Genomic DNA, 56,265 nt, shown 5'->3' on the forward strand with positions numbered 1-56,265 from the left:
CCTTATCCGGCCTGCAGGGGCCGGGCTGAACGTATTTTGTAGGCCTGATAAGCGCAGCGCATCAGGCACATCACAACACCACGGTTACCATCTTATCCATTGCGTAACAAAATCAGCAAGTTGCTGTATGTCGTTGATATCTAACAATGGAACATCCACTGTCAGCGGAACATCACTGGCAACCGCGATAACATATTCGTCTATCGCCAATTCTTCAGGACTATGCCCGCAACCGTCGCGAAAAAGCACGATCTTAGCGACAGGTTCATGCTTAAACCCTTCAACCAGCACTAGATCCAACGTCGCTGCATCCATCCGGCTTACCAGATACGCTAAATCCAGTTCGGGCTCTTCCGGTGTTTCTACCATTAATGCCCAACGTTGCTGGCTGGCGACCAGCGTTTGTGCTGCACCGGCTTTGCGCAGTTCATAGCTATCTTTACCGGGCTTGTCGACATCCATATTGTGATGAGTATGTTTAATCAATCCGGGACGTATACCTCTGGCACGTAGTTCCGGGATCAACTTTTTGAGCAGCGTGGTTTTTCCCGTGCCGCTCCATGCCGCAATGGCGAGTAATGGGATCATGATTTTTCCTGCCATTTTGCGAGCTCTTCGGGGGTGTTCACGTTTACGAACGCATCTTTATGATCGCTGAAATCGACAGCATGACCGCCAGCCAGACGCATAAAGACCATAACGCGTCGTTCACCGGACTGAAGATAATCCTGCAGCAAAGGCTGCATAGAGCGGTGCATCAGCGCAATGGTTGGGTGATCTCTTTCCCCATCATGCACCCAGACAACGGGTGCAGCTTTACGTTGCTCTTTTAGACGAGCGACCAGATCGTGAGGAATATAGGGCATATCGCACGGGCAAAACAGAAACCACTCCCCCGTTTGCTGCAGGAATACCGATAGCATCCCGGCCAGTGGGCCAGGGAAATCGGCCAAGGAATCGGGAATAACTTTCAGGCCGCTTTGCTGGTATATATCCCGGTGGCGATTGGCATTCACCACCACGGTTTCGACCTGCAAAGCGAGAATGTCGGCCACATGCCGCCAAAGAGGTTTACCGTCCAGTTCAAGCAGACCTTTATCGGTCCCACCCATCCGTCTGGCCTTACCGCCAGCCAGCACAACCCCTGTTATTGCACTATCCAGAATCACTGATATCGCCTCTTTTAATGTGGGATTGACCCTGCTAACGTATCTGTATTGAGCCTAAGGAGCAAAACCATGAAATGTAAACGTCTGAATGAAGTTATTGAACTCCTCCAGCCTGCCTGGCAGAAGGAACCCGATCTTAACCTGATGCAATTTTTGCAGAAACTGGCGCAAGAGTCAGGTTTTGACGGCGAACTGGCGGATTTAACTGATGACATTCTGATCTATCACCTGAAAATGCGAGACTCAGCGAAGGATGCTGTCATCCCAGGTATTCAGAAAGATTATGAAGAAGATTTTAAAACCGCACTACTCCGCGCTCGTGGCGTAATTAAAGAGTAAAAGCTTGTAATCGCCGCCACCGAAAGCGCTGCGAAATGATATCCTGAATCATTCGTAGTATTTTCCGGATGATGGGATGAACGACAACGCTTTTAACTTCCAGACGCTACACCCGGATACCATCATGGATGCACTGTTTGAGCAGGGGATCCGGGTGGATTCCGGGCTTACCCCGCTTAACAGCTATGAAAACCGTGTCTATCAATTCCAGGACGAAGACCGTCGACGCTTTGTCGTTAAGTTTTATCGCCCTGAACGTTGGTCTGTCGATCAGATCCAGGAAGAGCACCAGTTTGCTCTGGAACTGGTAAGCGATGAAGTCCCGGTAGCTGCGCCGTTGGTACTGAACGGCCAAACGCTGTTAAGTCACCAGGGTTTCCATTATGCGATCTTCCCCAGCGTCGGTGGACGACAGTTTGAAGCCGACAACATCGATCAGATGGAGGCGGTGGGGCGCTATCTCGGGCGTATGCACCAGACCGGATGCAAGCGTACTTTTACCTTCCGACCGACGATTGGCCTTGAAGAATACCTGACTGAGCCGCGTAAAGTTTTTGAACACGCACAGCTTATCCCATCAGGGCAAAAAGCGGCTTTCCTGAAGGCAACGGATGCGCTTATCGCGGTGGTTACCGAACGCTGGCATACGCGTTTTACTACGTTACGCCTGCACGGTGATTGTCATGCCGGTAATATTCTGTGGCGCGATGGCCCGATGTTTGTCGATTTAGATGATGCCCGCAATGGTCCGGCTATTCAGGATTTATGGATGCTCCTCAATGGTGATAAAGCTGAACAACGCATGCAGCTAGAAACCATTATCGAGGCTTATGAAGAGTTTAGTGAGTTCGACATCTCTGAAATCGGACTGATAGAACCTTTACGCGCTATGCGTTTAGTTTATTATCTTGCCTGGCTGATTCGACGTTGGGCTGACCCTGCGTTCCCAAAAAACTTCCCGTGGTTAACCGGGGAAGATTACTGGCATCGTCAGACCGCGACCTTTATTGAGCAGGCAAAAATTCTGCAAGAGCCCCCCTTACAATTAACGCCAATGTATTAATCGGAGAAACTTGAACATGAAAAAAATATGGCTGGCGCTGGCTGGTATGGTCTTAGCTTTTAGCGCATCTGCAGCGCAGTTCCAGGATGGTAAACAATACATCACCCTGGAGAAGCCTGTTGCGGGTGAACCGCAAGTGTTGGAGTTCTTCTCCTTCTACTGCCCGCACTGCTACCAGTTTGAAGAAGTGCTTCATGTATCTGATAACGTGAAGAAAAAACTGCCGGAAGGCACCAAGATGACCAAATACCACGTCGAGTTTCTCGGGCCGTTGGGCAAAGATCTGACGCAGGCATGGGCGGTTGCTATGGCGCTGGGTGTTGAAGATCAGGTTACTGTTCCGCTGTTTGAAGGCGTTCAGAAAACGCAGACCGTTCAGTCGGTTGCTGACATCCGTAAAGTGTTTGTCGATGCGGGTATTAAAGGCGAAGACTATGATGCGGCATGGAACAGCTTCGTAGTGAAATCTCTCGTGGCACAGCAGGAAAAAGCAGCGGCTGATTTACAGCTGCAGGGCGTTCCGGCGATGTTCGTGAATGGCAAATATCAGGTCAACCCGCAGGGCATGGATACCAGCAGCATGGATATCTTTGTACAACAGTATGCGGATACCGTGAAATACCTGGTCGGTCAGAAGTAAAAGCAAAAGCCGGTCACTGACCGGCTTTTTTATTTGCGGCTTTAATCGCGTCGAGCTGCGCGTCTTTCTCACTCCACAGCGTATTCAACCACAGCTGAAAGCGGCGCTTGAATGCCTTATCGTTCACGTAATCACCGTGTAACTCTTCATGGATTGGCTCCAGATTCACCCGCACGACAATCCTCGTTAGCTTACCGCTCAGCATGTCGTAGAAAGGCCGACTGCTGTTTTCCGGATAGCATAACGTGACGTTCAACATTTTATCGAACTGTGACCCCAGTACGTTTAATGCCATCGCAATACCTGCCGCCTTGGGTGGGAGCAGGTTTTGATAGGGTGAGCGGGTTTGCTCACGTTTATCTTTGGTAAAGCGCGAACCTTCGACAAAATTCACAATGGTTGTCGGGTGTACGCGAAACTTCTCGCAGGAACGACGGGTTGTTTCGACATCTTTACCACGGCGTTCCGGATGGCGAAGCAGATAGCCACGTGAATAGCGTTTCATAAACGGCATATCCAGCGCCCAGCAAGCCAGGCCAATAAAGGGCACCCAGGCCAGCTGTTGCTTGAGGAAATATTTATTCATCGGGATGTGCTTACGGAACAGAACGCAAAGCACAACGATATCGGCCCAGCTGTAATGATTACAAATGAGCAGATACCAGTTTTTCTTGCTAAGACCTTCCAGCCCTTCAACATCCCACTTCAGCCGTGGATTAAGGTGCAGCAGTAGCGCCAGACCTTCACACCAGCAGTACATCATGAAATTACAGAAGACAGAAACCTTGCGCCAGACGACAGGAATGGGCAAAAGGAGTTTCACAACCCCGGCAAGGATGATCGGCACAGAACAAAAAATCGTGACCAATATGGTCAATACGATACTCAGCAACAGCGTTATCGCAGCGAGTATTCTCGTCATAATTAAATTATTCAAAAGGTTAGCCATAGACAGTGCGCGAAAGAGGCGCAAGGGGCTGATTTTATCAGAAAACGAACCAAATGATGGATCTTCCCTGAATAGAAAAAAAGAGAATATCTATCCACATCAGGATATAAGCTGTAAAAATGGAATAAAATGCCGTGGGTTTATTTAACCAATTGAAAATGTTGTATAAATACAATGGAGCATTAATTGCCTTGCTATATTTAAAGAGCTGAAAATTATTTATTCACAAAGTTATCCACAGCTATCTTTGCGAGCAAAGCAGAAGATCTGCAAAAGTTTTTCGACAAATGCGGCGAAAAACTCATGTTTTCATCCTGTCTGTGGCATCCTTTACCCATAATCTGATAAACAGGCACGGACATTATGGTTCAGATCCCAGAAAACCCACTTATCCTTGTAGATGGCTCATCTTACCTGTATCGCGCATACCACGCGTTCCCACCGCTGACTAACAGCGCAGGAGAACCTACGGGCGCGATGTACGGTGTCCTCAACATGCTGCGTAGCTTGATTCTGCAATATCAACCAACCCATGCAGCGGTGGTATTCGACGCCAAGGGTAAAACCTTCCGTGATGAATTATTCGAACATTATAAGTCTCACCGCCCACCGATGCCGGACGATCTGCGTGCGCAGATTGAACCTCTGCATGCGATGGTAAAGGCGATGGGGTTGCCACTGTTGGCTGTTTCTGGCGTGGAGGCGGACGATGTTATCGGTACGCTGGCGCGGGAAGCAGAGAAGATCGGTCGCCCGGTGCTGATTAGCACCGGTGATAAAGATATGGCTCAGTTGGTGACGCCGAATATCACCCTTATCAACACCATGACCAATACGATCCTCGGCCCGGATGAAGTGGTAAATAAGTACGGCGTCCCGCCGGAACTGATCATCGATTTCCTGGCGCTAATGGGTGACTCCTCAGATAACATTCCTGGCGTTCCAGGCGTAGGCGAAAAAACCGCTCAGGCACTGCTGCAGGGGCTGGGTGGGCTGGATACCCTCTATGCCGAATCAGACAAAATAGCGGGGCTGACCTTCCGTGGTGCGAAAACCATGGCGGGCAAACTTGAGCAGAATAAAGAGGTGGCGTACCTCTCTTATCAATTGGCTACCATCAAAACCGATGTTGAGCTGGAATTGACCTGTGAGCAGCTGGAAGTGCGTCAGCCCGCTGCAGAAGAACTGCTTGGCCTGTTTAAACAGTATGAATTTAAACGTTGGGTTACCGACGTTGAAGCGGGTAAATGGCTACAGGCGAAAGGGACGAAGCCGGCGGCAAAACCGCAAGAAACTATTGTCGTCGATGAAATGCCTGAGGAGCCGGCCACGGTTCTTTCGTATGAAAACTATGTGACGATTCTGGACGAAGCGACGCTGGAAGAGTGGATCGCTAAGCTGAAAAAAGCACCTGTCTTTGCCTTCGATACTGAAACTGACAGCCTGGACAACATTTCCGCGAATCTGGTTGGCCTGTCTTTTGCCATTGAACCGGGTGTGGCGGCGTATGTTCCTGTTGCCCACGATTACCTGGATGCTCCTGACCAGATCGCGCGCGACCGTGCGCTGGAGCTGCTAAAGCCGCTGCTGGAAGATGAGAACGCGCACAAAGTCGGGCAAAACCTGAAGTACGATCGCGGCATCCTGGCGAACTATGGCATCGAGCTGCGCGGCATCACCTTTGACACCATGCTCGAATCCTACATTCTTAACAGCGTCGCTGGACGACACGATATGGACAGCCTGTCGGACCGCTGGCTGAAACATAAAACCATCACCTTTGAAGAGATCGCCGGAAAAGGCAAAAACCAGCTTACCTTTAACCAGATAGCACTGGAAGAGGCTGGTCGTTACGCTGCGGAAGACGCCGACGTTACGCTACAGCTGCATCTGAAAATGTGGCCAGAATTGCAGCAGCATAAAGGGCCGTTGAACGTCTTTGAAAATATCGATATGCCGCTGGTGCCGGTTTTGTCTCGCGTTGAGCGCAACGGTGTGAAAATCGATCCGGCTGTTCTGCACAAGCATTCAGAAGAGCTGACGCTGCGTTTGAATGAGCTGGAGCAAAAAGCGCACGAGATCGCCGGAGAAGCGTTTAACCTCTCTTCCACTAAGCAACTGCAAACTATCCTGTTTGAAAAGCAGGGTATTAAGCCGTTGAAGAAAACCCCTGGCGGCGCGCCATCAACGTCGGAAGAGGTACTGGAAGAGCTCGCGCTGGATTACCCATTGCCGAAAGTGATCCTGGAATATCGTGGTTTAGCAAAACTGAAGTCGACCTATACGGATAAGCTTCCGTTGATGATTAACAAGAAAACCGGGCGCGTGCACACCTCATACCATCAGGCGGTTACTGCCACCGGGCGCTTGTCTTCAACGGATCCAAACCTGCAAAACATCCCGGTACGTAATGATGAAGGTCGTCGTATTCGTCAGGCGTTCATTGCGCCAGAAGACTACCTGATTGTCTCTGCGGACTACTCACAGATTGAACTGCGTATCATGGCGCACCTTTCACGTGATAAAGGTCTGCTTACCGCGTTTGCCGAAGGGAAAGACATTCACCGCGCAACGGCGGCAGAAGTCTTTGGTTTACCGCTTGATTCTGTGACCAGCGAGCAACGCCGCAGCGCTAAAGCCATTAACTTCGGTTTGATCTACGGGATGAGCGCCTTTGGTTTGGCGCGCCAGTTGAATATTCCGCGCAAAGAAGCACAGAAGTACATGGATCTCTACTTTGAACGCTACCCTGGTGTGTTGGAATACATGGAACGCACCCGAGCGCAGGCGAAAGAGCAAGGCTATGTAGAAACGCTGGAAGGTCGCCGTCTCTATTTACCGGATATTAAATCCAGTAATGGTGCTCGTCGCGCTGGTGCTGAACGTGCGGCTATTAACGCCCCGATGCAGGGAACTGCCGCAGACATTATCAAACGAGCCATGATTGCCGTGGATGGATGGCTGCAAACCGAGCAACCGCGCGTGCGCATGATCATGCAGGTACACGATGAACTGGTGTTTGAAGTGCACAAAGATGATCTGGAAAGCGTCTCCAAAAAGATCCACCAACTGATGGAAAACGAGACTCAGATTGACGTGCCGTTGCTGGTGGAAGTCGGGAGTGGTGAAAACTGGGATCAGGCGCACTAAGGGTTTACTTAATAATGCGCCTTTTTCGTAACTAAGCAACATAAGAGAGAGCTTTTTGTGATGTCCATTAAAATTCCCTATGTAAGGAATGAAAAAAAATTACAAAAAGTGCTTTCTGAGCTGCTCAAAAAAGAGTAAAGTTATTCTCGTAGGGTACAGAGGTAAGATGTTCTATCTTTCAGACCTTTTACTTCACGTAATCGGATTTGGCTGAATATTTTAGCCGCCCCAGTCAGTAATGACTGGGGCGTTTTTTATTGTGCGAAAGAAAAGTTTTGCACATGCTGTAGGCCGGATAAGACGCGCAGCGGCGTCATCCGGCATATCGGTGGGTTATTCCCCTTCCTGCACCTCTTCAACCGGTGCCAGTTCACTAAACCAGCTATCCAGTTTTTGCCGCAGTTTGTCCACACCCAGTTTTTTCAGCGATGAAAATGCTTCTACCTGCACATCACCGTTAAATGCCAGTACGGCTTCACGTACCATATTCAGCTGCGCTTTGCGTGCACCGCTGGCCAGCTTATCTGCTTTAGTCAGCAGTACCAGCACCTGAACGTTGCTCTCAACTGCCCACAGGATCATCTGTTGATCGAGATCTTTTAACGGATGACGAATATCCATCAGCACTACCAGACCTTGCAGGCTCTGACGCTTTTCCAGATATTCAGCCAGCGCGCGCTGCCATTTACGCTTCATTTCTTCTGGAACTTCGGCATAACCGTATCCTGGCAAATCGACCAGGCGTTTGCCGTCAACGACTTCAAACAGGTTGATGAGCTGAGTACGACCCGGCGTTTTAGATGTACGCGCCAGACCTTTTTGATTCGTCAGGGTATTTAGCGCACTGGATTTGCCTGCGTTGGAACGGCCAGCAAAAGCCACTTCGATACCGGTATCGGAAGGTAAGTGGCGAATATCAGGCGCACTCATCACAAAGTGCGTCTGTTGATAATTCAAGTTAGTCAAAGCAGTCCTCTCCATCAATCAGGGCTTTGCAGCGATTATACCTGAACCCCAGCAAAAGGCTGGTTTTTCGACGAGTGAGCTGTGTAAGTAAAAACCTCGCGCTTTGTGAGACATTGCCGACAGTTTCTATACGAGATGACAGAGTAAAAAATGACAGAACTAAAATAAATCATATGGTTACATTTGGGCGCTATTCTTAAAATCAGAAATTGTTACCCAGGTTACTTGTACGTTTAAACCAAAACGGTAAAGTAGCGTCCATAGCGAGGAAGCTGACAGGATAGACGACTCAGGATGAGGGTCAGGAGCGCCAGGAGGCGAAGACACAGGATTGTCAGGAAGACAAACGTCCGGAGACGTTAGTAAAAGGAAATGGAAACAACACGGAATGTTAGAGGCTAAGGGAAAAACAGGGTGTGTTGATAGCCAACAGGGATTGTAGAGCCCGTAAGGGTTGAGAGTCAGGAAAAAAGGCGACAGATTACTCTGTCGCCTTTTTTCTTTATTTCTGCTAGATTCCGGCGCAATTATATACTGAATAAAAACAGCCAAAGACGAATCATGATGAAACCAACTTCTACACCACGCGGTAAAGGTCCTGCAAAAGCGCGTCGTAAAACACGCGAAGAAATTAACCAGGAAGCTCGCGACCGTAAGCGCCAGAAAAAACACCGTGGTCATGCGGCAGGTAGCCGTGCGTCCGGTAGTGAAGGCGCATCTGGTGGCGGAAACCAAAATAAGCAAAAAGATCCTCGTATTGGCAGCAAAACCCCCATTCCATTGGGCGTGACCGAAAAAGTCACCAAACAGCACAAACCGAAGAGTGAGAAACCTATGCTTTCACCACAGGCTGAGTTGGATTTACTGGAAACGGATGAGCGCCTGGATGCGCTGCTGGAGCGTCTTGAAGCAGGAGAAACCCTGAGCGCGGAAGATCAGTCCTGGGTTGATGCCAAGCTGGACCGCATCGATGAGCTGATGCAAAAGCTGGGTCTTTCCTACGATGACGAGGAAGAAGAGGAAGAAGAAGAAAAGCAGGAAGACATGATGCGCCTGCTGAAAGGCGGCAACTAACGGTTTTACACCGTGGGTCTTCCCGTCCTGCTTATAACCCTTCCGGTTATATGTTATCTGGTGTGGTTATTCGTTAAACTACAGCGGTTGTCGCGGCGACAGAAGTGGCTGCGCAACCGACTTATCACCCGTACTGGGGTTAAGTCGGTACGCCGTACCCGCCAGAGACGCCATCGGAAGGAGTGAGCATGTCAGAGCAGTTAATAGACTGGGACCTGGCCCTGATCCAGAAATATAACTATTCCGGGCCACGATATACCTCGTACCCGACCGCGCTGGAGTTTTCTGAAGACTACGGCACTGAGGCATTTCTAAAGGCCGTGGCGCGTTATCCTGAGCGTCCTCTCTCGCTGTACGTTCACATCCCGTTCTGCCACAAGCTGTGCTACTTCTGCGGCTGTAACAAGGTCGTGACTCGCCAGCAGCATAAAGCCGATCAATACCTCGATGTCTTAGAACAAGAAATTATTCATCGCGCACCGCTGTTCGCCGGACGCCATGTCAGTCAGCTGCACTGGGGCGGCGGCACGCCAACGTACCTGAATAAAGCGCAAATCAGTCGTTTGATGTCGCTGCTGCGTGGCAACTTTAACTTTAACGACGACGCTGAAATCTCGATCGAAGTGGATCCGCGAGAAATTGAGCTGGATGTGCTCGATCATTTACGCGCTGAAGGTTTTAACCGCCTGAGCATGGGGGTGCAGGACTTCAATAAAGAAGTTCAGCGCCTGGTGAACCGTGAGCAGGATGAGGAATTCATCTTTGCGCTGCTGAATCATGCGCGTGAGATTGGCTTTACCTCGACGAATATCGATCTGATTTATGGTTTGCCAAAACAGACGCCGGAAAGTTTCGCCTTCACCCTGAAACGCGTTGCTGAGCTGAATCCAGACCGACTGAGTGTCTTTAACTACGCGCACCTGCCGACGCTGTTTGCCGCTCAGCGCAAAATTAAAGATGCCGACCTGCCCAGCGCGCAGCAGAAGCTGGATATCCTGCAGGAAACCATCTCTTCACTGACCGAAACTGGCTATCAGTTCATTGGCATGGATCACTTTGCCCGCCCGGATGACGAACTGGCCATTGCTCAACGTAAGGGTGTGCTGCATCGTAATTTCCAGGGTTATACCACCCAGGGTGATACCGATCTGCTGGGAATGGGCGTGTCAGCCATTAGTATGATTGGTGACAACTACGCGCAGAACCAGAAAGAGCTGAAGCGCTATTATCAGCAGGTAGACGAGCAGGGGGACGCGCTGTGGCGCGGAATTGCCCTGACCCGTGACGACTGCATTCGTCGGGATGTTATTAAGCTCCTGATCTGCAACTTCCGCCTCGACTATGCCGCTGTGGAACAGCAATGGGATCTGAACTTCGCTGACTATTTTGCCGAAGACCTGAAACTGCTGGCACCGCTGGCGAAGGATGGGCTGGTGGATGTCGATGAGAAGGGGATTCAGGTCACGCCGAAGGGCCGTCTGCTGATCCGTAATATTTGCATGTGCTTCGATGCGTATCTGCGCCAGAAAGCGCGGATGCAGCAATTCTCGCGGGTGATTTAACGCTTTTCCGGGTGGCGCTTCGCTTATCGTGCCTACGAAAATCTCAATACGTAGGTCGGGTAAGCGAAGCGCCACCCGGCGAACCCGCTAGCTGAACAGTCCAACCAGCGCTGCGCACAATACTGCGGCGACCGCAGTTTGTGGCGTATGGCTTTCGACCGCACCGCTCGACAGCAGATTAATGATTGATTCCAGCATGATGACTTCCCCCCGTTAGTCGGGCACGATCATACTTAACTCATCGGAACAGTAAAGCGCAAAATAGCAGCTATTTGCGCTCAATTATTAATCTTTACACAGTGACGATATGTCACTCCATTCCGAGTTCTTTTAGCTTACGCGTCAAGGTATTACGACCCCAACCGAGCAAGCGTGCCGCTTCCTGTTTATGCCCCTGGGTATGACGTAGCGCGGTAGTCAACAGCGTGCGCTCCATCTCTGGTTGGGCCTCAGAAAGCAAGTTTTGATGACCGGAGCGTAATGCCCGATCCGCCCACTGTGCCAATAGCGTTGCCCAACTATCCGGCTGCATATGGGACGGTGCATCTGGCACAGAGGTTTCAAACAGCTCGGTTGGTAAGTCCTGAATCAGTACTTCCTGCCCGGCGGCCATTACGGTTAACCAGCGGCAGGTATTCTCAAGCTGACGCACGTTACCTGGCCAGGCCAGACGGGTGAGCGCAGCCTCGGTTTCCGGGTGTAATTGTTTGGCTTCCACCCCCAGTTCGCGGGCGGCCTCCTGCAGGAAATGACGCGCCAGGCGGGGGATATCTTCCCGACGTTCGCGCAGTGGCGGCAGATGTACCCGAATGACGTTCAGGCGATGGAATAAGTCCTCACGGAATTTGCCTTCCTGCACGCGCAGTTCAAGATTCTGGTGCGTGGCGGCGATAATGCGTACATCTACCTTTACGGGCGCGTAACCGCCAACGCGGTAAAACTGTCCGTCGGCTAATACGCGCAATAAACGCGTTTGCACGTCCAGCGGCATATCGCCAATTTCATCGAGGAACAGCGTACCGCCGTCTGCCTGTTCAAAGCGCCCCTGACGAATGGTATTCGCCCCGGTAAACGCGCCTTTCTCGTGGCCAAACAGCTCAGATTCGATCAAATCTTTCGGGATTGCCGCCATGTTCAGCGCGATAAACGGCGCTTTGACGCGCGGGCTATGACGGTGCAACGCATGGGCGACCAGCTCTTTACCGGTTCCTGACTCCCCATTAATCAATACGCTGATTGAAGACCGGGATAGGCGACCAATAATGCGAAAAACGTCCTGCATTGCTGGCGCTTCGCCGATGATGTCGGTTGTAGGGCCGTTAATCTGAACATTGCGCGGCTGCTGCTGTTCCTGATAGTGACTGATGGCGCGCTCGACCAGCGCCACAGCTTCATCAATATCAAAAGGTTTGGGCAGATAATCAAACGCCCCTTGCTGATAGGCGCTGACGGCGGCATCCAGATCGGAGTGCGCGGTCATTATGATGACCGGAAGCATCGGATGCCGCTGTTTAATCTGTTTTAACAGCGTCAGGCCGTCCATACCCGGCATGCGGATATCTGACAACAGCACGTCCGGCGTTTTGCTGGCCAGCGCGTCCAGTACCTCTTTACCACTTTCAAATGTGGTACAGCTTAGCCCTGCCCCTGCGAGCGCACGTTCAAGCACCCAACGGATGGAACTATCGTCATCAACGACCCAGACTATTCCTCGTTGCATAAACGTCACCTTATTTCCTGATAGGCAGGTAAACCGAGAACTCGGTATGACCCGGCCAACTGGTAAATTCAATTTTGCCGGAATGTTGATCAATCAAATTACGGGCGATAGATAATCCAAGGCCGGTACCGCCTTCGCGACCGCTAACCATTGGGTAGAACAGCGTATCCTGCAAATGCGAGGGGATACCTGGACCGTTATCCTCTACATCAATTCGTGCCGCCAGACGGTAACGCATGCCGTGTAGCGTGAGCTGAAACGCGGTGCGGGTGCGCAGAATGATCTCGCCGCCTTCCGGTCCCAGCGCCTGCAAAGCATTGCGTACGATGTTCAGCAAAACCTGCTCGATCTGGTCCGGGTCGTGCAGTAATTCGGGCAGACTTGGGTCGTAATCCCGGATTAGCGTGACGTTTTCCGGCAGCTCCATCGAGACCAGCGCCACCACGCGTTCCGCCACTTTGTGAATACTTTCCGTGATGTGCATGCCGGGCTGTTGTGGCCCCAGCAGACGGTCGACCAGATTACGCAGGCGGTCCGCCTGTTCAATAATGACTTTGGTATATTCGGTCAGCGCCGGGTCCGGAAGCGCTTTACTGAGAAGTTGCGCCGCACCGCGTAATCCGCCCAGCGGGTTTTTAATTTCATGTGCCAGACCACGCACCAGATCGCGGGCAGCAATCTGCTGGGCGTGCTGGAGCTGTTCCTGACTCAGACGGCGCTGGTTATCCATAGGGGCCATCTCCAGCAAGATAAGGCCATCAGGCAGCCTCTGAGCGGTCACAGAGAGGATATGTGAGTGGCTGTCTATCACCAGCGTCACTTCGTTATCCGTAAAGCCCTGGCCTGCTTCCAGGCTCTCTCGCATCAGTCCGATGTTTAAGGAGAAATAACTCAACAGATCGGGAAGCGGTGTACCAAACAGTTTGCGGGAGCTTTGGGCGAGCAACTGCTGTGCCGCCGGGTTGGCGTAATGTACAGCCAGCTCATCGTCGACGAGTAAGATGCTGTTGATTAAAGAATTTAGGATCTGCCCAGCATCGGGCAGCGTGCCGGTTGCCATTCAGCAGTCTCCTGAAAAGTGTTGCACCAATTTAGTGCATTATAGCTTTTTACATCAAAAAAGCGCGAAAAAGCAGGTTGTTAGTGGAGAAAAAAGCCCATCCAGAGATGGGCTACAGATGACTGGCAAACATAGATGCCGGATGGCGGATTTGCCTTATCCGGCCTACAAGGTAATGTTACCCTCCAGGCCTGATAAGTTTGCGCCATCAGGCGTCCTATCATTCACCATCGATCTCAAGCCTGCCTGAGCAGGCTAAAAGTTCCACGGCAACTCAAACGATTAAACGCTGTAGTACAGCTCAAACTCTACCGGGTGCGGAGTCATGCGCACGCGGTCATCTTCTTCGCGACGCAGCGCAATGTACGCATCGATCGCTTCATTGGTGAACACGCCGCCTGCGGTCAGGAACTCGCGGTCCAGATCCAGTTCTTTCAGTGCTTCTTCCAGAGAACCAGCAACCTGTGGGATCTCTTTCGCTTCTTCCGGCGGCAGGTCGTACAGGTTTTTGTCCATTGCTTCGCCCGGGTGGATCTTGTTCTTAATACCGTCAAGACCAGCCATCAGCAGCGCTGCGAAGCACAGGTATGGGTTAGCAGCCGGGTCCGGGAAACGCACTTCGATACGACGCGCTTTCGGAGAAGCAACTACCGGGATACGGATAGACGCAGAACGGTTACGGGCAGAGTAAGCCAGCATTACCGGTGCTTCGTAACCCGGGACCAGACGCTTGTAGGAGTTGGTGGTCGGGTTAGCCAGGGCGTTGATCGCTTTAGCGTGTTTGATTACTCCACCGATGTAGTACAGCGCCTGCTCAGACAGACCTGCATATTTGTCACCGGAGAACAGGTTTACGCCGTTCTTGGACAGGGACATGTGGCAGTGCATGCCGGAACCGTTATCGCCAAACATTGGTTTTGGCATAAAGGTCGCGGTTTTACCGAAACGGTGAGCGACGTTGTGAACGACATATTTGTAGATCTGAATTTCGTCCGCTTTTTTGGTCATGGTGTTAAAGCGGGTCGCGATTTCGTTCTGACCGGCAGTCGCCACTTCGTGGTGATGCGCTTCAACAACCAGGCCCATTTCTTCCATGATCAGACACATGGTAGAACGGATATCCTGAGAAGAATCTACCGGAGGAACCGGGAAGTAACCGCCTTTCACGCCTGGACGGTGACCTTTGTTACCACCTTCGTATTTGGTGGAGGAGTTCCATGCGCCTTCGATGTCATCGATAGCCACGTGGGAACCGGAAATAGTTGCGCCGAAACGGATGTCGTCAAACAGGAAGAATTCTGGCTCTGGCCCGAACAGAACGGTGTCTGCGATGCCGGTAGAACGCAGATACTCTTCAGCACGTTTAGCGATGGAGCGCGGGTCACGGTCGTAGCCCTGCAGCGTACCTGGTTCCAGGATATCGCAACGGATGATCAGGGTAGACTCTTCAAAGAACGGGTCGATGAGAGCAGTAGACGCATCTGGCATCAGAACCATGTCTGATTCGTTAATGCCTTTCCAGCCACCGATTGAGGAGCCGTCAAACATTTTGCCTTCTTCAAAGAATTCGGCATTTACCTGATGAGCAGGAATAGTGACGTGCTGTTCTTTACCTTTGGTATCAGTGAAGCGTAAATCAACAAACTTCACTTCGTGTTCGTTCAGCATCGTCAAAACGTGTTCAGCGGACATACTTACTCTCCCGGATTGGTCATTGTCGTCGTGGTAACGAAGTCTTCAATTCTGCAAAAATTGGCCGTGTCGCCATAAAAAATATAAAGCGAAATCTGTGCCAACTTTTAAATTGCCCCTAAAAGGCGTTATCATGCGCACCATCGTGCAAAGGGGCTGCACCATGAAGGTTGTATTGCACCATTATAGTGCTTTAATGTGAACATTAAGCACCATATTGGTGCAAAGCATGTCAGATTACCCCTTTTAACGCTCCGTGAATGTGATCACAAAGAAACTCTGCAATACTTGTTTGCGGAGGATGTTTGTGATCCTGTTTTGTACTGCGATTAATCCGTGTACAATAACGCGCTATTTCTAAAATGCCTGAGGCAAAGTTGTGATCGAAAATTTGCGTAACATCGCCATCATCGCGCACGTAGACCATGGTAAAACGACCCTGGTAGACAAGCTGCTCCAACAATCCGGTACGTTCGATGCACGTGCTGAAACCCAAGAGCGCGTGATGGACTCCAACGATTTGGAGAAAGAGCGTGGGATTACCATCCTCGCTAAAAACACCGCTATCAAATGGAATGACTACCGTATCAACATCGTTGATACCCCGGGGCACGCCGACTTCGGTGGTGAAGTTGAACGTGTAATGTCCATGGTCGACTCTGTGCTGCTGGTGGTGGATGCAATGGACGGTCCGATGCCGCAGACGCGCTTCGTGACCAAAAAAGCCTTTGCCCATGGCCTGAAGCCAATTGTTGTTATCAACAAAGTTGACCGTCCTGGCGCGCGTCCTGACTGGGTTGTTGATCAGGTATTTGACCTGTTCGTTAACCTCGACGCTACCGACGAGCAGCTGGACTTCCCGATCGTTTACGCTTCTGCGCTGAACGGTATCGCGGGTCTGGATCACGAAGACATGGCTGAAGACATGACTCCGCTGTATCAGACTATCGTTGATCGTGTACCGGCTCCGAGCGTAGATCTTGATGGCCCGCTGCAGATGCAAATCTCTCAGCTGGACTACAACAACTACGTTGGCGTAATCGGTATCGGCCGCATCAAACGCGGTAAAGTTAAACCGAACCAGCAGATCACTATCATCGATAGCGAAGGCAAAACCCGTAACGGTAAAGTCGGTAAAGTTCTGACCCATCTGGGTCTGGAACGTATCGAGAGTGATATTGCCGAAGCAGGCGATATCATCGCGATCACCGGTCTGGGCGAACTGAACATCTCCGACACCATCTGCGACCCGCAGAATGTTGAAGCGCTGCCAGCTCTGTCCGTTGATGAACCGACCGTTACCATGTTCTTCTGCGTAAACACCTCTCCGTTCTGCGGTAAAGAAGGTAAATATGTTACCTCTCGTCAGATCCTTGACCGCCTGAACAAAGAGCTGGTGCACAACGTTGCGCTGCGCGTTGAAGAAACCGAAGATGCGGATGCGTTCCGTGTATCCGGTCGTGGTGAGCTGCATCTGTCTGTTCTGATCGAAAACATGCGTCGTGAAGGTTTCGAAATGGCGGTTTCCCGTCCGAAAGTAATCTTCCGCGAAATCGATGGCCGTAAACAAGAGCCGTTCGAAAACGTAACGCTGGACGTTGAAGAGCAGCACCAGGGTTCTGTGATGCAGGCTCTGGGTGAGCGTAAAGGCGACCTGAAAAACATGAATCCAGATGGCAAAGGCCGCGTACGTCTTGACTACGTGATCCCAAGCCGTGGTCTGATCGGCTTCCGTTCAGAATTCATGACCATGACTTCCGGTACCGGTCTGCTGTACTCCACCTTCAGCCACTACGACGATGTTCGTGCGGGTGATGTTGGTCAGCGTCAGAACGGCGTACTGATCTCCAACGGCCAGGGTAAAGCAGTTGCGTTCGCACTGTTCAGCCTGCAGGACCGCGGTAAGCTGTTCCTGGGTCACGGTGCTGAAGTTTACGAAGGCCAGATCATCGGTATTCACAGCCGCTCTAACGACCTGACTGTAAACTGCCTGACCGGTAAGAAACTGACCAACATGCGTGCGTCTGGTACTGACGAAGCAACGGTTCTGGTTCCGCCGGTTAAGATGACTCTGGAGCAGGCTCTGGAATTCATCGATGACGACGAACTGGTAGAAGTAACACCAACCTCTATCCGTATCCGTAAGCGTCACCTGACTGAAAACGATCGTCGCCGTGCAATGCGTGGCGCGAAAGAAGAGTAATTAACACTCTTTTTCAGGTAAGCACAAAAAAGCCGCTGATTATCAGCGGCTTTTTTTATCTAAAAGATCAGGTCGTTTCCTGCTCTGCAATGACTAGCTCAATATTTTCTAAATCAAGCAATTGCTTGAATGAATTTGGTGGCTGGGAATCGGTAAAAAATGCCCGAATTTTACGCATATTACCGATGGATACAGCGGCTGAGGCGGTAAACTTAGTATGATCAGCAACTAACAGCGTATTACGTGCATGCTTAATCATCGTTTTGGCGACAAGCGCTTCGTTAACGTCAAATTCTAATAGTGTGCCGTCTTCCTCGATGGCACCAATACTGGTAATCAAATAGTCGGCTCTAAATCCTTCAATAAAGTTCACTGCTCCTGGGCCAACAATACCGCCATTATGAGCACGTAACGTTCCACCGGGCACCATAACCTCAAGATCTTGATTCTTATATAAGATCTGCGCAACACGAAGACTGTTAGTAATGATGCGAAGATCCCGACGGTTCAGCAAAGCTCGTGCGACGGCTTCCACCGTTGTACCAATGGTAATAAATACCGTACAGCGTTCAGGAAGATAATCAGCAACCGCTTCCGCTATCGCTTCTTTTTCCTGGGTAAGGGACAACTCTCGCTGTTCAAAGGCGGTATTCATGACGCTGGATACACGTCCGGCTCCACCATGATGTCTGGTGATCAAGCCCTGTTCGCTTAACTTACGAATATCCCGGCGCACGGTTTGCGTGGACACGTCCAGCAATTGTGCGAGCTCTTCGATATTCATATAGCCGCGTTCTGTAATGTAATGAACAAGTTGATCGTGTCGCGGATTACCGGTGACTTCAATGATGCTCATGAATACTCCTGGACTTCTTCCCCGTAATTGTTGGCTATTTTACGCATAAAGTGACAAAAATGATTCGGTTTGCGCACGATTAGGAATTCCGGCTCGTCCGCCCGCCTGAGTGCATTTCATCGCCGCCACCGCACTTGCGAAGCGAATCGCCTGGTCAGTCGGCATTTGCTCTGCAAGAGCTGCTGCCATTGCACCATGGAAAACATCGCCTGCACCGGTTGTATCCACAACATTGACAGAAAATGCAGTCTGTTGACACATATGACCATTTTCGATCCATAGTGACCCTTCGCCGCCAAGCGTAACGTACACTTTACCATTGGTTTGCTCAGCGGCCAGTTTAAGTGCCTGTTGTGCATCATCTTGCCCGGTCATTCTCTTCAGACCTGGAGTTGAAAAAACGGCATGATCGGCAAGCGCCACCAATGGGGTTATATCTTGTGGTGTCATATCGGCATCCAACAGCGTTGGAACTCCGGCGGCACGTGCCAGTTCGAAGGATTTCAACGTCCCTTCATGCCAACGTACATCGGCCAGAACGATGTCATAACGGGAAAAATCAATCGACTCCAGCCACCTTGCATCCGTATCGAGATCCGGGCTTGGATAGTTCACGATAATGCGTTCGCCATGCTGGTCGACCAAAATTGCGGACTGGGATGAACGGGAGTTCGGGTATTGCCGGCAGAACGCGGTATTGACCCCCCAGCTCTGAAGCTCGTTAAGCAAGGTATTCCCACAACTGTCATCGCCTACACGGCCTATAAAATCAACGTCAATACCAAGCCGGGCAATGGCGACAGCTGCTGTTGCCGCCGGGCCGCCACCTGTCTCCAGATATTGATTTGACTGATATTTTCCCCCGCCATCGGGCAGGTTGTTCAGAGAATAAATACGGTCCTGAACGGTGATTCCAACACATGCAATTCTGGTCATATTTGGTTAGTCCTGTGTGATCTTGTCTTCTTTTGTTCATTTTAATGACATAAATGATCAAATTAGTGACGCGTGTCTTGTTTTTAGTCATAAATTACAAATATGCTCAAAAACAGACGAAAACGAGTTTTTAATTGTAATTATTTTGTCAACCTGAGACAGGAGAGCATTCATGACAACCGTTGCATTTTTGGGCTTGGGCCAGATGGGCAGCCCAATGGCTAATAATCTGTTGCAAAAGGGACATGCTTTGCGTGTGTTCGACGTAAACCAACAGGCAGTCAATGAATTAGTACAAAAAGGTGCGACTGCTGCTCAAACACCTGCTGAAGCCGCTAAAGGTGCCGAATTCATAATCACTATGCTGCCAAATGGCGACATCGTTCGGCAAGTTCTGCTGGGTAAAGATGGCGTCAGCGAAGGCCTGTCCCCCAATGCCCTGGTTATTGACATGTCCACGATTCATCCATTGCAGACCGATGAGTTGATTCATGAGATGAAAGAGAAAGGCATCAGCATGATGGATGCCCCCGTGGGCAGGACGTCAGTTAACGCGATTGACGGCACGCTGCTGATTCTTGCTGGCGGAACGCCTGAACAGGTTGAACGTGCTCGCCCTGTGCTGATGTGTATGGGGAATGAGCTGGTGGAAGCTGGCGGTCCCGGTATGGGGATCCGCGTAAAGCTCATCAATAACTATATGAGTATTGCGCTGAACGCCTTGTCAGCGGAAGCCGCTGTTCTTTGCGAATCATTGGGTTTGAGCCTTGATGTGGCCATTAAGGTCATGAGCGGTACTGCCGCAGGCAAGGGGCACTTTACGACAACCTGGCCTGGCAAGGTACTTAAAGGAGACCTTTCTCCGGCATTCATGGTGGACCTCGCGTTGAAAGACCTGCGTATTGCCGTCGATGTCGCTAGTCAGACCGGTGCGCCGCTCAATATGGGCATTGCAGCAGAAACCTATTACACCCGTGCCAGCGAGAACGGTCGAGGCCGTCAGGACTGGAGTGCGCTGTTATCTCAGGTTCGTCAGCAGGCTGGCCGACCAGATTCACTCTAAATTTTAAACAGTTACAGGAGTTATTATGTCTTCCCACAATACCCCATACACGCTGAAAGATATTTCTCGCCCTGGCGGTGGATTTGCCATGCTGGCCGTTGATCAGCGTGAAGCAATGCGTCTGATGTTTGCAGCGTCTGGACATCCTAAACCTGTTGCCGACAGCGTATTGACTGATTTTAAAGTTGCAGCAACACAAATTCTGTCTCCCTACGCTTCAGCGGTTCTGGCAGATAAACAATTTTGTCTCGATCAGATTGTCTCTCAAGGTGCAGTCGCTGATTCATGTGGACTGATTGTGGCGGCTGACCATTTTGTTCCGGGTAATGGTATTCCGGTTGATAGTGTCGAAATTGACAGAGCAATTGATCCGCATAAAGCCCGCGAAATGGGTGCGAAAGCCATGAAGTTGTTAGTGCTGTGGCGTGAAGATGAACCCGCAGAAGAACGTTTGGCTATGGTGGCTGAGTTTGTTCAACGCTGTCGTAGCGCAGGGCTGGTCAGCATCATTGAGCCGGTCGTTCGTCCTCCTCGTCGTGGCTGGGAATTTGACCGGGAAAGCGCCATCGTTGCCGCAGCGGCTGAACTCGGCTGCACCGATGCTGACCTCTATAAAGCTGAAATGCCATTAGGCGGCAAAGGTGATGAACAGACCCTACTTGCTGCGTGTCAAAAGTTGCATGAACAAATGAAAATGCCGTGGGTCATTCTCTCTTCTGGTGTTGATGCGGACATTTTTGGCCGCGCGGTCCGTATCGCCATGAAGGGTGGAGCTTCCGGATTCCTGGCAGGGCGTGCCGTTTGGGCATCGGTTGTTGGTGCTCAAGATCCGCAAACAATGTTGCGTGATGTGTCGGTTCCACGCTTACAACGCCTGGCAGAAATCGTCGATGAAGGGATTTCTCAGCGTTAATCACCCATTTTAACGAATCTGGAGAAGAACCATGGATAAGATTACCCAAGTTCTATTTTCTGATATTGGGAAGGTGACCACCCAATATGTTGAGCTGCCGCACCAGGAACTTAAACCGCAAGAAGTCCGCATTGCTCCGGTGTTTTACGGAATATGTGGCTCTGATCTGCATGTACTGAAAGGAGGACACCCATTTGCAAAACCTCCGGTTGTGCCTGGACATGAAATTGCGGCACGCGTAACTGAAGTGGGCAGTGAAGTAACGAATGTTAAGCCGGGCGATCATGTCGTAGTCGACCCAATTATGGCCTGCATGGAGTGTCGTGCTTGTAAAGCGGGTCGCTTTAATCTGTGTGAGCCGCCACAGGTTGCTGGCTTCCGGGCGCCGGGTTTTGCCCGCTCGCAGCACATTGTACCTGCACGAAACTGCCATGTTGCACCTGCTTCGTTACCACTAAAAGCACTGGCTTTCGCTGAGCCCGCAGCCTGCGCGCGTCATTGCGTGAGCCGTATGCCGAAAGCGTCATTGGAAAGTGTATTAGTGATTGGTGCAGGGACAATTGGTTTATCCATCGTTCAAGCATTGCGCATCATGGGTGCGGGAAAGATCACCGTCATCGAGCCTGATGCCGCCAAGCGCGCGTTGTCGTTAAAGCTAGGTGCCACGGAAGTCTGGGCTCCGGGGGAATTGGATGCACAGGTCCGTTTTACGGGGGCAATTGATGTTGTTGCCGCCCAGGCCACGCTGAATGATGCATTTACCCATGTTTATGCTGGCGGAACGGTAGTGTGCATGGGGGTACCGAGTGGCCCACGTGAAATTCCTCTTCCGATGATGCAGCGCTTCGAACGCGATTTGTTGAATTCCGGCATGTACATCCCGGAAGACTTCGATGCCGTGATTGAATGGCTTGCGGATGGGCGGTTTGACACCAGCGAACTGGTGACCGATCTCTTCCCTGTCGAAGATGCGGATAAGGCGTTTGAACGTGCGCAGCAAAATGACTCTATAAAAGTCATGCTGCAATTTGCTGAGGTTTGATGCTGTAACCCTCTGTCTGGCGCTGCTTAAGGGTAGCGCCATCCTACAACAATGAAAAAGGATGCTGCGATGAGTCACTTCACCAGTCCTACACCTTACTCGATCGGTCGTCCCCAGGACGTGATTGATATTGTTAATAAACATTCAGCAGTAAACACCAGTGTCGGCGTCATTTTTATCGCTCTTGGTGGCATTCTAATTGATGCCTATCAGGCGGCGATGGTGGGTTTTGGTAATAAATATATCGCATTGCAATTTGGTATTTCACCGGGGCTGGCGGCGACGGTTAACGCCTCTGTTTTAGTCGCCGCCCTGATTGGTGGATTACTGGCGAACCGTGTGATTAACCGCTTTGGTCAAAAGCGTGCATTTATCATCGGAATGGGCCTGTGCACAATAGGTGCCGCAGCTGTCGCGATAGCCCCGAACATCTGGTGGGTGCTGGTGTGTCGCGTAATCATGGGATTTGGCTTGGGTATTGATTTCCCGCTGGCAACAAATGCGGTGGCAGAGCTACGCGGCTCAACATCTAAGAAAACCGGTTCGTCGGTTAACCTTTGGCAAATGGCCTGGTATGTATCAACTACGGTCGTCTATCTTGTGCTGCTTCCACTGTTGTTGTCGGGTATCGCGGAAGAGCAATTATGGCGCTATGGTATTTTCATTGGTGCTATTTTTGCCGTCATTATCATGATTCTGCGTTATTTCTTCATCGGTGAGTCTGCAATGTGGGCCGCACGAGTCGGACGTTATGATAAAGCCTGCGATATTCTGGCTAAACGCTATGGTGTTCATGCTCGCGTTGCTGCGAAACCAAAAAACGATGATTTTTCTGCTGAAAAAACAGAAAGTAAGTTTCATGGCGGCTATGGGATTTTATTTAACTCACGTTATCGCAAACGCACTATTCTCGGCTGCGTTGTGGCGACGATGCAAGCCTGGCAATATAACGCCGTGGGTGTTTATTTACCGCTGACTTTGGCGGGAATACTGAGCGGTGGATTAACCGGGGCTCTTAGCGGTTCTGCGGTAGTGAATGCCCTGTGTGGCATTACAGGTGGATTGATTGGTTCTCTTATCCTCCAGCGTTTGGGAACTCGCCTTCAGTCGATGTATGGTTTCGCCGTCGTAACGGTTGCATTACTGGCTTTAGGTGCATTAGCAACCACCAACCCATGGCTTTCTTTAGGTTTGTTGGGCGCAATCATTTTCTTCCATTCAGCGGGCCCGGGCGGCCTGGGAATGACCATTGCCACACTTTCTTATCCGCCATCTATTCGCCCGACAGGCGTAGGATTTGCTCGTGCAATTATGCGTACTGGGGCGATTGCCGGACTTATTTTCTGGCCTATGTTGTGGGGTGCATTAAAGACAGAAGCGTTCTATTGGCTGGCAATTGTTCCTTTTCTCGGCTTCCTGACATGCGTGTTGATTAAGTGGGAACCACTTGGTGCAAACGTTGACGCTGAAGACGCTGAGGTACTGGCTGAGCTGGATAAATAACAAGCAAGCGCGTCGCAACATGTCGACGCGCTTTTTCGTATAAATCCGCCGCTTTTTTAGTGATTTTATTGCGCAGATTTCTCGCCGACCCGGAGAGGAAAATTATGGCTGAAATAGAACATGTACCAGGGAAAGAGCTATCCGGCAAAGCCATGAGACGCGTTGTCATGGGCAGTTTCGCTGGCGCGTTGATGGAATGGTACGATTTTTTTATTTTCGGAACGGCGGCAGGGCTAGTCTTTGCTCCCCTGTTTTTCCCTGATAGCGATCCTTTTATTGGTTTAATCGCCGCATTCGCCACCTTTGGTGTGGGTTTTCTGTCACGTCCGCTTGGAGGCATTGTTTTTGGCCACTTTGGCGATAAAGTCGGTCGCAAAATAACGTTGATTTGGACGTTAGCGATAGTTGGTTCCTCAACGTTTTTAATCGGTTTCATTCCAACATACCAGGATATTGGTATCTGGGCCCCGATTATATTGATGGTTCTGCGCCTGGTTCAGGGGTTCGGTCTGGGTGGGGAATATGGCGGGGCTGCATTGATGACTATTGAATCTGCGCCTGAGGCGAAGCGCGGGTTTTTAGGTTCGCTCCCACAAACGGCAGCCTCAGTTGGGATAATGCTGGCGACAGGGGTGTTTGCATTATGCAATCACTTCCTGACTCAGGAAGAGTTTCTGGCCTGGGGATGGCGTATCCCTTTTTGGCTATCTGCCATCATGTTAATTGTTGGGATGTTCATACGGTTACATACTGAAGAAACACTGGATTTTAAAAAACAAAAAACGGCTGTCTCACAGGAACAATCAGCACCACCGTTGATTGAACTTTTCCGTAAGCATCCACGGAATATTCTGTTAGCGTTAGGGGCCAGGCTGGCGGAGAGCGTTTCGTCGAACATCATTAATGCCTTTGGTATTGTTTATATTTCCAGCCAGTTGGCATTATCAAGGGATATTCCACTCAACGGCATGCTAATCGCCTCAGCAATTGGCATTGTGTGTTGTCCATTAATTGGTTGGATCTCTGACCGCGTTGGGCAACGGAAGATGTATTTATTTGGCGCTGGTTTTTGCATCCTTTTTGCATTCCCATTCTTCCTGCTGCTGGATACGAAAAGCACACTTATCATCTGGTGCTGCATGATCCTTGGCTATAACCTGGGGCCAACGATGATGTTTGCAGTACAGCCCACCTTATTTACCCGTATGTTCGGAACACGAGTGCGCTATACGGGTCTTTCCTTTGCCTATCAGTTCTCAGCAATTCTGGGTGGGTTAAGCCCGCTCATTGCCTCCAGCTTGTTGGCGCTGGGAGGCGGGAAACCGTGGTATGTAGCACTGTTTCTGTTTGTTATCTCAATACTTTCATTCAGTTGCGTCTGGCTTATCGAGCCACATTCAGACAATAAAAATGACGCTAATAACATTTAACTTCTTACCGAAATATCAGAGAGCAATAACATGAACAATGAATTGAATACTGAGCATTATCAAGCATTACAACGTGCTTTTGATACCGCCTGGCCGGGACCGATCGGCCAACCTATTTTTCTGGAAAAAGGACATCTACGTCTGCAAATTTTTCCGCGCGATGGTGCCAGAATCACCTCGCTTCAGGCGTTTGGTTTTGAAGTGTTACGTCAATGGGAGCCACAGCGTAAAGCATTTCAGTATGGCTGCTTTCCTATGGTTCCTTGGGCAGGCCGCCTTGGCGATGCAACATTGACCGTGGGGGAGAAACAGTACGTATTACCTGCTAACAAACCGCCTCATGCTCTACATGGTATGGCCTGTTATTCATCATGGGAAATTGTCGAACATAAAGCGGATACCTTGAAACTGCGCATGCCACTGGGCGCTCCTTGGCCCTGGGAAGGAGAGGTCCTGCAGACGCTGACTCTTGAAGACGATGCGTTAATTCTGCGACTTGAAATTCACACCATGTCTGAAACTTTTCCGGCATCTGCTGGATGGCACCCTTGGTTTGCAAAACAACTGGGCCAGCAGAATGAAGAAGATGAATTACTGGTATGTTTTAAGGCCGACTGGCAGGAAGAAGCCGGGAATAATGAGTTACCAACAGGAAATAAAATCCCCCCACAATCAGGCCCGTGGGATGACTGCTTTGGTTTTAATGATGGTCTCAATGTCAGATTACAGTGGCCAGGTAAGCTGAGTATGACGATGACATCGAGTGCGCAAAGCCTGGTCGTTTTTGACAAACAGCCCGACGCAACATGTGTCAATCCGCTTACTCAGGCACCAAATGCGATAAATAGGACACCGCAGTTTGTCAGTGCAGGTCTTCCGTTGGTGATTGAGTCGCGCTGGCAATTTACACAGGAATTCTGATGGCTTAGCCAATAATCCCGACAGGGACTCATAGTCAAACTTCTCCTTTCCCGCTACAGTTATTCATCCACGGCGAATAAGGAGAAGGGCATGCTCTATATCTTTGATTTGGGTAATGTGATTGTCGATATCGACTTCAATCGCGTGTTAGGTACTTGGAGCGATCTGAGCCGTGTACCGCTGGCTTCGTTAAAGCAAAGTTTCACCATGGGAGAGGCTTTTCACCAGCACGAGCGAGGTGAAATAACGGATGAAGCCTTTGCCGAAGCGCTATGTCATGACATGGCGCTACCGCTAAGCTATGAGCAGTTCTCCCACGGCTGGCAGGCCGTTTTTGTTGCCTTGCGTCCTGAAGTCATCGACATCATGCAAAAGCTGCGTGAGCAGGGGCATCGGGTGGTCGTCTTGTCGAATACTAACCGTCTGCACACGACGTTTTGGCCGGACGAATACCCCGAAATCCGTCAGGCTGCTGACCATATTTACCTTTCCCAGGATCTTGGCATGCGTAAACCGGAAGCGCGGATTTACCAGCATGTCCTGCAGTCTGAAGGTTTTTCTGCGCATGAGGCGGTATTTTTCGACGACAACGCCGATAATATTGAAGGGGCTAATCGGTTAGGGATTACCAGCATCCAGGTTGTCGATAAAACGACCATTCCGGACTATTTCGCGAAGTTGCTATGTTAAAAAATGTTCAGCAACAAGCCAGACACCATACGCGTCCTGTTCGGGCCTGGCTGAAGCTACTATGGCAGCGGATTGATGAGGACAACATGACGACGCTGGCAGGGAATCTTGCCTATGTCTCATTGCTCTCATTAGTGCCGCTTATTGCCGTAGTTTTTGCGCTTTTCGCTGCATTTCCGATGTTTTCTGACGTCAGCGTCCAGCTACGTCATTTCATTTTCGCAAACTTTATCCCGGCGACGGGAGATGTCATTCAGCGTTATATCGAACAGTTCGTTGCCAACTCGAACAAAATGACGGCCGTTGGGGCGTGCGGACTGATTGTGACAGCGCTATTACTGATGTATTCCATTGATAACGCGCTGAATACTATCTGGCGCAGTAAGCGTACTCGCCCCAAAGTTTACTCTTTCGCCGTCTACTGGATGATTTTAACGCTGGGGCCGCTGCTGGCGGGGGCTAGTCTGGCGATCAGCTCTTATCTGTTGTCATTGCGCTGGGCCAGCGATCTCAATACGGTGATCGATAACGTCCTGCGTATTTTCCCGCTGGTGCTCTCCTGGCTCTCTTTCTGGCTGCTTTACAGCATCGTACCGACTACACGTGTACCTAACCGTGATGCGGTTATTGGCGCCTTTGTGGCCGCTGTGTTGTTCGAAACCGGAAAGAAAGGATTTGCGCTCTATATCACGATGTTCCCGTCTTATCAGCTCATTTACGGTGTCCTGGCTGTGATCCCCATTTTATTCGTCTGGGTATACTGGACCTGGTGTATCGTCTTGCTAGGCGCGGAAATAACTGTCACTCTCGGGGAATACCGCAAACTTAAACAAGCCGCAGAACAAGAAGAAGCAGAGCAACCATGATTGCATTAATTCAGCGCGTAACCCGTGCCAGCGTCACCGTGGAGGGCGAGGTGACGGGTGAAATTGGCCCAGGACTTTTGGTCCTGTTAGGTGTCGAAAGGGATGATGACGAACAGAAAGCGAACCGCCTGTGCGAGCGCGTACTCGGCTATCGAATCTTTAGCGATGCCGAAGGCAAAATGAACCTTAACGTGCAGCAGTCAGGGGGCAGCGTGCTGGTGGTTTCACAGTTCACGCTGGCGGCAGATACCGAACGCGGCATGCGCCCGGGGTTTTCAAAAGGGGCTGCGCCCGATCGTGCAGAGGCGCTGTATGAGTACTTTGTTGAGCGTTGCCGCCAACAGGAAATGAATACGCAAACCGGTCGATTCGCTGCGGATATGCAGGTTTCACTGGTTAATGATGGCCCCGTGACGTTCTGGTTACAAGTATGAACCAGCTACCGGTGTGGCCGCGGACAACAAGAGAGAATACGACGATGTATCACCTTCGAGTACCGCAAACAGAAGAAGAATTGGAGCGTTACTACCAGTTTCGCTGGGAGATGCTGCGTAAACCTTTGCACCAGCCTAAAGGCTCCGAACGGGATGCCTGGGATGCGATGGCGCATCACCAGATGGTGGTGGACGAAGAGGGGAATCTGGTCGCAGTAGGACGTCTGTACATCAATGCGGATAACGAAGCCTCCATACGCTTTATGGCCGTTGACCCCTCCGTGCAGGAGAAAGGGTTGGGCACGCTGATGGCTATGACCCTGGAGTCTGTGGCGCGTCAGGAAGGGGTAAAGCGCGTAACCTGTAGCGCCCGTGAAGATGCGGTCGAATTTTTCGCCAAGCTGGGGTTTGTGAGCCAGGGAGAAATCACCACGCCGCAAACCACGCCGGTGCGTCACTTTTTGATGATTAAACCCATCGCGACGCTGGACGACATTCTCCATCGCGGGGACTGGTGCGGACAGCTACAGCAAGCCTGGTACGAACATATTCCATTGAGTGAGAAAATGGGTGTGCGCATTCAGCAATATACCGGGCAGAAATTTATCACCACGATGCCCGAGACGGGCAATCAGAACCCGCACCATACGCTGTTTGCCGGGAGCCTGTTTTCACTGGCGACGCTAACGGGCTGGGGGCTAATCTGGCTAATGCTGCGCGAGCGTCATCTCGGCGGGACGATAATCCTTGCTGACGCGCATATACGGTACAGCAGGCCGATCACCGGGAAACCTACAGCCATCGCCGATCTGGGCTCGCTGAGCGGAGACCTGGATCGTCTGGCAAGAGGTCGTAAGGCGCGCGTTCAGATGCAGGTCGGGGTATTTGGCGACGACACGCCGGGTGTGGTGTTTGAAGGCACTTACATTGTGCTACCCGCAAAACCGTTTGGCGCATATGAAGAAGGCGGGAACGAGGAAGAGTAAGTCAGAGGGTATCTTCTCTACTCGATGAATGCGTCTGCCGGAAGATTAAAGCGTTCTGCAAGCGCTTTAATATGGCTTACAGTCAGTGCTCTGCGACCATTTAAGATGTTGCTGACGTTCGATTTTGAACCGAGTTCGTTGGCAAGGTCTGCTGCTTTGAGACTGTATTGGTCCATGAGCGTACGCAATACTGAAACGCCAGAGGGTGTTTTCTCCAGGTGTTGGTTGAGTGCTTTGAATTCCGGCGCATGTTTTTCATATTTACTGATTCGGGCACAGAGCAATTCAAATAGTGGGTTTTCAAGATCGTCGTGGTCGACCAGATACTCCACTAGCGCAAGTGCCCTGCGATACTCAGTGTCATTTCGGTCTTCCCCCAACAGTGGGATGGTTTTTACCGCATCGCTGAAGGTATCAACAATCTTTTTTGCGCTGGCTGCATCCATATGACGATGCGTTCTCATTCTTTATTACCCCGATAATATGCTGTCAGTTTGTCATATTCGGCATGGGAAACGATATGTTTGACAAATATCTTATGTGACCTGAAATCTATGTAGGAGATGAGTCTTAGGCTGTTACCAGAAACATCAATCACCCACCATTTATCTCTGTACTTAAAATTATCCAGTGAAGGAATATACTGCTTCATCTCTTCAGGCTGAATGAATGTTTTTTTCTCCAAAACATTCAGTAAATCAGCGAGAGCAAGCTGATGATTTGGATACATGAGCATTGCCTCGTTAAAAGGTTTTCGGCTGATAACATGCACGGTGTAGTTCCATTACAAGGTTTTCAACCTGAAAACAAAATAACGCAACGCAATTAAGTTTACAAGATGAAAACACTATATTAATTAAGCATGTCTTACTGCTGTAGAATTTATGGCGCGCCAGGCAACATCCCGCATTGCGCTTCGTGCCGCTTGACTCACCCCTGCTAGCTGGAAAAATCCGTGGATAACACCGAGATAGCGTTGGCAGGTGCAATCCACGCCCTGCTCCTGGAACCGTTGATACAGGGCCTCACCTTCATCTCGCAGTGGGTCGAATTCAGCTGTAATGATGTGCGTGGGCGGTAAACCGTTGAAGTCTTCGCGCCAGAGCGGGCTGACTTCGGGATGCAATGGATCGGTTTGCGGCATATACATCTCGTAGCCCGACAGCAGTGTGTCGCGGGTGATAATGTAATCCTGTCCATTATGGTCATAGCTCGCAAAGCTGGCGGTTGCATCCAGCATCGGGTAGATCAGCATAAGCTGCGCAGGTTGCCATTGCCTGGTAGCTTTCAGGCGTAGTGCGGTGACCAGCGCCAGATGCCCGCCAGCGCTGTCGCCAGCCAGCGTAATGTTGTCCCGGTCTACTCCCAGTTTCTTGGCATACTTCCAGATAATATTGGCCCCCGATTCAGCATCGTTATGTGCTGCCGGGAAGATGTGCTCTGGTGCGAGGCGATACTGCACCGCAATGACCCGACAGCCGCTGTACCAGGCGAGTTGCCTTAGCTGGTTATCATGAGTGGTAAATCCGCCGCTGACAAAGCAGCCGCCGTGATAATAGATAACGCAGGGGAGATTTCCCGTGCAGCCCCGCGGCGAAACTACGCGAAACATCATGGCATCGAGTTCAATATCTTCAACCTGTACGCGGGTTTCAGTGTCTCCGGCCAGTACCGTGCTGGCGATGTAGCCTGCTCTCCGGTCATCAATATTCTGCTCGCGCGAAGAAGGACGTCCCGCCGCGATAAATGCCTCAACCAGCTGTGCAATCCCGCTTTCCAGTGCCATTTTCACATCCCCTTATCTGTATGGATATACAGGTTTATAACCTGGATAACTAAGAATGAAAATGGGAAAAATGGGGGTGGTTATGATTCTGGAAAGCTGCTCGCAGATTAAATACCGTCATTGGTTTCTGCTGTTTGAATTCTGTATTGTGAGGAAAATGTACTATACGCCATTGACGTATAGTTAATTTCTATTAATATAGTCCAATGGCGTACTAAAATGCTATTCATAGAAACGGAAATCTTCACTGAAGACGTCAAAAAATTACTGGATGATGATGAATACCGTAGATTACAGATATTCCTTGCGATTCAGCCTGATTGTGGCGATCTGATACAAGAAACGGGTGGACTGAGAAAGGTTCGCTGGAGAGCGCGAGGGAAAGGCAAACGTAGCGGTGTGAGGATCATTTACTTTCATCAAATCAGAAAATCACAAATTCGATTGTTGCTGATTTATCAGAAAGGGATCAAGGATGATCTGACTCCACAAGAAAAAGTGCTGCTGCGTATGTTGAATGAGAGGTGGTAAATGGATAAGGCACTATTTGAGCGATTAACTCAAAGTATGGTTCAGATGAATGAGATCGCTGAAGGAACGCGACAACCTTCCCGTACCTTTCATATTGACGCCATGAAAATAAAGGAAATTCGCCAGTCTTCAGGATTATCACAGACTCGTTTCGCAGATTTGATATCGGTAAGCGTGGATACGTTGCGAAATTGGGAGCAAGGGCGTCGTTCACCGACCGGTCCAGCAAAAGCGTTGTTACGTGCTATTGCCAATGATCCAAAACATGTCATTCAGGCACTAAGATAATCCCCGGCAGTTTGGTTCAATTGCCGGGGGAAGATCTTAAAACTTACTCCCCTTCACCCGGGAACAGGAACGGGTTGATAGAGCTGCGGGCAAAGCCCTCTTGCTCCATGTGCGCGTCCAGCATCAGTGAAGCGAGATCGTCAGCCACGGCTTCAACTTTAGGGTCTTTTTCCTGATAGAGAATCTTCAGGTAAGTCCCACAGTCGCCGCAGCTTTCAGCTTTAATTGCCGCCTGTTCGTTATCCAGCGACCAGTAGTTCAAATCACGGCTTTGCTCGCAGTTGCTGCATTTCACGCGCACCACGTGCCACTCGGTTTCACACAGGTTGCAGTGCAGATAACGCAGCCCCTGAGTGGTACCGATTTGCACCATGCTGGAGACCGGCATTGAACCACACACCGGGCAGTACTGACGCTGTTCACCGTATTCCGCACGGGCTTTGCCGGGGATCAGGCTTGCCATCTGCGCCCAGTAGAGCGACAGGGCAGCCCAAATGAACGGCGCTTTATCGCTGCTGACGGAGGCGAAATCAGAGGCAAACAGCGCGCTGGCCATCAGCTCCAGTTCCTGCTCTGAGGCTTTTTCCAGATTTTCGATCACGGCAAGCGCAGGGCCGCTCATTTCTGGTTTCAGCTCAGCAATTAACGATTGCAGCAGTTTTTGCCAGTGCTTGTCGCGTGGCAGAACGTGGATATCCAGCGGCGGTTTGCCCTGATCGTTCGCTTCTTTGATGCGAGCGGTCAGATCCATCTGCAGCGGATGGTCGTACAACACCACTTCCTGCGCGTGGGCAATCAGCGCGGCAAAGCGCAGGAAGTCGCCCAGCGGGTTGTTCTCGGCCAGCTCGCGCAGGCGCTCAGCGCGGCGGTTATACAAATTTTTGAGTCTGGGGAATAATAACGGCGGAATCATATCCGCCGTGCGTTTCTCGCTCTTCTCCAGCTCATCTTGCGGGATTATGCGAATACTCATTCAGATGACTTTTCCTGTTTCTGGCGGACTTCACGGTACCAGCGTGGGTGATGTTTCTTCGCCCATGAACTGGTAACCCATCCTTCCACCATCGCGGTAATGGTGCCTTTCACCCAAAGGGCGGCGTAAATGTGCACCATGATAACCACAATTAACGCTACTGCGGCAAATGAATGCAGCATTAACGCGAATCGGATCACCGGGATTGAGAAAGCAGGCGCAAAATACGGACGCCAGATGACCACTCCGCTCACCAGCAACAGGACCAGGAAGATAATCGCCGCCCAGAATACGCATTTCTGGCCGAAGTTATAACGTCCCGTGTCACCTACTTCCTCGTTGACGACAATCTTACGAATATTCTTCGCCCAAAAGATATCATCCCGATTGATTAGATTGTGGTGCCAGTAACGGAAAAACATGATGATAAACGAGGCAAACATGATCACGCCGACAAACGGGTGCACAATTCGCGCCAGTTGTGGAGTGCCCATGATGTGCATCAGCCAATTAAAAGACGGGAAGAGAAAGCCCATCCCGCTCACCGCCGCCAGAATGAAGCAGAAGGCGGTGATCCAGTGGTTGATGCGTTCCGGCGCCGTGTAGCGCACGATGGTGTCACGTCGTTTCATTTGCGCACCTCGTCGTCTTTTTCATGCAGATTGTCTTCTTCTTCTTCCGCACGGTTCGGGCCTACGCCGACGTAGTGGAAGATGCTGGCCGCAAATGTCGCTGCAAAGCCGACGGCTGCGAGGGGTTTCCAGATGCCTTTCCAGAACTTAACGGTTGCGCTGATCTCCGGGTTCTCCGGCAGGCCGTGATACAGATTCGGTTTGTCCGCATGGTGCAATACGTACATTACGTGCGTACCGCCAACACCCGCCGGATCGTACAGACCCGCGTTTTCGTAACCACGCGTTTTCAGCTCCGCCACGCGCTCGCCTGCCAGCGTTTTCATCGACTCTTTGGTGCCGAAATGAATGGCGCCGGTTGGACAGGTTTTCACGCAGGCCGGTTCTTGCCCGACCACAACACGGTCAACGCACAGCGTACATTTGTAGACGCGGTTGTCTTCCGGATTGAGGCGCGGCACGTCGAACGGGCAGCCCGCGATGCAGTAGCCACAGCCGATACACTGCTCAGACTGGAAGTCGACAATACCGTTGGCATACTGAATGATTGCGCCTTCAGCCGGACACGCCTTCAGGCAGCCCGGATCGGCGCAGTGCATACAGCCATCCTTGCGGATAAGCCATTCCAGTTTGTCGTTTTGTTCCACTTCCGAGAAGCGCATCACCGTCCAGGATTTGGCGGTCAAATCAGCCGGGTTGTCGTACACCCCAACGTTGTTGCCCACTTCATCACGGATGTCGTTCCATTCAGAACACGCCACCTGACACGCTTTACAGCCGATACAGGTGGTGACGTCGATAAGCTTCGCCACTTCTTCCTGATGGTCCCGCGCCTGAGGCGCGGGGGTGAAACCGTTAGTGGCGGAACGACGAATGATGTCTTGCGATTGATAAGCCATAGGTCGTCTCCGTTACACCTTTTCCACGTTCACGAGGAAGGACTTAAATTCCGGCGTCTGCGTGTTCGCATCACCGACGAATGGCGTTAACGTGTTAGCGATAAAGCCTTTTTTCGCCACACCTTCGTAGCCCCAGTGAATCGGAATACCGATAGTGTCGATATCCTTACCGTTAGCCTTCAGCGTGCGAATACGTTTGGTCACCACAGCCTTGGCCTTAATGTAGCCGCGATTAGAGGAAACTTTGACGGTATCGCCGTGGGAGATACCGAGCTTATTCGCCAGCTTCTCGCCAATTTCCACAAACTGTTCCGGCTGAGCGATGGCATTCAGCAGCGCATGCTTGGTCCAGTAGTGAAAGTGCTCGGTCAGACGGTAGGTTGTACCGACGTACGGGAACTTATCTGCTTTACCCAGTGCTTCTTCGTCACCTTTAAAGATGCGCGCGGCAGGGTTAGAGATAACGTTCGGGTGCAGTGGGTTAGTCCCCAGCGGTGTTTCAAACGGCTCGTAGTGTTCCGGGAACGGACCTTCCGCCATCTTATCGATAGCAAACAGGCGTCCCATCCCTTCCGGCTGCATGATGAACGGCCCTACGTTGCTGCCAGGTGCGGCGGCACTGTAGTCCGGAATATCCATCCCGCTCCACTTCGCCCCATCCCATTTCAGGATCTGACGTTTTGGATCCCACGGATTCCCCTGCGGATCAGCGGAGGCGCGGTTATACAGAATGCGTCGGTTAAGCGGCCATGCCCAGGCCCAGCCCAGCGTATTACCAAGGCCTGACGGGTCGGCGTTATCGCGACGTGCCATCTGGTTGCCTTCCGGCGTCCAGCTACCGGCAAAAATCCAGCAGCCGCTGGAGGTCGTGCCATCGTCACGCAGTTGGGCGAACGAGCTAAGCTGTTGGCCTTTCTTGACGATAACCGCACCGGTTGCCGGGTCGGTAATGTCGGCCAGCGCTTTACCGTTACTCTCCATCGCCACTTCTTCCGAAGCTGGTTCGTGCGGGGTGGAGTAGTTCCAGGTCATGCTCAGCACCTGTTCCGGGTTCGCGCCACCTTGCTCGGCATACATCTTGCGCAGACGCAGGAAGATACCGGCGAGGATTTCGCCATCGGTAACGGCAATCCCCGGGGCATCCGCGCCTTTCCAGTGCCACTGCAGCCAGCGACCGGAGTTAACGATAGAACCGTTCTCTTCAGCGAAGCAGGTGGACGGCAGACGGAATACCTCGGTCTGGATTTTCGACGGATCAACATCGTTTGACTCACCGTGGTTCTGCCAGAAGGTGGAGGTCTCGGTGTTGAGCGGGTCGATAGTGACCAGGAACTTCAGTTTGGACAGTGAAGCCACAACTTTGTTTTTGTTCGGGAATGACGCGACCGGGTTAAAGCCCTGGCAGATATAGCCATTCACTTTGCCCTGATTCATCATCTCGAAGTACTGCAGGACGTCGTACCCTTTATCCCACTTCGGCAGCCAGTCGAAGCCCCAGCTGTTTTCCGCTGTCGCTTTATCGCCAAAGAAGGCTTTCATCATCGAAACGAAGAATTTCGGGTAGTTGCCCCAGTAGTTCACCTGACCTTCCAGCAACGGTTTTGGCGTGTTGGCGGCAAGGTAGGTTTGCAGGTCAGTCTGTTTCTCGCTTGGCAGCGTCATATAGCCTGGCAGGCTTTGTGACAGCAGACCTAAGTCGGTCAGGCCCTGAATGTTGGAGTGACCGCGCAGGGCGTTAACACCGCCGCCTGCCATCCCCATGTTGCCAAGCAGCAACTGGATCATCGCCATGGTACGGATGTTCTGCGCACCCACGGAGTGTTGTGTCCAGCCCAGGGCGTACAGGAACGACGCGGTTTTATCTTTGGCACTGGTTTCTGCAATGTACTCACAGACCTTCAGGAAATCGGCCTTCGGCGTACCGCAGATGTTTTCTACGACGTCCGGCGTGTAGCGGGAGACGTGCTGTTTCAGCAGGTTCCACACGCAGCGCGGATGTTGCAAGGTGACATCGCGTTTGGCGAAGCCTTTTTCATCCAGCTCGTAGTTCCAGCTGGTTTTGTCATACTTGCGTTTGTCCGCGTCGTAGCCGGTGAACAGGCCATCTTCGAAACCGTAATCCTCACGCACGATCAGGCTGGCGTTGGTATAGGCCTCAGTATATTCGCGGTTGAATTTTTCGTTGTTCAGCAGGTACAGCAAAACGCCTGACAGGAAAGCAATGTCAGTACCGGAACGAATCGGCGCATAGAAATCAGCCACCGCAGCGGTTCGCGTAAAGCGTGGATCGATAACAATCAGCTTCGCGCCGTTGTGGATTTTGGCTTCCATCGCCCAGCGGAATCCGACCGGGTGAGCTTCAGCGGCGTTACCGCCCATCACCACGACGAGGTTGGCGTTTTTAATGTCGACCCAGTGGTTGGTCATCGCACCGCGACCAAATGTTGGAGCAAGACTTGCTACCGTTGGTCCGTGTCAGACGCGTGCCTGGTTGTCGACCGCGAGCATACCGAGCGCGCGGGAGAATTTTTGCGTTAAATAGCCGGTTTCGTTACTGGAAGCGGATGCACACAGCATCCCGGTGGAAAGCCAGCGGTTAACGGTTACGCCTTCAGCGTTTTGTGCAACGTAGTTAGCGTCGCGGTCTTCTTTCATCAGCTTAGCGATGCGGTCAAATGCCTCATCCCAGCTAATCTGTTGCCACTTATCTGAGCCTGGTGCGCGATATTCCGGGAATTTCAGGCGGCTTTCGGAGTGGATGAAGTCCACAAGTCCTGCCCCTTTCGGGCACAATGCGCCACGGTTCACCGGGTGATCCGGGTCCCCTTCGATATGGAAGATGGATGCTTTGGCGTTTTTTGCGCCGTCACCGAGGCTGTACATTAACAGTCCACAGCCAACGGAACAGTAAGTGCAGGTGTTACGGGTTTCGCGGGTGCGCAGCAGTTTATATTGCCGTGTTTCCGCGAGCGCTACGCCGGGTGCAAAACCCAGTGCCGCTGCCGTGGTGCCTGCCATACCGCCAGCGCAGATCTTAAAGAACTGCCTTCTGCTGACCTGCATGGTTCGCTCCTTGTTTCGACATTGTCACGTTCCCTTCGCTTTTCTGTAACGCGAACGCGAGAGAAGTGGTTGTTATTTTTCTTTGCGGACGGGACCGCAAAGGTCCAGAATTGGGTGAATTTCCCTCCGTCCAGGAGGGATTTGTAAAGAATACCACAATGTTGGTATGCGTGTTCCAATATGGTTAAAAGAAAGTGAATAAGATTATTCAAGAAAACATCAAGAATGTGACATCTTCGACAGGATCTCGCCAGTTGACCCTCTGGAAACGCGAGGATTTGCAACATCCTCAGCCTGATGAGGTAGCTGAAGAAGTGCCTGTTGCGCTGGTATACAACGGGATTTCGCACGTGGTGATGATGGCATCACCGAAAGATCTTGAGCACTTCGCGGTGGGTTTTTCACTTTCTGAAGGCATTATTGAGTCCCCGCAGGATATCTACGGAATGGACGTAGTGCCTTCCTGCAACGGATTGGAAGTGCAGGTTGAACTGTCCAGCCGTCGCTTTATGGGGCTGAAGGAGCGTCGTCGCGCGCTAGCCGGTCGCACCGGTTGCGGCGTTTGTGGCGTGGAGCAGCTCAATGACATTGGCAAGCCGGTCCAGCCGCTGCCGTTTACCCAGACATTCGATCTGGCGAATCTTGATAACGCTTTACGACACCTCAACGATTTTCAACCCGTGGGGCAACTGACAGGCTGCACGCACGCGGCTGCCTGGGTACAGCCGTCAGGTCATCTGGCGGGCGGGCATGAAGATGTTGGACGTCATGTTGCGTTGGATAAACTGCTGGGACGACGTGCAATCGAAGGGGAAACCTGGCAACATGGCGCAGTATTAGTCTCCAGCCGTGCCAGTTATGAGATGGTGCAGAAATCGGCGATGTGCGGTGTGGAGATCCTGTTTGCTGTTTCTGCGGCGACAACGCTCGCCGTGGAAGTTGCCGAACGTTGTAACCTGACGCTGGTGGGTTTTTGCAAACCGGGCAGGGCGACGATCTATACGCATCCGCAACGTCTGGTCGCGCTGTGACGCCACCAGGCGGCCAGAATACTGCCGGAAAATGCCAGTTCCATGATTACGGCAACTGGCGAGCCAACAATCACATTGTTCAGCAGCCAACACAGGCTGCCGCACAAGGTGTATCCCCGTAATTTTCCGCTGCGTTTTTGAAATGACGCAAAGGTCATCAGCAGGCTTCCCATCAGCGGCAAAATACTCGACAGATTTTGCCAAAGATAAATGCTACACAGCAGCGACCCCAGCATAAATCCCCACATCACCCAGCGGTGAAAGGTGACGATGGCTGTCGCGTAGCGGCATGCGGCAATGATCATTAACCCAGCCGCAGCGTGTTGATCCAAAAGATAGAAATGGATAGCTAACAGAGACGTAGAACTGGTGAGCAGCGTTAAAGTGATAGCCCGGCGTTGAAAATGAAAAGCGGAAATATCCAGTAAGAAGCTGATGCCAGCCAGCATCTGAGAAAGAAGAAATGCGTTCATTGTGGTCGCCATCTATTAAAGAGTGACGGGACAATAATCGACGCATCACCGTAAGGCGTTAACCTTTGTTAAGACGCTGGCGAATACGGGATAGGCTAACGGGGGTAATGCCGATATAGCTGGCAAGATCGCGCTGGGTGAGCTGTGACTCCCAGTCCGGGAAGTGTGTTTGTACGTACTGATAGCGTTGCTCTGGGGTATTGAGCAGCAGCATTTGCTCTTTTTTCTCTTTGTAGATCAATTGCTGGACCAGTAGCTGAGTCTTAATATCCTGATTTTCCGGCGCATCAAGCAAAGCCAAGGGTATTTCAGTGGTTTCTCCCGCGGCGATCATTTGTAGGCTGTAATCGGCAGGTGTGTTAGTTAGCCAGTTCAGGTACAGAAAGCAGTATTCCCCGGCAAAGTAGAACTCTTTAACCCTTTCAACGCCGTTGTCCGCGTGATAAACCGCACGAGCCACACCATGATGTAAAAGATGAATTTTACTTTGTGGTTCACCCTGACGAAGTAACCAATTACCCGCCAGTTGCGTTTTTCTACGGCTGCCAGCAAGCCATTGTGATTCCTGATTACGTAACATCTTATCTCTCAAATAATTTGAATAAGACTGGCAAATCCTTCCGCTTTCAGTTGTTCGGGTATCAGCCTATTATTTATCACATCAAGGCACGGTGCCTTACTCAAACAACTAAGTTAAAGGGTTTATATCATGAAAAGCATCAAAACTTTTGTCGCAGTTATCGCTCTGGCTACTTCTTTCGGTTCTTTCGCTGCTCAGACAGTGACCGCAACCGGTTCTACGCTGGAAAGCGCTGAAGCAAAAATCGCCGCTCAGGCTGAACGTGCAGGCGCCAGCGATTACAAAATCACTCAGGCATACACCGGTAACCGCGTGCACATGACCGCCGAACTGCTGAAATAAGATACCTTAGTACTGTCGAAAGAGCGCCCTTGAGGCGCTTTTTTAGTTTATACCCGCCATTCGCAGCAATGCGGTCACCACTGCGGCAGCGACGATCACCACGATTAGCGGCATCTTGCGCCATGCGAGAAATACCGCAAAAGCCACGCCCAGCACGCGCGCCATGCCAGCGAAGTGTTCGCCTTCGTAAAAGGTAGTCGCCAGCGCAACGGAGAACAGTAATACCGTTGCGGCGTCGGAAAGCAGCGCCTGCGAGCGTTCCGAGAACGCTAAACGGCTCCCAAGCTTCGCTCCTCCTAAACGCATTAAATATGTTCCCAGAGATAACATGGCGATACCGACGATAAACAGCGTCATGTTGCCCATTATTTTTTCCTCGTCAGTAAGCCAAACAGTGAGAGCAAAACAGGTAAACCGACCGGCGCAAAGGGGATGGCGGCAAGCGACAACCCGGCGCCGCTACAGGCGCGAATCAGCGTGGTGCGGTTTTTAAAGGCCGGGACCACTAAGGCTAATAAAATTGCAGGGAAGACAGCATCCAGACCGATGGTTTCCGGGGCGGGGAGCTGTTTGCCGACGCCCGCGCCGATCAGTGTGCCAACAGGCCAGAAAAGCGCGACGCCCAGACCGCACAGCCAGAAGGCGGCTTTACGTTGTTCGGGCGTTTTTTGCGACAGGCCAAAGACTACGCTTTCGTCGTTCATGATATGACAGCCGAGGAAACTCGCAGCCCGCGAGCCCACCAGATCGCGCACCGTGACGCCAAACGGCACGTGTCGTGCGTTGACCAGTAAGCCGGCAGCCGCAGCCGCCAGTGGGTTACCGCCACTGGCGACGATGCCGATAAACATAAACTCGGACGCACCCGCCAGTACCGTAATCGAAAGCACAAACGGCACCCACAGCGGGAAGCCGTAGGCCATCGCCAACGAGCCGTATGACATGCCGACTACGCCGACGGCCAGACAGACTAAAAATATTGCTTTTATCGTGTCGCCTTTGAGACTGGAAAAATAATGTTTCATACCGTTTTAGCCATATCGAACGAATTTCCATTATAATGAACGCGACCAGTTAATATTACAAGTCGAACGAATCGTTCGATATAGAGAACATGGAGTCGTGAATGACCCAGCCCATCAGTATGATCGCGAAAAGCCTTGTGCGTGAACGTCAGCGCACCGGTTTGTCATTGGCAGAGATTGCCCGTCGCGCAGGGATTGCAAAATCGACACTCTCGCAATTGGAAGCGGGCAATGGCAATCCTAGCCTGGAAACGCTCTGGTCGCTGTGTGTGGCGTTAGATATTCCCTTTGCTCGCTTGCTGGAGCCGCAGGAACAAAAAACGCAGGTGATTCGACGCGGCGAAGGAACAAAGGTGGTGGCCGAGCAGGCCCACTACCAGGCCATTTTACTGGCCGCCTGCCCGCCGGGGGCGCGGCGGGATATCTATCTGCTGCTGACACAGCCGGGCGCGGATCGTATTTCACAGCCGCATCCACCTGGATCGGTTGAACACATCATCGTGACGCAGGGTAAGGCGATGGTAGGATTGACGGAAGCGCCGGAGGAGTTATGTGAGGGGGACTATATTTGTTACCCCGCCGATCGGGCGCATATTTTTAAAGCGCTGGAGCCTGACACCCAGGCGATTCTGGTTTCTGAGCAAAATTGAATTGCCGGATGGCGCTATCGCTTATCCGACCTACAAAAAATAAAACCATATGCCCGGTAAGCTTGCGCCACCGGGCATATAACTTACTGTAAATAAAACACTTCTTTTAGCTCTGCGCTAACCGGGCTGTTGTCCGGGTTTGCTGGCATTACGTCACGCATATGCTTCCACCAACGTTGGCAAACGTCGGTGCTGGCAATGGCATTCCAGCGTTCTTCGGACTCAATCTCAACGGTGGCGAACAGCAGATTGCGCGCCTGATCGAGATAAATCGCGTAGTGATGGGCGCCGTGCTCTTTCAGCACCGCTTCCAGCTCTGGCCAGATGGGATTGTGCCGACGTTGATATTCAACGTGCGCGTCGGCATTCACCTGCATCACAAAGGCCTTGCGGATCATAACGCCTCCAGATACAGCCCGCGGACCTCGTCGCGGCTGGCGGTGCGCGGGTTGCACGGCGCACACGGATCGGCCAACGCTTTATCCAGCCAGCCTTCAATATCCTCTTTCGTCACGCCAAGGGAACTAAAGCCCGCAGGAATACCAACACGCTTGCTGAGTGCACGAATCGCGTTGATGGCCTCCATACTTGCCGCTTCATCGCTCATGTCACGGGTATCGACGCCCATTGCCTGCGCCACGCGGGCAAAGCGCGTCACGGCGTTCGGACGGTTAAAGTTTTCGATTACCGGCAGCAGGATGGCGTTGCAGACGCCGTGTGGCAGATTATGGGTTGCGCCCGGCTGGTGCGCCAGCGCATGCACCAGACCCAGACCAGCGCTGTTAAATGCCATCCCCGCCAGATACTGACCAAACGCCATTTGCTCACGAGCTTCGAGGTTATGACCGTCGTCGACCGCTTTTGGTAGCCACAGGTTGATCAGGCGAATCGCTTCCAGCGCGTTAGCGTCGGTGAGCGGATGCGCGCCAACGGAAACATAGGCTTCCACCGCGTGGGTCAGGGCGTCCATACCGGTTGCGGCGGTGACGGAGGCCGGGATTTCCAGCATGACGCTGGCATCATCCACAGCGATGTCCGGGATGATATTCGGGTCGATGATCACCTCTTTAACCTTACGGGCAGAGTCGATAATGACCGCGTTGCTGGTCATCTCTGCTGCCGTACCGGCGGTAGTGTTGATGGCGACCAGCGGGACGCCCGCATTTTTCACTTTGCCCACGCCGGAGTAAGCGGTAGAAGGGCCAGGGTTGGCTGTCAGGATTTTCACCGCTTTGGCGGTATCTATCGGGCTGCCGCCACCGAAGGCGATGATGTAGTCACATTCTGCGCCCTGATAGGCCGCAAACCCTTTCTGTACCAGCTCTTCTGTCGGGTTCGGGAATACTTCATCAAACAGGTGGTAAGACATTTGATGTTTATCCAGCGCGGCAAACAGGCTATCCAGCAGGCCCAGTTTTACCAGTTGACCATCGGTGACGATCAGCGCTTTGCCCCATTGTTTATTCGCCACGAGATTCACCATATCGGCAATCGCGCCGGCGCCATGCAGGCTAATTTTTGGCAGTGCCAACATAAAGCTCATCATTATTCTCCTTAATAATAAAATCCTGTAGGCCGGAAAGGCGAAGCCGCATCCGGCGTTGCGTTGGGAGGTATCAGTACAGCTCTATGGCGCTTGCCAGCGGCGTAACACCAAAGCGTTTGCCAAGTGCGACCAGCTCTTCACGTGAGATGGTCTGCTTCATACCGCCCATCGAAAAGATTTTGACCAGAACTTCGGCGGATTTCTCTGCGGTATCTATCAAACCGAACGCTTCGTCGAGGGTAGGTCCGCTTCCGAACACGCCGTGGAACGGCCAAAGTACCAGCGAGTGTTTCTGCATTTCCTCGGCGGTAGCCTGACCAATTTCATCTGTACCCGGCACCATCCACGGGAGAATGCCAACGCCATCCGGGAACACCACCAGGCACTCGGTGCTGCCTTCCCACAGCTTGCGGGTAATCAGCGCTGTGTTGTTTTCCAGTACGTAGGTCAGAGCGATCAGGTTGGTGGCATGGCAGTGCATGATCACGCGGTCTTTACCGTTCGTCGCTTTAATGCGTTCGCAGTGAGAGAGGAAGTGAGCCGGCAGTTCAGAGGTCGGCACGGCCTCGTGGGTCAGGCCCCAGAGGATGTGGTAGCCCGCACCGTCGCTGTCTATTTGTACCACGCCCAAGTTTGCCGCGGGATCGAGCTGGACGTTACGGAAAAACTTACCGGAACCGGTGACGATAAACGGTGTGTTTGCCAGCAGCGGCATCGGCTGACTTAGCGCAATATAGCGTGATTTTTCGTGGAAATCGGCGCTAAACGGCGCGATATCTGCTTCATCAAGACGCAACGTCAGGTTGCCGCCATTACGCTCGTCCCAGCCTTTCAGCCACGCATCAGAAGTGGCTTTGATCATCCCCTGGACGAACCAGGAAGTCGTAATTTTTTGCATGTTCGGTGTTCCTGTTTATTGCCCGAACGTTATCGGGTCTTACGTAGGCCGGATAAGCGAAGCGCCATCCGGCAATCGTGTTTCATTTTTTGCCGGATGGCGACGCGGGGCGTCTTATCCGGCCTACAAGCCTGGCGTCACGGTTAGCTACGTTTGCTCAAAATCTCTTTTTCATAAGCGCGCACGCTGTCCAGCCACTGGCTGCCCGCAGGCGTGTCGTGGCGCTGGCAATACATCTCCCAGACGGCCTGCCACGGCAGCGATTTTTGCTCTTCCAGCAGGGCCAGGCGTGCGGTGTAGTCGCCGCTGGCTTCGAGCTGACGCAGTTGCTCGGTGGGTTCTAACAGCGCGCGCAGCAGGGCTTTTTTCATATTGCGGGTGCCGATCACCCACGCGGCGATGCGGTTAATGGAGGCGTCGAAGAAGTCGAGGCCAATGTGTACGCGGTCGAACAGGTTGTGGCGAACGATCTCGCTGGCAATCGCCTGAGTTTCATCATCCAGCAGCACCACGTGATCGCTGTCCCAGCGCACCGGACGGCTGACGTGCAGCAGCAGGCGCGGCACATACAGCATGGCGGCGGAAATTTTGTCGGAGATCACTTCAGTCGGATGGAAGTGGCCCGCATCCAGACACAGTGCGGTCTGGCGGCTGGTGGCGTAACCCATGTAGAACTCGTTAGAGCCCACGGTGTAGCTTTCCGCACCGATGCCAAACAGCTTGCTTTCGACGGCATCGATATGGTGCGCCGGGTCGAGTTTCTCGCTGATCACTTCGTCCAGTGCGTCCAGCAGACGCTGGCGCGGCGCTAAACGGTCAACGGTGATGTCTTTCATGCCATCCGGGATCCAGATGTTCATCACCGATGGTGTACCCAACTGCTCGCCAAAATACGCCGAGACGCGACGGCTGGCTTTGCAGTGATCGATCCAGAACTGGCGAATGGTGTCGTCGGCGTGCGCCAGCGTGAAACCGTCGGCGCTCAGCGGGTGTGAGAAGCAGGATGGGTTGAAATCCAGCCCTAACTGGTTCGCTTTTGCCCACACCACCCAGTTTTTAAAGTGCTCAGGTTTGATTTGGTCGCGGGCAACCGGCGTATCAGACTCCAGATAGATCGCGTGCAAATTCAGACGTTTTGGACCAGGAATCAGGCTCAGCGCCTGCTCCAGATCGGCCCGCAGTTCGGTGGCGTTACGCGCTTTACCCGGATAGTTACCGGTAGCCTGAATACCGCCAGTGAGCGAGCCTTCCGGATTTTCGAAACCGGCGACATCATCGCCCTGCCAGCAGTGCATGGAGACCGGCAGACGATCGAGCTGGCGTAAGGCCGCCTCGACATCAATGCCTACCGCGGCGAAACGCAGTTTTGCCAGTTCCCAGGCTTGTTCAAGTTGAGTGGTCATGCGCAAAGCTCCTTTGTCTGTCGTAGTGATTGAAACTGCGCCTGGTAGCGGGCAATTTCACTTTCAGGATTGGGAATGAAGGTGGTCAATTCGTAGTTGGCGCGCACCACCTGACGGAAATCATCGACGTTGTTCAGCTCGTCCAGCGTCATCAGCTGGATGCCAATATTGCCGAGCGTGGAAGCCTCAATCGGCCCGGACATCACGCGAATACCGCAGGCATCCGCACATAGCTGGTTCAGTAAGGTGTTCTGGCAGCCGCCACCGACAATGTGCAGTTGGCTAAATGCTGCACCACGCAGTTGTGCCAGTTCTTGCAGGATGTCGGCGTACAGCAACGCCAGGCTGTCGAAGATACAGCGCGCCAGTTCGGCGTTTTGCAGGGGAACGGGTTGGCCTGATTCACGGCATGCTGCCTGAATTTCTGCACTCATATCGTCGGGGTTGATAAAGCGATCGTCGTTCGGGTTTATCAGGAACTGGCAGGCCGGCAGCGCTTGCGTTTGGCTGATAAGCGTTGGCAGGTCGGTAATCTGGCGCTCTTTTAATACGCGCTGGAGCAGCCACAGCCCCATAATATTTTTCAGGACACGGTAGCGTCCTTCCGCGCCGCCTTCATTGGTGATATTCGCCGCCAGCGCCGCATCGTTGGTATACGGTGTTCTGCTCTCAAAGCCCATCAGCGACCAGGTCCCGGAAGAGAGATAGGCGCTGTTTTTGTCGGCCAGCGGAGAAGCAATGACCGCGCTGGCCGTGTCGTGACTGGCGACGGCGACAACCGGAATTTGGTTTTTCTGTGGGCAAATCCAGTGGCCGATCACGTTCCCTGGATGCGTCGGGCGACCAAACCAGGCTTTGTCTGCCCCGGTCCACGCCAGCAGTGTGTCATCCCAGTCGTCGGTATTGATATTGACGAGCTGGGTGGTGGTGGCGTTGGTGTATTCCCAGTTCATTTTGCCGGTCAGGCGAAAGCTGAAGTAGTCGGGGATCAGCAGGGCATGGGCCACCTGCGGGAGCAGTTCTGGCTGCTGTTCAACCAGCGCACGCAGTTGATACAGGGTGTTAAAGGGCAGAAACTGAATGCCGCTACGGCGGTAAATTTCACCTTTACCCGGCTGCTCCATCGCCTGCGCCATAATGCCGGTCGTGCGGCTGTCACGGTAAGAGACCGGCAGACCGACACGTTGACCGACGTTATCGATCAGAACGTAATCCACGCCCCAGGTATCAATGCCGATGCTGTCTATCCGAATGCCTTCATCGCAGACTTTTTTCAGGCCAAGACGAATATCGTTTTCCAGGCTGTCGATGTCCCAGGTGTCAAAACCGTCTGTTTTTTGCAGGCAGTTCATGAAGCGGTGGATTTCACGTAGCGTCAGGGAGCGGTGTTCACTGTCGTAACGCGCCAGCATTACGCGCCCACTGGATGCGCCGAGATCGACTGCGACACAATGGCGAAAAGTCATAGTGAGGTCCTTCTGAGTTTTATTGCACTCAGTCTAAGAACCCCAGATAAAGCGTACCTTCTTGACAGTGACAGCCACAATTAGCGGCTGGCAACATGGCAAAGGTGAACGTGACGCTGTTCACAATTTCTATTAATAGGACCTGTTTTAGCGGATGTGACGCCTTCCGCAATTCGCGATCTTTCCCGCCATTTCTTGAAGAATTGACCGTGTTTACGCACTTTGGCGTCAAAAATTTAAGGTGAGGGTGATAACCCTTAATTACTATTCAGCCATGTTCATTTGATCGGGAAGGATGTCATCATGACGGTATTGCATTGCGTGGATTTTTTTCCGACAGGTAAAGCGCCAGTGGCTATTGAACCGCGGCTTCCTCAACCTGCGTTTCCAGAGCATCATCATGATTTTCATGAAATTGTGGTGGTCGAACATGGAACGGGGATCCATGTGTTCAACGGGCAGCCTTACACAATCAGCGGCGGTACGGTGTGTTTCGTTCGCGATCATGACCGGCATTTATATGAACATACTGACAATCTGTGCCTGACCAATGTGTTGTATCGCTCCCCGGATGCGTTTCAATTTCTGGCTGGGCTGAATCAGCTTTTACCTCAGGAACAGAACGGGCAGTATCCCTCCCACTGGCGGGTGAATCAGGGGGTGTTGCAGCAGATTCGACAACTGGTGGGGCAGATGGAAGCGCTCGGTGAGGGGATGGATACACCAACGGCGGCAAATCGCGAGATCCTGTTTATGCAACTGCTGGTGCTGCTGCGTAAAAGCAGCCTGATGGAAGCAGCGACCGATAACGACGCGCGGCTTAACCTCCTGCTGGCGTGGCTGGAAGATAACTTTGCCGACGAGGTGTGTTGGGAGGCGGTGGCCGAGAAGTTTTCCCTCTCTTTGCGCACTCTGCATCGCCAGCTCAAACAGCAAACCGGATTGACGCCGCAGCGCTACCTTAACCGCTTGCGGCTGATCAAGGCCCGGCATCTGCTTCGCCACAGTGATGACAGCGTGACAGACATCGCTTATCTCTGCGGATTCGGCGACAGTAACCACTTTTCGACGCTTTTTCGTCGTGAGTTCAAGTGGTCACCACGCGATATTCGTCAGGGGCGCGATCTCGTTGTGGCAAGCCGCCTCCAGTAACGCGAAAGCTATCAACGTTTTTTACCGCCGAATCTCAGATAATCATGTCCCTTAACGCCGGATGGTGGCTACGCCTTATCCGGCCTACGTGTCACGTAATCTGTAGGTCGGATAAGGCGTAGCCGCCATCCGACAGGGAATATTGTGATGGCGAATCATCTGGTCCTTCTGAAATCAGACTTCTTTGCGCATGAGCAGCAGGCTGTGGCCGTGGCTGACCGTTATCCGCAGGATGTCTTTGCTGAGCATACCCACGAGTTTTGCGAGCTGGTTATGGTCTGGCGCGGTAATGGTCTGCATGTCCTTAACGATCGCCCGTACCGGATAACCCGTGGCGATCTGTTTTACATTCGCGCCGAAGATAAACACTCCTACACCTCTGTGAACGACCTGGTGTTGCAAAATATCATCTACTGCCCGGAGCGGTTGACGCTGAATGTTGACTGGCAAGGGGCGATCCCCGGATTTAACGGTACGCCGAGGCAGCCGCATTGGCGACTCGGCAGCGTTGGCATGAGCCAGGTCCGACAGGTGATAAGCCAGCTTGAACATGAAAGTAATCAACGTGATGCACAGGCTTTTACCATGGCTGAGCTGCTGTTCGGGCAGTTGGTGACACACCTTAAGCGGCATCGTTATGCCACGGATACGCTCCCGGCGACCTCGAGTGAAACGCTGCTGGATAAACTGATCACCGCGTTAGCCGGTAGCCATGAGCATGCGTTTGAACTGGATACGTTTTGCGAGCGCGAACAATGCAGCGAGCGCGTTTTGCGCCAGCAGTTTCGCAGCCAGACCGGGATGACCATCAACCAGTATCTCCGCCAGGTGCGGGTTTGCCATGCGCAGTATCTGCTCAAACATAGTCGGTTGATGATTAGCGAGATTTCCATGCGCTGCGGCTTTGAGGACAGTAACTACTTTTCGGTGGTATTTACGCGGGAAACCGGGATGACGCCGAGCCAGTGGCGTCATCTCAGTACTCAGCATGCTTAGCTGGCCATTCCCAGACCGACAATGTTTGCCGCGACAATGATCACTACGCAGCCGAGGCTTAGCACGCTGACCGGACGACGACCCGCGTTTTTCCACTCTTTCAATACCAGACCGACAATCCCGCCGCACAGAACATAGAAGCTCATGTGCAGCATCCAGCTTACATAGTCATACTGCGCCGGAATACGTGCGTGGCCCCAGGCGTAGAAGAAGAATTGCAGATACCACATCAAGCCACCAAGCGCAGAGAGCAGCACGTTGGTGATAATCAGCGGTTTGGCTAACGAGAAGTCGGCTTTTATCGACAAGTTCTTCACTTTTGCCAGACGAATGAAGCAGAAGCCCAGGTTAACAAGCGCGCCACCGCCCATAATGACCACATAGCTAGGCAGGGCGACATACAGCGGATCGACGCCCAACGCGGCGGCGGCATCGTGCATCGGTTTCGCCGCGTTCATCGCAAAGGACATCCCGGCGGAGAAAATACCGCACATGACGGCCAGAACCAGACCTTTTTTCAGGTTGAAATCTTCCGCTTTGATGCCCATTTTGCGTTCTTTTAACTGACCGGCACGGGTAACAATGCCCACACCAATCAGCGCGACCAGTACGCCAAGCAGCGTCATGCGGCCGCCAGAGGTATTGATCAGTACATCAAAATTGCCGTTGATAATCGGGGTCATCAGCGTGCCGACAATCAGCGTAATACCTATCGCAATCCCGATACCCATCGACATACCGAGATAGCGCATGGTCAGGCCATAGTTGATATTGCCAATCCCCCACATTGCACCAAACAGAAATACCGGCGCCAGCGTGGAGAGGCTGAAGGAGCTGAAGTAGGCCCAGAAATCGGGAAGTAACATGGCGCTGATGGTCCACGGCAGGATTATCCAGGAGACGATCCCGCCAACCGACCACATCGTTTCCCATGACCAATGTTTGACTTGCTTGAACGGGGCATAGAAACAGGCGGCACTGGCTGCCCCTATCAAATGCCAAAAGATACCCATCGTAATCGCGTTACTCATGACTTAATCCTCGTTATTTTTTATCGTCGGTAATGACCCCTCCGACCTAACGAGTTTAAAAATTACGCAGGTGGTTAACCTTTTGACGATTGCCGCCCTTTTGCGCATGTTGGCAATTATCACGTTAAGTGGGTGATTCGGCTCACATCTTTAACAATGGGTTTGATTCATTAAAACCCTGTAAAAAGTACGGCATTGATAATCATTTTCAATATCATTTAATTAACTATAATGACCCAACTGCTTACGCGGCGTTAACACTGGCCGCCCGACAATACTGGAGATGATTATGAGTTATACACTGCCATCCCTGCCGTACGCTTATGATGCCCTTGAACCGCACTTCGATAAGCAGACGATGGAAATCCACCACACCAAACACCACCAGGCTTACGTAAATAACGCCAACGCTGCGCTGGAAAGCCTGCCTGAATTCGCCAGCCTGTCCGTTGAAGAGTTGATCACCAAACTGGATCAACTGCCAGCAGACAAGAAAACCGTACTGCGTAACAACGCGGGCGGTCACGCTAACCACAGCCTGTTCTGGAAAGGCCTGAAAACCGGTACTACGCTGCAGGGCGACCTGAAAGCGGCTATCGAACGTGACTTCGGCTCCGTTGACAACTTCAAAGCTGAATTTGAAAAAGCAGCGGCAACCCGCTTTGGCTCCGGCTGGGCGTGGCTGGTTCTGAAAGGTGACAAACTGGCTGTTGTTTCCACCGCCAACCAGGATTCCCCGCTGATGGGTGAAGCTATCTCTGGCGCTTCCGGTTTCCCAATCGTGGGCCTGGACGTTTGGGAACACGCTTACTACCTGAAATTCCAGAACCGTCGCCCGGACTACATCAAAGAGTTCTGGAACGTCGTGAACTGGGACGAAGCTGCCGCGCGTTTCGCAGCAAAAAAATAAGATCTACGCTTTAACAAAGCCCTGCAAGCGATGCTTGTGGGGTTTTTTTGTGATCAAACTCAATATAAAAACAATGATCCACTTAAATTGAAACAAGGTTTTATTATGCGAGTGGGATCACTTTTATAGTCTCTATGAATGTCTATCTTCTTTTCATCAAGACGGGCGCATCTCAAAGCAAGATGCAATCGCCCATAAAAATTGCCCCATTTTTATGTCTACAGGTGATGGAAATGCAGATCAAACGTACGATAGAGAAAATCCCAGGCGGTATGATGCTGGTGCCGCTTTTCCTGGGCGCGTTGTGTCATACCTTTTCCCCCGGCGCCGGGAAATATTTCGGTTCTTTTACCAACGGTATGATCACCGGTACGGTGCCTATCCTGGCAGTCTGGTTCTTTTGCATGGGGGCGTCGATCAAGCTAAGCGCCACCGGCACCGTGCTGCGTAAATCAGGTACGTTAGTCATCACCAAGATTCTGGTGGCGTGGGTGGTTGCAGCGATTGCTTCACGCATTCTGCCGGAACATGGTGTAGAGGTCGGATTCTTTGCTGGGTTGTCTACGCTGGCGCTGGTGGCCGCGATGGATATGACCAACGGCGGGCTGTATGCCTCGATTATGCAGCAGTACGGCACCAAAGAAGAGGCCGGGGCGTTTGTCCTGATGTCGCTGGAGTCTGGCCCGCTGATGACCATGGTGATTCTGGGAACCGCCGGGATCGCGTCGTTTGAACCACACGTATTTGTTGGTGCGGTATTGCCGTTCCTGATTGGCTTTGCGCTGGGGAATCTGGACCCTGAACTGCGGGAGTTCTTCAGCAAAGCGGTGCAGACGCTGATCCCGTTCTTTGCCTTCGCATTAGGTAACACCATTGATTTGAGCGTGATTGCGCAGACCGGCGTGCTGGGTATTCTGCTGGGCGTGGCGGTGATTATCATCACTGGTATTCCATTGATTATCGCCGATAAACTGATTGGTGGTGGCGATGGTACGGCGGGGATTGCCGCTTCCAGTTCTGCGGGGGCGGCGGTTGCTACGCCTGTGCTGATTGCTGAAATGGTTCCGGCATTTAAACCGATGGCACCGGCAGCAACTTCCCTGGTCGCCACGTCGGTGATTGTGACCTCCATTCTGGTGCCGATTATCACGTCTATCTGGTCGAAAAGGGCCAAAGCAAGGGCGGCAGAAATTGATATTCGTGGCACCGTGAAGTAAGTCTCTTAAGCCGGATGGTCTGCACCATCCGGCTTAATTATTTACCCTTTGACGACAAACACCTCATCGATTGTTCGACACTCACTCTCGTTCAACTCTCCACCGGCATTACGTGACACGCTGGTACAATAGCCAAACTTACGCGATACCACGGTTTTGATGGTGGTGACAAAATCTTCGCCGATGGCATAGATGGACATGTAGGTGCCAATCTGGTCCTGAATATCGCGAAGCGCTGCCAGGTCGCCCTGTTTGAACGCTTCCCGCGCGCTGACAAACAGTTCCGGCATGACGTTGTTCAACCCTGAAATAATCCCCGCGCCACCTGCTAACAGGTTGGGAATGTAGTATTCGTCATAGCCGGACAGCACGGCAAAATCCTCCCGCACGGCGCGGGTGGTCTGAATCATACTGCGGGTATGGGACTGGCAGTCGACGGTGTCTTTAATGCCAGCGAAATTCGGGAACTCGGCGGCGAGGGTGGCTACCAGTTCGGGGGTTAAATCGCAGCCGGTGCGTGCCGGGAAGTTATAAGCAAACCATTTGCCGCTGAGTTTCTGCCCCAACTGACGGAAGTAGCTCAGCAGCTGTTTCGCCGTTTGTCCGTAGTAGTAGGGCGGCAGGATCATCACGGCATCGAAACCTGAGCGATACGCTTCCTGCGCCATCAATAAAACATCATTCTGGCAGGTGGATGAGACGTTGGCGACCATCTTCAGCGAGCTCATGGCGCGGGCCTCGCGGATCAGCAGCAGTCTTTCTTCGAGCGTGAAGGAGGCAAATTCCCCGATGCTGCCCATCAGCAAAATCACGTCGATTTTGGCCTCGGTAAGGCGTTTGAGATGTTGGCTTAGACCGTTGAGATCGATCTTGCCATCATTGTCCATTGGCGTAATGGAAGGACACCAGACGCCAGCAAATTGCGATTGACCAGTCACGTTGTCGACTCCTTATTTGAAATGATGTTTCAAAACCAGATTACATTGATAGCATGTGTCCCTAAGTTTCATGTGAACCGTGCTCTCATTTTGAGCGACTGGGGTAAAATAAATGTGGTGTAATGGGGGAAATTTATCGGGAGAGGGAACAGATGCGATATCCGGTCGATGTTTTTACAGGCAAAGTTCGGGACTACACGGGAAGCCGTCCCAGCGCGATTGCTAAAGTCCAGATTGACGGTGAGTTGATGCTGACCGAACTGGGGCTGACGGGGGATGAACAAGCGGAAACGAAAATTCACGGCGGGCCGGATCGCGCGCTGTGTCACTATCCGCGTGAACACTATCAGCACTGGAGACAAGCGTTTCCGGAGCAAGCGGAGCTATTTGTCGCCCCCGCGTTTGGTGAGAACCTCTCTACTGAGGGGCTGACTGAAGATAATGTGTATATTGGCGACATTTTCCAGTGGGGAGAGGCGCTGATTCAGGTCACGCAGCCGCGCTCGCCGTGCTTTAAGTTAAATTTCCATTTTGGCATCAGCGATATGGCCAGCCAGATGCAGGATGCAGGTAAGACAGGCTGGCTGTGTAGCGTCATCGCGCCTGGTCAGGTGTCAGCAGACGCGCCGTTGATCCTGGCGTCACGCGTGAGCGACGTCAGCGTGCGGGAGGCCATTGCTATCGCCTGGCATATGCCGTTTGATGATTCGCAATATCACCGTTTACTGTCGGCTGCTGGGTTATCAAAAAGCTGGACCAGAACGATGCAAAAGCGCCGTTTAAGCGGCAAGATCGAAGACAATTCCCGCCGTTTGTGGGGAAAATAAACCTACCTTCATCTGGCTATTAAATCAGGTGGCGACACCTGATTTACCTCTCCCCCGTGCTTCATCCCCTGCGTACCAAACCGGGCAAAAACCTGACGGTCACGGTTTGCTTCAAAGCCATTCTTGATACCTGGTCCACAAAAAGAAACTCTGCGTTGAAAAAAAACTTGAGTATTTCCTGCACTCAAATATCTTAGCTTCAAATTGGTTTAAACCAGATGAGCGAAATGAAAAAGAAAAACAATGTTGATGTGCTCAGGGAGCGCTTTGAAAGCTGGTTAAACGAGAAGAATTTACCAGCGGGGTCCAAATTGCCTTCGGAAAGGGAGTTATGTGAGCTGCTGGATGCAAAGCGTATGACCTTACGTCAGGTTCTGATTGAGCTTGAGATCGATGCGCGTATTTTCCGCAAGAACCGCAGTGGTTGGTTTATTTCGTCGAAGCGATTTATTTATAACCCTAAATCACTTTCCAGCTTCAATGCTGAAGCCTGTGCTCAGGGACGTAAGCCTTTTTGGGATTATTTAACCAAAGAAACCATTGATACAGTTCCGCATCATGTTGATGATGTTTTTCTCTCCTCCGGTGACCGCTATTTAGTTACCGGCTGGTGCGGTCTTGATTCACATAAAGTGTTTTACCATGAATCCTATATTGATGCTGATGTTGCGCCAGGATTCATTAATAAATTGGGCAATCAGTCTTTTGCCAGCGTCTGGGAAGATGCGTTTGGCCATGTTTTAAATATCAAAGAAATGATTTTTAAACCGGTCAATATGCCAGAAGTGGCCTGCAAAGAGCTGGGTGTTGCGCCTAATACGTATGGAATTTTAGTAGAAAAACATCGGGCTACCCGAGATAAAAAAGTGGTTCAGGTTGATTTCGAATACTGGAGACTTGAATCAGTGGAACTTGTTATTCGCGATGAATGAGAAAAATAATGGGAAAATGTAACCAAGAACTTCTTGCGGAACGCGCGAGAAATATACCGCTGTACCTACATGCTTATGCTTTTCATCTGAATATGCGCTACGAGAGAGTCCTGCCGGGGGATCTTCTGGATATTGCGCATCAGCAAAAATTGAAGGGTGTAAAAATACATGTTGAGGATGGTGAGTCCCAATCACTGCAGAAACTGAACGATCAGCAGCTACACGATTTTAAAGAGAAGGCCAAAAAATATAATCTGGATGTGCATATCGAAACGAGCGCATCGGATAAGGCGACATTGACGGATGCCATCCGTATTGCTGTTGCTACTGGTGCAACTTCAGTGCGTTTCTACCCGCGTTATGAAGGGCATCTCAACGATGTTATGGCGAAGATTGCCAATGATATTGCGTGGCTGTCTCAGTATGACGATTGCGGACTAAGCTTTACTATCGAACAGCATGAAGATCTGCAAGGCCATGAGCTGGTGACGCTGGTTAACAATAGCGGGATGAAAAATCTCTCTATTCTGTTTGATTTTGGCAACATGATTAATGCCAATGAGCAGCCGCTTTCTGCGTTAGAGGTTATGTCTCCATTAATCACCCAGGTGCATATCAAAGACGCAAAAATTATTAAAGAAGGTAAAGGCTGGGGGCATGAGGCTTGTCGTTCAGGACACGGCGATTTACCCATGGAAGAAATGCTTAAGGCATTATTACTTTTAGGTGAAGATAAACCGCAAGTACATGCTTTTGGCCTGGAAGAAGAAGTTGAATATTATGCCCCTGCATTTCGCTTCGACGATGAGGGTGATAATCCATGGATCCCATGGCGCGATGCAAGTTATACGCCGCTGCCTGACAGCAACATGGTTGATGCGCGACTGGCGCAGGAAAAAGAACATGCTCTTGCCCAAATAAAATACATTCGTGATATATGTGACAAGTTTATAGGCAATTAATTAGTTTTCTTAAAATATTATTAAATGCGGAAAGGATTATGAAAGTAATCCCCTGGCTTTATTAATTATACAATTTAATTTAGATATTTCTCTCAACAAGCAATGAGGGTTTAATCATGTTCATGAATAAATGGGCAAGGCTCTGTTTTTTGATTTTAGGCGGCGGCACGATATTCAAGCTTTCAAGTATGAAAGATGTTTTCTATGTGCCAATGCAGAATGACTGGGGTTTAACTAATACGCAAATTGGGTTGAGCTTTACGGTTTATACGATTGTTCAGACAACTGGACTTTTTCTTTCTCTCTATATCGCAGATCGTTACTCCAAGAAAATATTATTACCGTTCGGTCTGATTGGCGTTGGGTTATGTGGTTTATATCTGGCAACGCTACCGTCATTTACTGGTTATCTCATTTGCTTTGCCGCGATGGCTTTCTTTGCCGATGTGGTTTATTGGCCGGTATTGCTGAAAGCCGTTCGTTTGCT

At 51.6% G+C, this 56,265-nt stretch carries 60 protein-coding genes and 1 pseudogene (1 of these 61 only partly in view); 33 read left to right on the forward strand and 28 right to left on the reverse strand.

The annotated features are described in order from the left end of the window. Positions 1 to 84: 84 nt before the first annotated feature. Both mobB and mobA read right to left on the reverse strand, forming a co-directional pair. Entirely contained in the window at positions 85 to 603 is a 519-nt protein-coding gene (gene mobB / locus OGY67_RS14010) for a molybdopterin-guanine dinucleotide biosynthesis protein MobB (RefSeq protein WP_095533157.1), read from the reverse strand. Further along, a complete protein-coding gene (gene mobA / locus OGY67_RS14015; protein WP_003028614.1) occupies positions 585 to 1,169 on the reverse strand; it encodes a molybdenum cofactor guanylyltransferase MobA in 585 nt (194 codons plus the stop codon). The genes mobB and mobA overlap by 19 nt, the downstream gene beginning before the upstream one ends. 69 nt (positions 1,170 to 1,238) lie before the next feature. Between mobA and OGY67_RS14020 the strand changes: the two genes are divergently transcribed. The 3 genes from OGY67_RS14020 (at position 1,239) to dsbA (ending at position 3,211) form a co-directional block, all read left to right on the forward strand. Continuing rightward, positions 1,239 to 1,508: a YihD family protein gene (locus tag OGY67_RS14020; protein ID WP_003028616.1), complete on the forward strand. Its 270-nt coding sequence runs from the start codon at positions 1,239 to 1,241 to the stop codon at positions 1,506 to 1,508. Between the two features lie 76 nt (positions 1,509 to 1,584). Next, complete coding sequence (locus OGY67_RS14025; RefSeq protein WP_048215210.1) at positions 1,585 to 2,571, forward strand: serine/threonine protein kinase; 987 nt, start codon at positions 1,585 to 1,587, stop codon at positions 2,569 to 2,571. A gap of 16 nt (positions 2,572 to 2,587) precedes the next feature. Then, the gene (gene dsbA / locus OGY67_RS14030; RefSeq protein ID WP_003028621.1) at positions 2,588 to 3,211 is read left to right on the forward strand and encodes a thiol:disulfide interchange protein DsbA; all 624 of its coding nucleotides are present in this window, start codon (positions 2,588 to 2,590) and stop codon (positions 3,209 to 3,211) included. Positions 3,212 to 3,224: 13 nt separating this feature from the next. Here dsbA and yihG read toward each other — a convergent pair whose 3' ends face one another. After that, entirely contained in the window at positions 3,225 to 4,088 is an 864-nt protein-coding gene (gene yihG / locus OGY67_RS14035; RefSeq protein WP_248281685.1) for a 1-acylglycerol-3-phosphate O-acyltransferase, YihG family, read from the reverse strand. On the opposite strand from yihG, the gene OGY67_RS14040 reads away from it, so the two are divergent. From OGY67_RS14040 to spfP, 3 genes are all read left to right on the forward strand, one after another. Continuing rightward, positions 3,973 to 4,308 (forward strand): hypothetical protein, encoded by a 336-nt coding sequence (locus OGY67_RS14040; RefSeq protein ID WP_286574116.1) that lies wholly within the window; start codon positions 3,973 to 3,975, stop codon positions 4,306 to 4,308. The genes yihG and OGY67_RS14040 overlap by 116 nt on opposite strands. 215 nt (positions 4,309 to 4,523) lie before the next feature. Then, entirely contained in the window at positions 4,524 to 7,310 is a 2,787-nt protein-coding gene (polA, locus tag OGY67_RS14045) for a DNA polymerase I (RefSeq protein WP_234691964.1), read from the forward strand. Between the two features lie 166 nt (positions 7,311 to 7,476). Continuing rightward, complete coding sequence (spfP, locus tag OGY67_RS23800) at positions 7,477 to 7,524, forward strand: small protein SpfP (protein ID WP_071892919.1); 48 nt, start codon at positions 7,477 to 7,479, stop codon at positions 7,522 to 7,524. 119 nt (positions 7,525 to 7,643) lie between these two features. Here the strand turns inward: spfP and yihA are convergent, their stop codons facing one another. Next, positions 7,644 to 8,276: a ribosome biogenesis GTP-binding protein YihA/YsxC gene (gene yihA, locus OGY67_RS14050; RefSeq protein WP_008786982.1), complete on the reverse strand. Its 633-nt coding sequence runs from the start codon at positions 8,274 to 8,276 to the stop codon at positions 7,644 to 7,646. Between the two features lie 209 nt (positions 8,277 to 8,485). On the opposite strand from yihA, the pseudogene OGY67_RS14055 reads away from it, so the two are divergent. From OGY67_RS14055 to hemN, 3 genes and pseudogenes are all read left to right on the forward strand, one after another. Further along, positions 8,486 to 8,671, forward strand: a pseudogene (locus tag OGY67_RS14055) (hypothetical protein). Positions 8,672 to 8,840: 169 nt separating this feature from the next. Further along, positions 8,841 to 9,350 carry a Der GTPase-activating protein YihI gene (yihI, locus tag OGY67_RS14060; RefSeq protein ID WP_003028627.1) on the forward strand — a complete coding sequence of 170 codons (510 nt, stop codon included), beginning with the start codon at positions 8,841 to 8,843 and terminating at the stop codon, positions 9,348 to 9,350. Between the two features lie 188 nt (positions 9,351 to 9,538). Then, positions 9,539 to 10,912: an oxygen-independent coproporphyrinogen III oxidase gene (gene hemN, locus OGY67_RS14065; protein ID WP_032950661.1), complete on the forward strand. Its 1,374-nt coding sequence runs from the start codon at positions 9,539 to 9,541 to the stop codon at positions 10,910 to 10,912. Between the two features lie 87 nt (positions 10,913 to 10,999). On the opposite strand, the gene OGY67_RS14070 is transcribed toward hemN, so the two are convergent. From OGY67_RS14070 to glnA, 4 genes are all read right to left on the reverse strand, one after another. Then, positions 11,000 to 11,110 carry a YshB family small membrane protein gene (locus tag OGY67_RS14070; protein WP_020996121.1) on the reverse strand — a complete coding sequence of 37 codons (111 nt, stop codon included), beginning with the start codon at positions 11,108 to 11,110 and terminating at the stop codon, positions 11,000 to 11,002. A gap of 112 nt (positions 11,111 to 11,222) precedes the next feature. Continuing rightward, positions 11,223 to 12,632, reverse strand: coding sequence for a nitrogen regulation protein NR(I) (gene glnG / locus OGY67_RS14075; protein WP_003825317.1), 1,410 nt, complete (start codon positions 12,630 to 12,632; stop codon positions 11,223 to 11,225). A gap of 10 nt (positions 12,633 to 12,642) precedes the next feature. Beyond that, positions 12,643 to 13,692 carry a nitrogen regulation protein NR(II) gene (glnL, locus tag OGY67_RS14080; protein WP_008786986.1) on the reverse strand — a complete coding sequence of 350 codons (1,050 nt, stop codon included), beginning with the start codon at positions 13,690 to 13,692 and terminating at the stop codon, positions 12,643 to 12,645. A gap of 282 nt (positions 13,693 to 13,974) precedes the next feature. Then, a complete protein-coding gene (gene glnA, locus OGY67_RS14085) occupies positions 13,975 to 15,384 on the reverse strand; it encodes a glutamate--ammonia ligase (RefSeq protein ID WP_008786987.1) in 1,410 nt (469 codons plus the stop codon). A 379-nt stretch (positions 15,385 to 15,763) separates the two neighbouring features. On the opposite strand from glnA, the gene typA reads away from it, so the two are divergent. Then, a complete protein-coding gene (gene typA, locus OGY67_RS14090; RefSeq protein WP_008786988.1) occupies positions 15,764 to 17,587 on the forward strand; it encodes a ribosome-dependent GTPase TypA in 1,824 nt (607 codons plus the stop codon). A 67-nt stretch (positions 17,588 to 17,654) separates the two neighbouring features. On the opposite strand, the gene OGY67_RS14095 is transcribed toward typA, so the two are convergent. Both OGY67_RS14095 and OGY67_RS14100 read right to left on the reverse strand, forming a co-directional pair. Beyond that, positions 17,655 to 18,443 carry a DeoR/GlpR family DNA-binding transcription regulator gene (locus OGY67_RS14095; RefSeq protein ID WP_008786989.1) on the reverse strand — a complete coding sequence of 263 codons (789 nt, stop codon included), beginning with the start codon at positions 18,441 to 18,443 and terminating at the stop codon, positions 17,655 to 17,657. Between the two features lie 39 nt (positions 18,444 to 18,482). Continuing rightward, a complete protein-coding gene (locus tag OGY67_RS14100) occupies positions 18,483 to 19,379 on the reverse strand; it encodes a sugar kinase (RefSeq protein ID WP_008786990.1) in 897 nt (298 codons plus the stop codon). A 172-nt stretch (positions 19,380 to 19,551) separates the two neighbouring features. Between OGY67_RS14100 and yihU the strand changes: the two genes are divergently transcribed. From yihU to fabY, 10 genes are all read left to right on the forward strand, one after another. Further along, the gene (gene yihU, locus OGY67_RS14105) at positions 19,552 to 20,442 is read left to right on the forward strand and encodes a sulfolactaldehyde 3-reductase (protein WP_008786991.1); all 891 of its coding nucleotides are present in this window, start codon (positions 19,552 to 19,554) and stop codon (positions 20,440 to 20,442) included. Between the two features lie 25 nt (positions 20,443 to 20,467). After that, positions 20,468 to 21,355 carry an aldolase gene (locus tag OGY67_RS14110; RefSeq protein WP_008786992.1) on the forward strand — a complete coding sequence of 296 codons (888 nt, stop codon included), beginning with the start codon at positions 20,468 to 20,470 and terminating at the stop codon, positions 21,353 to 21,355. A 31-nt stretch (positions 21,356 to 21,386) separates the two neighbouring features. Then, positions 21,387 to 22,397, forward strand: coding sequence for a zinc-dependent alcohol dehydrogenase (locus OGY67_RS14115; protein ID WP_008786993.1), 1,011 nt, complete (start codon positions 21,387 to 21,389; stop codon positions 22,395 to 22,397). Between the two features lie 69 nt (positions 22,398 to 22,466). Beyond that, on the forward strand, positions 22,467 to 23,900 hold the full coding sequence (locus OGY67_RS14120) for an MFS transporter (RefSeq protein WP_286574072.1): 1,434 nt from the start codon (positions 22,467 to 22,469) through the stop codon (positions 23,898 to 23,900). Between the two features lie 104 nt (positions 23,901 to 24,004). Then, entirely contained in the window at positions 24,005 to 25,330 is a 1,326-nt protein-coding gene (locus OGY67_RS14125) for an MFS transporter (protein WP_020996120.1), read from the forward strand. 30 nt (positions 25,331 to 25,360) lie between these two features. Continuing rightward, positions 25,361 to 26,251: an aldose epimerase family protein gene (locus OGY67_RS14130; protein ID WP_111466284.1), complete on the forward strand. Its 891-nt coding sequence runs from the start codon at positions 25,361 to 25,363 to the stop codon at positions 26,249 to 26,251. A gap of 90 nt (positions 26,252 to 26,341) precedes the next feature. Beyond that, a complete protein-coding gene (gene yihX / locus OGY67_RS14135) occupies positions 26,342 to 26,941 on the forward strand; it encodes a glucose-1-phosphatase (protein ID WP_008786997.1) in 600 nt (199 codons plus the stop codon). Further along, positions 26,935 to 27,807, forward strand: coding sequence for a virulence factor BrkB family protein (locus OGY67_RS14140; RefSeq protein ID WP_008786998.1), 873 nt, complete (start codon positions 26,935 to 26,937; stop codon positions 27,805 to 27,807). Before yihX ends, OGY67_RS14140 begins: the two co-directional genes overlap by 7 nt. Beyond that, positions 27,804 to 28,241 (forward strand): D-aminoacyl-tRNA deacylase, encoded by a 438-nt coding sequence (gene dtd / locus OGY67_RS14145; protein WP_003825289.1) that lies wholly within the window; start codon positions 27,804 to 27,806, stop codon positions 28,239 to 28,241. The genes OGY67_RS14140 and dtd overlap by 4 nt, the downstream gene beginning before the upstream one ends. A 44-nt stretch (positions 28,242 to 28,285) precedes the next feature. Next, positions 28,286 to 29,227 carry a fatty acid biosynthesis protein FabY gene (gene fabY, locus OGY67_RS14150; RefSeq protein ID WP_003825286.1) on the forward strand — a complete coding sequence of 314 codons (942 nt, stop codon included), beginning with the start codon at positions 28,286 to 28,288 and terminating at the stop codon, positions 29,225 to 29,227. 17 nt (positions 29,228 to 29,244) lie between these two features. Here the strand turns inward: fabY and OGY67_RS14155 are convergent, their stop codons facing one another. The 3 genes from OGY67_RS14155 to OGY67_RS14165 form a co-directional block, all read right to left on the reverse strand. Further along, positions 29,245 to 29,691, reverse strand: a complete 447-nt coding sequence (locus OGY67_RS14155; RefSeq protein WP_048215203.1) for a helix-turn-helix domain-containing protein — start codon at positions 29,689 to 29,691, stop codon at positions 29,245 to 29,247. Continuing rightward, on the reverse strand, positions 29,688 to 29,999 hold the full coding sequence (locus OGY67_RS14160; RefSeq protein ID WP_048215202.1) for a type II toxin-antitoxin system HigB family toxin: 312 nt from the start codon (positions 29,997 to 29,999) through the stop codon (positions 29,688 to 29,690). The genes OGY67_RS14155 and OGY67_RS14160 overlap by 4 nt, the downstream gene beginning before the upstream one ends. Before the next feature lie 84 nt (positions 30,000 to 30,083). Then, the gene (locus tag OGY67_RS14165) at positions 30,084 to 31,013 is read right to left on the reverse strand and encodes an alpha/beta hydrolase (protein WP_111466282.1); all 930 of its coding nucleotides are present in this window, start codon (positions 31,011 to 31,013) and stop codon (positions 30,084 to 30,086) included. 219 nt (positions 31,014 to 31,232) lie between these two features. On the opposite strand from OGY67_RS14165, the gene OGY67_RS14170 reads away from it, so the two are divergent. After that, positions 31,233 to 31,544 carry a hypothetical protein gene (locus tag OGY67_RS14170; protein ID WP_060683044.1) on the forward strand — a complete coding sequence of 104 codons (312 nt, stop codon included), beginning with the start codon at positions 31,233 to 31,235 and terminating at the stop codon, positions 31,542 to 31,544. Then, entirely contained in the window at positions 31,545 to 31,832 is a 288-nt protein-coding gene (gene nadS / locus OGY67_RS14175) for a NadS family protein (protein ID WP_038635893.1), read from the forward strand. A gap of 43 nt (positions 31,833 to 31,875) precedes the next feature. Here nadS and fdhE read toward each other — a convergent pair whose 3' ends face one another. The 4 genes from fdhE to fdnG are packed head-to-tail and all read right to left on the reverse strand — an operon-like array spanning position 31,876 to position 37,399. Continuing rightward, positions 31,876 to 32,805 (reverse strand): formate dehydrogenase accessory protein FdhE, encoded by a 930-nt coding sequence (gene fdhE, locus OGY67_RS14180; RefSeq protein WP_286574073.1) that lies wholly within the window; start codon positions 32,803 to 32,805, stop codon positions 31,876 to 31,878. Further along, positions 32,802 to 33,437: a formate dehydrogenase cytochrome b556 subunit gene (gene fdoI, locus OGY67_RS14185; RefSeq protein ID WP_003028686.1), complete on the reverse strand. Its 636-nt coding sequence runs from the start codon at positions 33,435 to 33,437 to the stop codon at positions 32,802 to 32,804. The genes fdhE and fdoI overlap by 4 nt, the downstream gene beginning before the upstream one ends. Next, positions 33,434 to 34,336, reverse strand: coding sequence for a formate dehydrogenase O subunit beta (gene fdoH, locus OGY67_RS14190; protein WP_003825273.1), 903 nt, complete (start codon positions 34,334 to 34,336; stop codon positions 33,434 to 33,436). The genes fdoI and fdoH overlap by 4 nt, the downstream gene beginning before the upstream one ends. Positions 34,337 to 34,348: 12 nt before the next feature. After that, on the reverse strand, positions 34,349 to 37,399 hold the full coding sequence (gene fdnG, locus OGY67_RS14195) for a formate dehydrogenase-N subunit alpha (RefSeq protein WP_100247862.1): 3,051 nt from the start codon (positions 37,397 to 37,399) through the stop codon (positions 34,349 to 34,351). A gap of 194 nt (positions 37,400 to 37,593) precedes the next feature. Between fdnG and fdhD the strand changes: the two genes are divergently transcribed. Continuing rightward, the gene (gene fdhD / locus OGY67_RS14200; protein ID WP_267446485.1) at positions 37,594 to 38,430 is read left to right on the forward strand and encodes a formate dehydrogenase accessory sulfurtransferase FdhD; all 837 of its coding nucleotides are present in this window, start codon (positions 37,594 to 37,596) and stop codon (positions 38,428 to 38,430) included. On the opposite strand, the gene OGY67_RS14205 is transcribed toward fdhD, so the two are convergent. After that, positions 38,397 to 38,903: a YgjV family protein gene (locus OGY67_RS14205; RefSeq protein ID WP_032945569.1), complete on the reverse strand. Its 507-nt coding sequence runs from the start codon at positions 38,901 to 38,903 to the stop codon at positions 38,397 to 38,399. The genes fdhD and OGY67_RS14205 overlap by 34 nt on opposite strands. Positions 38,904 to 38,961: 58 nt before the next feature. After that, positions 38,962 to 39,483 carry a Crp/Fnr family transcriptional regulator gene (locus tag OGY67_RS14210; protein WP_032945571.1) on the reverse strand — a complete coding sequence of 174 codons (522 nt, stop codon included), beginning with the start codon at positions 39,481 to 39,483 and terminating at the stop codon, positions 38,962 to 38,964. A gap of 129 nt (positions 39,484 to 39,612) precedes the next feature. Between OGY67_RS14210 and OGY67_RS14215 the strand changes: the two genes are divergently transcribed. Continuing rightward, positions 39,613 to 39,825, forward strand: coding sequence for a YdgH/BhsA/McbA family protein (locus OGY67_RS14215; protein WP_003825262.1), 213 nt, complete (start codon positions 39,613 to 39,615; stop codon positions 39,823 to 39,825). Between the two features lie 42 nt (positions 39,826 to 39,867). Here OGY67_RS14215 and OGY67_RS14220 read toward each other — a convergent pair whose 3' ends face one another. Continuing rightward, positions 39,868 to 40,191, reverse strand: a complete 324-nt coding sequence (locus OGY67_RS14220; RefSeq protein WP_003825260.1) for an AzlD domain-containing protein — start codon at positions 40,189 to 40,191, stop codon at positions 39,868 to 39,870. After that, positions 40,191 to 40,850 (reverse strand): AzlC family ABC transporter permease, encoded by a 660-nt coding sequence (locus OGY67_RS14225; protein WP_286574074.1) that lies wholly within the window; start codon positions 40,848 to 40,850, stop codon positions 40,191 to 40,193. Before OGY67_RS14225 ends, OGY67_RS14220 begins: the two co-directional genes overlap by 1 nt. Positions 40,851 to 40,951: 101 nt before the next feature. On the opposite strand from OGY67_RS14225, the gene OGY67_RS14230 reads away from it, so the two are divergent. Continuing rightward, positions 40,952 to 41,500, forward strand: a complete 549-nt coding sequence (locus OGY67_RS14230; RefSeq protein ID WP_286574075.1) for a helix-turn-helix domain-containing protein — start codon at positions 40,952 to 40,954, stop codon at positions 41,498 to 41,500. 83 nt (positions 41,501 to 41,583) lie between these two features. Here OGY67_RS14230 and rhaM read toward each other — a convergent pair whose 3' ends face one another. The 5 genes from rhaM to rhaB all read right to left on the reverse strand — a co-directional run bounded on the left by rhaM (position 41,584) and on the right by rhaB (position 46,813). Further along, positions 41,584 to 41,898, reverse strand: a complete 315-nt coding sequence (gene rhaM / locus OGY67_RS14235) for an L-rhamnose mutarotase (protein ID WP_048237090.1) — start codon at positions 41,896 to 41,898, stop codon at positions 41,584 to 41,586. Continuing rightward, entirely contained in the window at positions 41,895 to 43,043 is a 1,149-nt protein-coding gene (fucO, locus tag OGY67_RS14240) for a lactaldehyde reductase (RefSeq protein ID WP_286574111.1), read from the reverse strand. Before fucO ends, rhaM begins: the two co-directional genes overlap by 4 nt. 73 nt (positions 43,044 to 43,116) lie before the next feature. Then, on the reverse strand, positions 43,117 to 43,944 hold the full coding sequence (rhaD, locus tag OGY67_RS14245; protein ID WP_286574076.1) for a rhamnulose-1-phosphate aldolase: 828 nt from the start codon (positions 43,942 to 43,944) through the stop codon (positions 43,117 to 43,119). Positions 43,945 to 44,087: 143 nt separating this feature from the next. Next, complete coding sequence (gene rhaA / locus OGY67_RS14250) at positions 44,088 to 45,347, reverse strand: L-rhamnose isomerase (protein ID WP_286574077.1); 1,260 nt, start codon at positions 45,345 to 45,347, stop codon at positions 44,088 to 44,090. Further along, complete coding sequence (gene rhaB, locus OGY67_RS14255) at positions 45,344 to 46,813, reverse strand: rhamnulokinase (protein WP_060683050.1); 1,470 nt, start codon at positions 46,811 to 46,813, stop codon at positions 45,344 to 45,346. Before rhaB ends, rhaA begins: the two co-directional genes overlap by 4 nt. 303 nt (positions 46,814 to 47,116) lie before the next feature. Between rhaB and rhaS the strand changes: the two genes are divergently transcribed. Both rhaS and rhaR read left to right on the forward strand, forming a co-directional pair. Continuing rightward, entirely contained in the window at positions 47,117 to 47,965 is an 849-nt protein-coding gene (gene rhaS, locus OGY67_RS14260) for an HTH-type transcriptional activator RhaS (RefSeq protein WP_153687756.1), read from the forward strand. Positions 47,966 to 48,112: 147 nt separating this feature from the next. Continuing rightward, complete coding sequence (rhaR, locus tag OGY67_RS14265; RefSeq protein WP_008787014.1) at positions 48,113 to 48,961, forward strand: HTH-type transcriptional activator RhaR; 849 nt, start codon at positions 48,113 to 48,115, stop codon at positions 48,959 to 48,961. Here rhaR and rhaT read toward each other — a convergent pair. Next, positions 48,958 to 49,992: an L-rhamnose/proton symporter RhaT gene (gene rhaT, locus OGY67_RS14270; RefSeq protein ID WP_003825242.1), complete on the reverse strand. Its 1,035-nt coding sequence runs from the start codon at positions 49,990 to 49,992 to the stop codon at positions 48,958 to 48,960. The two genes, rhaR and rhaT, sit on opposite strands and share 4 nt — an antisense overlap. A gap of 289 nt (positions 49,993 to 50,281) precedes the next feature. On the opposite strand from rhaT, the gene sodA reads away from it, so the two are divergent. Further along, positions 50,282 to 50,902, forward strand: coding sequence for a superoxide dismutase [Mn] (gene sodA / locus OGY67_RS14275; protein WP_003825239.1), 621 nt, complete (start codon positions 50,282 to 50,284; stop codon positions 50,900 to 50,902). Between the two features lie 233 nt (positions 50,903 to 51,135). Continuing rightward, on the forward strand, positions 51,136 to 52,119 hold the full coding sequence (kdgT, locus tag OGY67_RS14280) for a 2-keto-3-deoxygluconate transporter (protein ID WP_020996114.1): 984 nt from the start codon (positions 51,136 to 51,138) through the stop codon (positions 52,117 to 52,119). Positions 52,120 to 52,160: 41 nt separating this feature from the next. On the opposite strand, the gene OGY67_RS14285 is transcribed toward kdgT, so the two are convergent. Next, entirely contained in the window at positions 52,161 to 53,057 is an 897-nt protein-coding gene (locus OGY67_RS14285) for a dihydrodipicolinate synthase family protein (RefSeq protein ID WP_286574078.1), read from the reverse strand. Positions 53,058 to 53,209: 152 nt separating this feature from the next. Here OGY67_RS14285 and yiiM point away from each other — a divergent pair, with 152 nt between their 5' ends. The 4 genes from yiiM to OGY67_RS14305 form a co-directional block, all read left to right on the forward strand. Then, entirely contained in the window at positions 53,210 to 53,884 is a 675-nt protein-coding gene (gene yiiM / locus OGY67_RS14290; RefSeq protein ID WP_020996113.1) for a 6-hydroxyaminopurine reductase, read from the forward strand. Positions 53,885 to 54,111: 227 nt separating this feature from the next. Then, positions 54,112 to 54,816 (forward strand): GntR family transcriptional regulator, encoded by a 705-nt coding sequence (locus OGY67_RS14295; protein ID WP_020996112.1) that lies wholly within the window; start codon positions 54,112 to 54,114, stop codon positions 54,814 to 54,816. 8 nt (positions 54,817 to 54,824) lie between these two features. Next, entirely contained in the window at positions 54,825 to 55,778 is a 954-nt protein-coding gene (locus OGY67_RS14300) for a sugar phosphate isomerase/epimerase family protein (RefSeq protein ID WP_048215188.1), read from the forward strand. A gap of 122 nt (positions 55,779 to 55,900) precedes the next feature. Next, a protein-coding gene (locus OGY67_RS14305; RefSeq protein ID WP_095533158.1) for an MFS transporter crosses the window boundary here: on the forward strand, positions 55,901 to 56,265 show its 5' end (the start). Its footprint extends 886 nt past the window's final position; 365 of the gene's 1,251 nt are visible here — the first part of the coding sequence; it begins with the start codon at positions 55,901 to 55,903; its stop codon lies off the right edge, out of view.

Source organism: Citrobacter sp. Cpo015, assembly GCF_030333035.1.
GTDB classification, from domain to species: Bacteria; Pseudomonadota; Gammaproteobacteria; order Enterobacterales; family Enterobacteriaceae; genus Citrobacter; species Citrobacter portucalensis.

Excerpts from the sequence above, each read along its gene's own strand:
- kdgT (WP_020996114.1), top strand. The coding sequence starts at position 51,136 with ATGCAGATCAAACGTACGATAGAGAAAATCCCAGGCGGTATGATGCTG.
- sodA (WP_003825239.1), top strand. The coding sequence starts at position 50,282 with ATGAGTTATACACTGCCATCCCTGCCGTACGCTTATGATGCCCTTGAA.
- polA (WP_234691964.1), top strand. The coding sequence starts at position 4,524 with ATGGTTCAGATCCCAGAAAACCCACTTATCCTTGTAGATGGCTCATCT.
- OGY67_RS14220 (WP_003825260.1), bottom strand. The coding sequence starts at position 40,191 with ATGGGCAACATGACGCTGTTTATCGTCGGTATCGCCATGTTATCTCTG.
- OGY67_RS14225 (WP_286574074.1), bottom strand. The coding sequence starts at position 40,850 with ATGAAACATTATTTTTCCAGTCTCAAAGGCGACACGATAAAAGCAATA.
- yihI (WP_003028627.1), top strand. The coding sequence starts at position 8,841 with ATGAAACCAACTTCTACACCACGCGGTAAAGGTCCTGCAAAAGCGCGT.
- fabY (WP_003825286.1), top strand. The coding sequence starts at position 28,286 with ATGTATCACCTTCGAGTACCGCAAACAGAAGAAGAATTGGAGCGTTAC.
- OGY67_RS14040 (WP_286574116.1), top strand. The coding sequence starts at position 3,973 with ATGAAATTACAGAAGACAGAAACCTTGCGCCAGACGACAGGAATGGGC.
- OGY67_RS14230 (WP_286574075.1), top strand. The coding sequence starts at position 40,952 with ATGACCCAGCCCATCAGTATGATCGCGAAAAGCCTTGTGCGTGAACGT.
- fdoI (WP_003028686.1), bottom strand. The coding sequence starts at position 33,437 with ATGAAACGACGTGACACCATCGTGCGCTACACGGCGCCGGAACGCATC.
- glnL (WP_008786986.1), bottom strand. The coding sequence starts at position 13,692 with ATGGCAACCGGCACGCTGCCCGATGCTGGGCAGATCCTAAATTCTTTA.
- hemN (WP_032950661.1), top strand. The coding sequence starts at position 9,539 with ATGTCAGAGCAGTTAATAGACTGGGACCTGGCCCTGATCCAGAAATAT.
- OGY67_RS14300 (WP_048215188.1), top strand. The coding sequence starts at position 54,825 with ATGGGAAAATGTAACCAAGAACTTCTTGCGGAACGCGCGAGAAATATA.
- rhaA (WP_286574077.1), bottom strand. The coding sequence starts at position 45,347 with ATGACCACTCAACTTGAACAAGCCTGGGAACTGGCAAAACTGCGTTTC.
- OGY67_RS14210 (WP_032945571.1), bottom strand. The coding sequence starts at position 39,483 with ATGTTACGTAATCAGGAATCACAATGGCTTGCTGGCAGCCGTAGAAAA.
- glnG (WP_003825317.1), bottom strand. The coding sequence starts at position 12,632 with ATGCAACGAGGAATAGTCTGGGTCGTTGATGACGATAGTTCCATCCGT.
- mobB (WP_095533157.1), bottom strand. The coding sequence starts at position 603 with ATGGCAGGAAAAATCATGATCCCATTACTCGCCATTGCGGCATGGAGC.
- OGY67_RS14215 (WP_003825262.1), top strand. The coding sequence starts at position 39,613 with ATGAAAAGCATCAAAACTTTTGTCGCAGTTATCGCTCTGGCTACTTCT.
- rhaR (WP_008787014.1), top strand. The coding sequence starts at position 48,113 with ATGGCGAATCATCTGGTCCTTCTGAAATCAGACTTCTTTGCGCATGAG.
- rhaT (WP_003825242.1), bottom strand. The coding sequence starts at position 49,992 with ATGAGTAACGCGATTACGATGGGTATCTTTTGGCATTTGATAGGGGCA.
- glnA (WP_008786987.1), bottom strand. The coding sequence starts at position 15,384 with ATGTCCGCTGAACACGTTTTGACGATGCTGAACGAACACGAAGTGAAG.
- OGY67_RS14095 (WP_008786989.1), bottom strand. The coding sequence starts at position 18,443 with ATGAGCATCATTGAAGTCACCGGTAATCCGCGACACGATCAACTTGTT.
- OGY67_RS14295 (WP_020996112.1), top strand. The coding sequence starts at position 54,112 with ATGAAAAAGAAAAACAATGTTGATGTGCTCAGGGAGCGCTTTGAAAGC.
- OGY67_RS14020 (WP_003028616.1), top strand. The coding sequence starts at position 1,239 with ATGAAATGTAAACGTCTGAATGAAGTTATTGAACTCCTCCAGCCTGCC.
- OGY67_RS14125 (WP_020996120.1), top strand. The coding sequence starts at position 24,005 with ATGGCTGAAATAGAACATGTACCAGGGAAAGAGCTATCCGGCAAAGCC.
- dsbA (WP_003028621.1), top strand. The coding sequence starts at position 2,588 with ATGAAAAAAATATGGCTGGCGCTGGCTGGTATGGTCTTAGCTTTTAGC.
- OGY67_RS14115 (WP_008786993.1), top strand. The coding sequence starts at position 21,387 with ATGGATAAGATTACCCAAGTTCTATTTTCTGATATTGGGAAGGTGACC.
- rhaM (WP_048237090.1), bottom strand. The coding sequence starts at position 41,898 with ATGATCCGCAAGGCCTTTGTGATGCAGGTGAATGCCGACGCGCACGTT.
- fucO (WP_286574111.1), bottom strand. The coding sequence starts at position 43,043 with ATGAGCTTTATGTTGGCACTGCCAAAAATTAGCCTGCATGGCGCCGGC.
- OGY67_RS14155 (WP_048215203.1), bottom strand. The coding sequence starts at position 29,691 with ATGAGAACGCATCGTCATATGGATGCAGCCAGCGCAAAAAAGATTGTT.
- yihU (WP_008786991.1), top strand. The coding sequence starts at position 19,552 with ATGACAACCGTTGCATTTTTGGGCTTGGGCCAGATGGGCAGCCCAATG.
- rhaS (WP_153687756.1), top strand. The coding sequence starts at position 47,117 with ATGACGGTATTGCATTGCGTGGATTTTTTTCCGACAGGTAAAGCGCCA.
- yiiM (WP_020996113.1), top strand. The coding sequence starts at position 53,210 with ATGCGATATCCGGTCGATGTTTTTACAGGCAAAGTTCGGGACTACACG.
- rhaD (WP_286574076.1), bottom strand. The coding sequence starts at position 43,944 with ATGCAAAAAATTACGACTTCCTGGTTCGTCCAGGGGATGATCAAAGCC.
- OGY67_RS14140 (WP_008786998.1), top strand. The coding sequence starts at position 26,935 with ATGTTAAAAAATGTTCAGCAACAAGCCAGACACCATACGCGTCCTGTT.
- dtd (WP_003825289.1), top strand. The coding sequence starts at position 27,804 with ATGATTGCATTAATTCAGCGCGTAACCCGTGCCAGCGTCACCGTGGAG.
- OGY67_RS14070 (WP_020996121.1), bottom strand. The coding sequence starts at position 11,110 with ATGCTGGAATCAATCATTAATCTGCTGTCGAGCGGTGCGGTCGAAAGC.
- fdoH (WP_003825273.1), bottom strand. The coding sequence starts at position 34,336 with ATGGCTTATCAATCGCAAGACATCATTCGTCGTTCCGCCACTAACGGT.
- OGY67_RS14205 (WP_032945569.1), bottom strand. The coding sequence starts at position 38,903 with ATGAACGCATTTCTTCTTTCTCAGATGCTGGCTGGCATCAGCTTCTTA.
- fdhE (WP_286574073.1), bottom strand. The coding sequence starts at position 32,805 with ATGAGTATTCGCATAATCCCGCAAGATGAGCTGGAGAAGAGCGAGAAA.
- OGY67_RS14110 (WP_008786992.1), top strand. The coding sequence starts at position 20,468 with ATGTCTTCCCACAATACCCCATACACGCTGAAAGATATTTCTCGCCCT.
- yihX (WP_008786997.1), top strand. The coding sequence starts at position 26,342 with ATGCTCTATATCTTTGATTTGGGTAATGTGATTGTCGATATCGACTTC.
- OGY67_RS14025 (WP_048215210.1), top strand. The coding sequence starts at position 1,585 with ATGAACGACAACGCTTTTAACTTCCAGACGCTACACCCGGATACCATC.
- OGY67_RS14120 (WP_286574072.1), top strand. The coding sequence starts at position 22,467 with ATGAGTCACTTCACCAGTCCTACACCTTACTCGATCGGTCGTCCCCAG.
- OGY67_RS14165 (WP_111466282.1), bottom strand. The coding sequence starts at position 31,013 with ATGGCACTGGAAAGCGGGATTGCACAGCTGGTTGAGGCATTTATCGCG.
- nadS (WP_038635893.1), top strand. The coding sequence starts at position 31,545 with ATGGATAAGGCACTATTTGAGCGATTAACTCAAAGTATGGTTCAGATG.
- OGY67_RS14130 (WP_111466284.1), top strand. The coding sequence starts at position 25,361 with ATGAACAATGAATTGAATACTGAGCATTATCAAGCATTACAACGTGCT.
- OGY67_RS14170 (WP_060683044.1), top strand. The coding sequence starts at position 31,233 with ATGCTATTCATAGAAACGGAAATCTTCACTGAAGACGTCAAAAAATTA.
- OGY67_RS14100 (WP_008786990.1), bottom strand. The coding sequence starts at position 19,379 with ATGACCAGAATTGCATGTGTTGGAATCACCGTTCAGGACCGTATTTAT.
- rhaB (WP_060683050.1), bottom strand. The coding sequence starts at position 46,813 with ATGACTTTTCGCCATTGTGTCGCAGTCGATCTCGGCGCATCCAGTGGG.